Below are 57671 nucleotides of genomic sequence, written 5' to 3' on the forward strand. Positions count from 1 at the left end.
TGTCGTGTCGATGGCAAAGAGGAACCACCTGTTCCCATCTCGAACACAGAAGTTAAGCTCTTTAGCGCCAAAAGTAGTTGCCGGAACGCTGGCTGCGAGGATAGGACGATGCGATGCCTGTACATATAAAAATGAAAAAGAGTTTTGGAGAGGTGTCCGAGTCAGGCTTAAGGAGCACGGTTGGAAACCGTGTAAGCGGTTGACGCCGCTTCGAGGGTTCGAATCCCTTCTTCTCCATTCTTTCGGACGATTAGCTCAGCTGGGAGAGCACCTGCCTTACAAGCAGGGGGTCACAGGTTCGATCCCTGTATCGTCCATTTAAAATCTCTTTTTTTATTTTTACAGCGTGCACAGTAGTGTTTGATAGGGTGCAAGTCCCTAGCATGTTGTTCAGTTATCAGACTGATTTTATTATACTAATCTTAGGGATATAGTTTAATGGTAGAATAGCGGTCTCCAAAACCGTTGATGGGGGTTCGATTCCCTCTATCCCTGCCATGGCGGTAGTGGTGAAGTGGTTAACACACTGGTTTGTGGATCCAGCATGCGAGGGTTCGATCCCCTTCTACCGCCCTAATAAAGTATTTATACTTTATATTGCCCTTGTGGCGGAATTGGCAGACGCGCTGGACTCAAAATCCAGTGGTGGCAACACCGTGTGGGTTCGACTCCCACCGAGGGCATACATACAACCTGGACTTTTGTCCAGGTTTTTTTGTATATAAAAGGTCTTTAGAACCTTGATTATCAGGGCTTTTTTAGGTATTCTTAATATTAGTAAACTAGGGACAATTGGCCTGGTTTGGAGGAAGATTTTGGACCAAGAAACATTCAAAAAAATGCTGGAAGAAGCTGGTTTAAGCCTTTCAGATAAGCAAATGGAACAGTTCGAGACCTACTTCAACGAACTCGTTTTGGCCAACCAGTCTTTCAACCTGACGGCCATCACGGAGAAAAAGGAAGTTTATTTAAAGCACTTCTATGATTCGTTGACTTTGGCCTTAGAAATTCCAAAGCTAAAGGTAGGGGAACCAACTTTAATTGATGTTGGTTCTGGAGCAGGATTTCCCGCTTTGCCTTTAAAGATTGCCTTGCCTAACCTTCAAGTAACGATGGTTGACTCGTTGAATAAGCGCGTAAACTTCTTGAAGGAAATGGTCACGAAGCTTGATTTGACAGGCGTAACCGTGATTCACGGCCGTGCCGAAGATTTAGGTAAAGATTTAAACTTACGTGAATCCTTTGATTATGCAACGGCTCGCGCCGTTGCTCGAACTCAGGTATTGGCTGAATATACTTTGCCATTTGTAAAAATTGGTGGGGAATTCCTTGTGATGAAGGGTTCTGCTGGTAAAGAGGAAATGTCGGCTGGTAAGAAGGCTTTGGCGACTTTGGGCGGAAAGTTAGTTTCTGAAAAAGCCTTTGAATTGCCAAATGGTGATCCACGTGTGATTCAAGTGGTCGAAAAAGTGTCTAAGACGCCTAAGAAGTATCCTCGGCAGGCTGGAACACCAACGAAGAAACCTCTCTAAGATTTTTTGTAGTAAAGGAGCCTTATTGTGGCGAAAATCATTGCATTAGCAAATCAAAAGGGTGGTGTCGGTAAGACGACAACCAGTATTAACCTTTCGGCAGCTTTAGCAAAGGCTGGTAAGAAGGTTCTTTTGGTGGACGCTGATCCACAGGGGAACGCTTCATCGGGTGTCGGAGTTGATAAATCTGAATTGGAACATGATATTTACGATGTTTTGGTGAACGATTTTCCTGTTCAAGATGCCATTATGGCTTCTTCGTCAGAAGGCTTAGACATTATTCCAACAACAATTCAGCTTTCAGAAGCCGAAGTCCAGTTGGTCGATATGGAAGAACGGGAGTACCGTTTGTCAAAGGCGCTTTCTAAGGTTCAAGGAAATTACGATTACGTTATCATTGATAACCCACCTTCCTTGGGACTGTTAACGATTAATTCCTTTACCGCTGCCGATGCTGTTTTGATTCCAGTGCAGACTGAGTTCTACGCTTTGGAAGGATTAGGACAGTTGATTAACACAATCGAATTGGTTCGTCAGGGATTGAATCCTGATCTTGAAATGGCCGGTATCTTATTAACAATGTATGACGGCCGTACCAATTTGGGTAAGCAAGTATCCGAACAGGTTCGTTCTTACTTTGAAGACCGTGTTTACGATACAGTTATTCCGCGTTCTGTTCGATTGTCTGAAGCGCCATCATATGGTCAAGCCATCATCGACTTTGATCCAAAATCAACGGGTGCTAAATTGTACACGGAGTTTGCCAAGGAGGTCATTGCGCAGTATGGCTAAGCAAAAATCTGGCTTGGGAAAGAACATGGATTCACTTTTTGGGTCGAATGGGATTTCCAAACAAGCATTAGAACATTCAAAAACAATTACGCGAACAGTTGAAGCCGGTGAAAAAGTCATTGACTTGCCATTGGCTAAGATTGAAGCCAACCCATTCCAACCACGCCTTCATTTTGATGAAGCGTCAATCAAGGAATTAGCCCAGTCAATTCAGGAAAATGGTTTGCTAACGCCAATCATCGTTCGTAAGGCCGGTGCTAAGTATGAAATCATCGCCGGAGAACGTCGGTTCCGCGCAAGCAAGACTTTGTCAAAGAAGACGATTTCGGCCATTGTTCGTGAGAGCAATGACGAAACGATGGCAACCTTAGCCTTGATTGAAAACTTGCAGCGTGATGACTTGGATCCAATCGAAGAGGCCCGTGCATACGCCAACTTGATGGCACAGCTTGATTTGACTCAGTCGAAGCTAGCTAGCCGTGTTGGGAAAGAGCGTGCAACGGTGGCGAACGCTTTGCGTCTCTTGAAGTTACCAGATAACGTTCAGGAACTCGTTCAGCAGGGGCAGTTGTCCATGGGACAGGCTCGCGCATTACTTGGCCTTGAAAAAGAGTCACAGATGAATGCGGTTGTTTCAGCTATCTTGAAGGATGGCTTGAACGTTCGTCAGGTCGAATCCCTGGTTAAGCGGGTCAACGCAGGTGACAAGCCTAAGAAGGAAGAAAAGAAGCCATCACCATTTGTCGAAGACTTGGCCCAACGCTTAGAGGATAAGTTCGGGACAAAGGTGAAGGTGAACGCCGGTAAAAAGGGTTCTGGAAAGATTGAAATTAACTACGTTTCCAACCGCGATTTGGAACGTATTCTAGAAATTTTAGCCATTGAGGTGGATTAATCATGGTTGATCAAAAAGATTACGGTCTAGGTGATTTGGTTGAAATGAAAAAGCCACATGCTTGTGGTACTAATGCCTGGATTATTAACCGAATGGGGGCTGACATTAAGTTGACCTGCTCAGCTTGTGAGCGGACAATTATGTTGACCCGATTTAACTTCGATAAGCGCCTGAAAAAGGTCTTAAAGAAGGCAGATGACAAAGAAGATTAGTCAAAGGAAAGGACTGATAACATGGCTTTAACAGCTGGTATCGTTGGTTTACCTAACGTCGGAAAATCAACACTTTTTAACGCAATTACGAAGGCCGGGGCCGAAATGGCCAACTACCCCTTCGCAACGATTGAACCAAACGTGGGAATCGTTGAAGTGCCTGACAAGCGTTTGGCACGTATTCAAGAATTAATTCCAGCCGATAAGGTTGTGCCTACGACTTTTGAATTCACTGACATTGCTGGAATTGTGAAGGGTGCATCAAAGGGTGAAGGCCTTGGAAACAAGTTCTTGGAAAACATCCGTCAAGTAAACGCCATTGTGCACGTTGTTCGTGCCTTTGACGACGATGAAATCATTCACGTTAACGGTAAGGTTGACCCATTGGATGATATCGCAACCATCAACACTGAATTGGTTTTGGCTGATTTGGAAGCCGTTGAAAAGCGCTATGCCAAAGTCGCCCGTGCGGCTAAGGGTTCTGACAAGACTGCTAAGGCCGAAGCTGCGGTTCTTGAAAAGATTAAGCCAGTCCTTGAAGAAGGTAAGGCCGTTCGTTCAATTGACTTCTCAGAAGAGGAGCAAGCTGTTGTGAAGGGATTGTTCTTGTTGACATCAAAGCCAACGCTTTATGTTGCAAACATCGCCGAAGATGACATGGGCGACCCTGAAAACTCTCCTTACTACAAGCAGATTAAGGAATTCGCGGACAGCGAACACGCCGAAGTGATTGCTTTGTCAGCTGAAGCCGAAGAAGAAATCGCCCAGTTGGATGACGACGAAAAGGCGGACTTCTTGGAATTGGCAGGTGTTGAAGAACCAGGTTTGGATAAGTTGATTCGTTCAGCATACCACTTGCTTGATTTGCGCACTTTCTTCACTGCTGGTGAAAAGGAAACGCGTGCTTGGACATTTAAGGCTGGCTACAAGGCACCTCAAGCAGCCGGTGTTATTCACTCCGACTTTGAACGTGGTTTCATCCGTGCTGAAACTTTCTCATTCGATGATTTGGATAAGTACGGTTCAGAAAAGGCTGTTAAGGAAGCTGGCCGTTTGCGTTCTGAAGGTAAGGAATACGTTGTCCAAGATGGTGACATCATGGAATTCCTATTCAACGTTTAATATTTAGAAAAAGGTGAGACGATGACAGAAGTCGAACATAAATTAACAAAGAAGAACCAGGATTTCCTTTTCCACTTGGAAAAGGGCTTGGCTGATAGCGATAAGATTAGCGAAGAAAAGAAGGAAGAAATCCTGGGCGAAGTTGAACAACAGTTGGCCGAAGGTCAAAAACTTGGACACACTGCTGCGCAACTCTTTGGGACACCAGCAGAAACTTTGAATCGTTACTTGAACCCCGTTGCCTTGGCAAAGGGTTTCCATGATTACTCATTTGGATTTTTAGCCGGAGATACAGCCCTTGTGTTGATTATGTTCTTGACTGGTTTCTTCACGGTAACCATGGGATTCTCAGGGTCTAAGTCAGGTTCTGAAGGTATTGGTGTTTCATCAATCATTTTGCTCTCTCTTTGGGGTGGCGCTATTTATACGATGGCGATGCAACGCTTTATTCCAAATCCTAATGAAGACCAAAGTAAGAAAAAGATTCCTAGTTGGTTAATGTTGATTATTGTTGCATTACTTTGGATTGGTGGCTTTACAGCCTTCCTTTACTTGCCAGCAGCATTAAACCCAGTCTTGCCTGTATGGGGTAACGGTTTGATGTTCTTCATCGCTTGGGCACTATACTTCGTTAACCGTCGTTACGCCGGATTGAAGCGTGGTGGTGTCTTAGCTATTTCAAAGCTTGCACAACAGGAACGTTTGCGACAGGAAAATGAGAAGCAAGAGAATCAGAAGCGAGGCTAATCATGAAGATTTTAGTTGTTGATGACGATCAAGAGATCGCTGAATTACTCGAAATTTATCTGAAGAATGAAGGCTACGAAGCCATTATCGCTAAAGACGGTAAGGAAGCTTTGTCAAAGTTCAATACGAACCCTGATATTGCTTTGATGGTCTTGGATATCATGATGCCAAACATGACAGGATTTGACGTGTTGAAGGAAGTTCGTAAGGATACCCACATGCCAATTTTGATGTTGTCTGCTAAGTCATCTGATATGGACAAGATTCAAGGCTTGATTTCTGGTGCCGATGATTACGTAACGAAGCCTTTTAACCCATTGGAAGTAATGGCTCGTATCCGTTCTTTGATTCGCCGTTCTCAAAACGTCGTTCAAGAACAAAAGCCTGACGTTTTGAACGTTGCTTCATTGGTAATTAATAAGGATTCTCATGATGTTAAAACTGCGTCTGGTGAATTGGTTAACCTAACAGCCCTTGAATTCGGTATTCTTTACCTTTTGGCGTCACACCCAAACCGTGTTTTCTCTGCTGACGATATCTTTGAACGTGTTTGGCAGCAAGAGTCCGTTGTTTCAGCTAAGACGGTTATGGTCCATGTCTCACACCTTCGTGATAAGCTTGAAGAAGCTACGAATGGTGATCAGGTAATCCAAACCGTTTGGGGTGTTGGGTATAAAATTGAAGTGAACTAATATGGTCAAAAAAGCAAAAATTATCTGCCAATCCATTATTAAAATGATTTTCGGAATTGGTTTTATCCTAGCTGCGGGTTGGGTGCTTTTCTTTGACATCTTAAAAGAAAGGCCCAGCTGGTCATCATGGACTAGTTGGCCTTCTTTTTGCCTTTTCACGGGTCTTTTAACTTTACTGCTCTTGGTATTTGTTATCCGACAGGCAGTTAAAGAAAGTCGTTTGACACGATTAATGGTGGAGCTACAATCAGCCATTGAGCAAGAAGAAAGCGTCGACTTACCAGGTAAGTTGAAGGGGCCAATTGACCGACAGATTAAGGAATTGTTCGAATTAACCCAGTCACAGTTTGAAGCAGAACACCAGGAACAGCTCCAAATGGCTGCTTCTAAGGAAGAGATGATGACGAACATCTCCCATGATTTGCGAACGCCTTTGACAGCTATCATTGGGTATTTAGGATTGGTTGTGACGCCTACTACGGCAATGCGTCCTGAAGATGAAAAGAAGTACCTTGAAACGGCCTACCATAAGGCCAACCAGATGAAAGTCTTGGTTGAGGATCTCTTTGAGTTTGCCAAGTTACAGTCATCGCAGATTACATTGAATGTATCCGACTTTTCACTGGGCGATCTTTTTGACCAAGTATTGGCGAATTATGCGGTTGAGGCGGAGAAAAAGGGCATTCGTTTGACCACCCAGTTAGCACCAGAGCTCATTGTAATGGCTGGTGATTCAGAAAAACTTGCCCGTGTGTTGATTAATTTGGTCGAAAACGCCTTGAAGTATGGACAGGGTGCCTCCTTTATTAAGTTAACGGCACAGGAAAAACCGGGTGATCAGGTTGAGATTCGTGTTGTTAACAATGGACCTGCTATTCCTGAAAATTCTCTCAACCAGCTCTTTAACCGTTTTTACCGGGTTGAGTCCTCTCGTAATACAAAAACGGGTGGAACAGGGCTTGGCTTATCCATTGTGAAGGGTGTTATTGATAAGCACCATGGGCAAGTTCATGCTGAATCGACTGAAGATTTAACGGCCTTTATTATTACTTTGCCAAAGCAACAAGAAAAAGAAGAAGTGAATGTTTAAGAAAAAGAAGCAATCTAAATTGAATCAGGTGAAGCAAGTGAAGAAGGGAAGCCGCAATAAGTGGTTTGCCCTTGCCTTTTTCCTTTTGTCGCTGACCTTTATTTTGACTGCAATTTTTTGGCCACATGTTCATAAGACAGTGGTCCAATCAACTGGTAAGACGGAAGAACCCGTGCAGCTTTCAGTTGATGCTAAGTCTGGCTTGGTTGTTGATTTGACAACCGGTCAGATTATTGGAGAAAAGGATGCCAATAAGCAGGTGGCAATTGCTTCGCAATCGAAAATGCTAGTCGCATATGGTGTGTTAAAGGCCATTCAGGAAAAGAAAATTGACTGGACTGACCAGGTAACGATTCCATCGAACGCTGACCTTTCAAGTCAAAGCGATTCGCTATACTCTCACTTGGATATCAAGGCTGGCGATAAGGTGTCGGTCAAGGATTTGTACACCGCGATGTTTACAAATTCAGCCAACGATGCCGCCTTTGCATTGGTCACATTCCTATCCGGTGATTCAAGCAAGGATCAGGCCACCCTTGAAGGTTGGGCTAAGGATTTGAATTTGACTGGTTCTGCCTGGTACAACGGTGCTGGTCAAAAGAATGGGGATGCCTTTGAGAACGAGATTACTTCTTCATCATCATCGGCCTATAACCATGCTTCAGCCACGCAGGTTGCACAGATTGCCATGAAGATTTTGAGTATGGATCCTGATTTGATGAAGTTAACGGAATCGGCTAACTTGACCTATACCAAGAATCAGAAGACAAAGGTTTCACAGGCGTCAGACTTTGGAACCTCCTTTGCCAACATGGAAGCGAACTTGGATAATCCAAATAACTTGCAAATGTTGGGATTGAAAACAGGATCAACACCTGAATCAGGCGCCTCTTATACAGGTGTTGTAAAGGACCAGGACGGCCATCTCTTCCTGACAGTTATTAACGGTGCTGCCGATTATACGGACAAGACCGAACGTTTCCAAAAGACTTTGAAAATGGTTGATCAGGTTTTGAAGGAGCGTCACGCACATGATTATAAGGCCGGTACGACTTTGTCAGGTGCTTCAACGCTTGCTATTAAGGATGAAAAAATCAAAGCTAAGGTGCAGGTTGCAGCCTTAACGACATTCTGGACTAAATCAAATAAGAGCTTGTCTTTGATGGAAGCACCAACTTTGTCAAAGAAGCCCGATTCGTCAGATACAGATGTACTGTCACACATTGCTGTGAACTTGAAGGCTAAGTATTTGCCTGGTACTTCCGAAACGAAGAAGGAAATTCCACTCGAGTTAGCTGGACAACCAGTGCAAAACGATTAAAAAATTTTTTTAAATGGTTCGAATAAGAATAATAAGCATTGAAAATGCTAAAGGGGTCTTTCATGACTGCAATTCAATTTGATTCACACGGTGTTCAATCTTTTATTAAAGAGCATGAATATGAAGAGTTAAAGCCACAGTTGGCCATGGCGCAGCAGCTGCTTTTTGAAAAGAAGGGTGCTGGTTCTGACTATACTGATTGGGTTAACTGGGCGTCGAACTTTAATCAGCAGGAGCTGCAAAAGATTCAGCGCTTGGCTAAAAAGGTACAGAATCAATCAAAAGTCTTGGTTGTTATTGGAATTGGTGGCTCGTACCTTGGCGCTAAGATGGCTCTGGACTTCATGAAGTCACCTTGGTACAACGACCTAGTCGAAGATGGTACTAAGATTTACTTTGCTGGTAATAATTTGTCAGCCATGGCTTTGCAGCAGTTACTGCAAGTGATTGGCGACCAGGACTTTTCGGTTAATGTCATTTCAAAGTCGGGTCAGACGACGGAGGCTGCCTTGGCTTTTCGTTTCTTCAAGCAGGCCTTAGAAGAACGTTATGGCCGTGATGGTGCGGTTGACCGTATTATTGCCACCACTGATAAAGAAAAGGGAACTTTGCGGGAGGAGGCCGATACGGCTGGCTATGAAACGCTAGTTGTTCCTGATGGCATTGGTGGACGTTTCTCCGTCTTAACAGCGGTAGGCTTACTGCCAATGGCGGTGGCAGAAATTGATATCGAGGCAGTTCTTGCTGGTGCTGAAAAGGGTGAAGAGAACTATTGTTCGACTGATTTAAGCAAGAACGCTGCCCTTCAGTACGCTGCTTCTCGTCGTATTCTTTATGATAAGGGCTATACGACTGAAATTTTAGCTTCTTGGGAGCCATCACTCCAGTATTTCGCTGAATGGTGGAAGCAGCTGATGGGTGAGTCAGAGGGCAAGAATTTGAAGGGAATATATCCTTCATCAGCCAACTACTCAACTGACCTTCACTCCTTCGGTCAATACATTCAAGAAGGGCGTCGTGACCTCTTTGAAACGGTTGTACGTGTTGATCAGGTTGCATCTGATATTGATGTGCCTAAGACGCCTGAGAATGCGGATGGCTTGGCATACCTTGAGGGGAAGACCCTCGATCAAGTCAATCAGACTGCTGCCGACGGTGTGGCCATTGCCCACGTTGATGGTGGGGTTCCAAACCTAGTTGTTCGAATAGCGAAGCAAGATGAAGAGACTTTGGGAGAATTAATCTACTTCTTCGAAATGTCAGTAGCCATTTCAGGTTATCTCTTTGGGATTAACCCATTCAATCAACCGGGTGTTGAGGCATATAAGACAGCGATGTTCGCTTTGCTTGAAAAGCCAGGTTACGAAAGTGAAAGTCAGATTTATAAAAATCGACTAAAAAACATATAAAAAAGCAGACCAGCTGGTCTGCTTTTTTTGTTTACTTTAATTAGCTGATGTGCCTTCAAAGAACTGTTGGATGGCCTCAACCGTTTTTTCCGTTCCGACAAAGTAGATCGTGTCACCGGGCTGGATATTGGCGTAGGGGCCAGGTGATAAGATTAAATCTTCTTCGTGAAGTACGGCGACGATTGTAGCCCCAGTGTTTTGCCAGATATTTAAAGAGCCAATTGAACAGTTAAGTTTATCCGATGTTGGCTCGGGGATGTACTCAAAGGGCGACATTGGATTATGTTGGTTCACACGTTGGGTTTGATCGAGAAGCAGGGAGAAGGATTCGTCTAGGTTTGTTAAATCTTCTTTTTGCTTAGCAATCAATGCCTTAATTTGGCTGTGTGTTTCCTGCAAGTTGCGGGATTCCTTGGCTTGAGAAAGAAACTCGCGGGCACGCTCGCGAGAGATCACTTCAACGCCAGAACCGTGAACGACTTTGACGATATCTAAATCAGCTAAGACGGAAATGGCCTTACGAGCTGTTTCAGCGGACACACCAAAGGTGGCAGCGAGTGTTGAACGAGCGTGTAACTTTTGTCCAACTTCATATTTTTTATTAACAATTGCTTCGGCAATTTCCTGGGCAATCTTATGATAACGGGGTTCTTTAATTTTAGGCATAAAATAACGTCCTTGAATAAATGTCACATAAATTTAATATTCATTTGAAAAAAAGTGACAATCTATGTATGATAGTAGGTGGTCACTATTGCCCATCTGATTTTTTATGCAGGTGGTCACTTGTTAGTTTATTTTAAATTAATGAGATAGTCAACTATAGGAGGATTTATGCCAAAAGTGCAACTGAAGCACCTAACCAAGATCTTCGGTAAGAAGCAAAAAGCTGCTTTGAAGATGGTTAAGGAGAATAAGTCTAAGAACGAAATCTTTGAGAAGACTGGTTCAACGGTTGGTGTTTACGACATCAACCTTGAAGTCAACGAAGGGGAGATCTTCGTTATCATGGGTCTCTCAGGTTCTGGAAAGTCGACGTTGATTCGATTGTTAAACCGTTTAATCGAACCAACTTCTGGCCAGATTATCTTGGATGGAAAAGACATCACCCACTATAACAAGAAAGAAATGTTGGATATTCGTCGTAAGAAGATGTCCATGGTCTTTCAGAATTTCGCCCTCTTTCCCCACCGTACCATTCTTGAAAACACAGAATACGGTTTGGAAATTCAGGGAGTGCCTGCAGCAGAACGTCGTAAGCGTGCTGAAAAGGCCTTGGAAAATTCAAAGCTTATTTCTTTCAAGAACCAATACCCATCACAACTTTCAGGTGGTATGCAACAGCGTGTTGGTTTGTCACGTGCTTTGACAAACGACCCAGACATTCTGTTGATGGATGAGGCTTTCTCAGCCCTTGATCCATTGGTTCGTCACGAAATGCAAGATGAATTGTTGGACTTGCAAGCAAACGTGCAAAAGACAATTATCTTCATCACCCACGATTTGAACGAAGCCCTTCGTTTGGGTGACCGTATTGCTATTATGAAGGATGGTCAGTTACAACAAGTTGGAACTGGTGAAGAAATCTTGACTAACCCAGCCAACGACTACGTTGAAAACTTCGTTGAAGACGTTGACCGTTCAAAGGTTTTGAACGCGGAATCAATCATGATTCCTGGTTTGACAGTGAACATCGATTCAGACGGTCCTAACGTTGCTTTGCACCGTATGTCTGAAGAAGAAGTTTCTGGCTTGGTTGCCGTTGATGGTAAGCGCAAGTTTGCCGGCTACTTAACATCAGATAACGCTGTGAAGGCTCGTAAGGAAAAGCTGTCATTACGTGATGTAATTGAAGATATGCCAATTGTTAAGCCTGATACGCTTGTGGCTGACATTATGCCAATCATCTACGATGCCCACTCACCAGTGGCTGTCGTTGATGACGACCAAAAGATGCGCGGAATCATTATTCGTGGTGCCGTCATCGAAGCCTTAGCACAAACGGAAGGAGACGGACAAACAAATGCCTAGTTTATTCTCCATTGATAAATTACCATTGGCCCAATGGGTTTCAGATGGCGTGAACTGGATGACGAAGAACTGGTCAGGTTTCTTTGATGCCATCCAAAGTGGTGGACAAGCCTTCATGGATGCCATGACGAACTTCTTGACGGCCATCCCACAGCCAGTTTTCATCATTGCATTGGCTCTCTTGGCCTGGTTTACCACACCAAAGAAGTACGGTTTGCCAACTTTGATTGTTCTTGGATTGGCCTTGATTGCCAACCAGGGGCTCTGGTCAGATTTGATGCAGACAATGACTTTGGTCATCACTTCATCATTGGTTTCATTGATTATCGGAATTCCTTTGGGAATCTGGACGTCAAAGTCACCTAAGGCCTACGCTGTTGTAAAGCCAATTCTGGACTTCATGCAGACGATGCCCGCCTTCGTTTACTTGATTCCAGCCGTTGCCTTCTTCGGTATCGGAATGGTTCCTGGAACTTTCTCATCAGTGATCTTCGCACTGCCACCAGTTGTGAACTTCACTTACTTGGGAATGAAGCAGGTGCCAGAAGCCTTGGTTGAAGCCGCCGATTCATTTGGTTCAACCACTTGGCAAAAGCTTTTCAAGCTTGAATTGCCTTCTGCAAAGCCTTCAATTGTTGCTGGTTCAAAGCAAACAATCATGTTGGCCTTGTCAATGGTTGTGACGGCCTCAATGATTGGTGCACCAGGACTTGGTCGTGGTGTCCTCTCTGCCGTACAACACGCCGATGTTGGTGCCGGATTCGTTAACGGTATTGCCTTGGTTATCTTGGCCATCATCATCGACCGTTTCGTTTCAAAGATGAACACGGACCCTGTTACCACACCAAAGTTGCCAAAGTGGCGCAAGTGGGGTGCATGGGCCATGGTTGCCATCATTGCCATCTCTGGTATTGCTGGTTCAATCACCGCTGCACAACAGTCTGGTAAGAAGGTTAACCTTGGCTACGTTGAATGGGATTCCGAAGTTGCCTCAACAAATGTCTTGGCCGAAGCAATGCGTCAACACGGTTACGATGTAACGACAACGCCATTGGATAACGCAGTTAACTGGCAATCAGTTGCTAACAAGCAAATTGATGGTACGGTTTCTGCTTGGTTGCCAAACACACACAAGGCCATGTACAAGAAGTACAAGGACCAAGTGGATGTCTTGGGTACGAACTTGAAGGGCGTTAAGCTTGGACTAGTTGTTCCTGACTACATGGACGTTAACTCAATCTCTGATTTGACGAACCAGGCTGATAAGCAAATTATTGGTATTGAAGCCGGTGCTGGTGTTATGACTGCCGCACAGAAGACAATCGATACTTATTCAAACTTGTCTGGTTGGAAGTTGACGGCCTCATCATCAGGTGCCATGACGGCTGCCTTGGATAAGGCTTACAAGAATAAGCAACCAATCGTTGTGACTGGTTGGACGCCACACTGGATGTTCAACAAGTACAAGTTGAAGTTCTTGCAAGATCCTAAGGGAACGATGGGTGGTGACGAAACCATCAAGACTGTGGTTCGTAAGAACTTGAAGTCAACGAACCCAGATGTTTACAAGGTAATGAAGAACTTCCACTGGAACCAAGAAGACATGCAATCTGTTATGTTGGATATCCAAAACGGTAAGTCTGCTAAGCAAGCTGCCGATGACTGGATTAAGACACACAAGAGTCAAGTCAACGCTTGGTTTAAGTAAGCACTGAATAAAGTCAAAAGAAAAGCGTAATCCGAAAGGATTACGCTTTTTTGTTTGCCATTGATTGTTTGTTCTTACTTCTTTCTCTTTAACCATTTTTCCGGTAAGAATGAAGCGAGCAACTGCTTTGAAATGTTTTCTTCTGAATAGGAGAGAACGTTCTTTTTATAAAGTTTCAAACCAAAGTGGAGCAAGAAGGCGAAGAAGAGAACGGCGAGAACCAATGAAAGGCTGGCTTGCCACCAAGTTGCGTAGTGGTTAGCTAGCTGACTTGGCATAATCGATTGTCCCATGAGGGGGATGTAGGAAAGCACCTGAATAAAGGCGTTGTTTCCTGCACCCGCTGAGGAACTGGAGATAGCCACGATGTAGGGAACCATAGCAATCAATGTCACTGGCGTCATGGCCTGTGAAATCTGACTTTGATCGTTAACCAATGATGCGGCGATGGCTGCCAGAATGAGGTAGGAGGCCGTTGAGATGATTACAAATGCCAGCGTGAAGAACCAGAAGCCGGGCGTTAAGGCCGTTAAGTAGGAGAAGACCATCTTGGTTATGGCCATCTTCTGCCCAACCACGGCGATGATGCCCCCGGCAATGCCGTAAAGGACAAGCTGTGTGAGTAGTAAGTAAGAGACACCAAGAATCTTACCGAAGTACTGGGCCTTGGCCGATGAAGCCGCTAGCAAAGTTTCCATGATTCGTGAGGACTTCTCGTTAGCAATCTCATTTCCAATGATGGACGAGTAGGTTGAAACGATAATGAAGACAAGAATACCAATGGCCATCGTTAAGATTTGTTTAACGGCATCGGCAGCCTCTGAATCCTTCTTTTCGTTCTTATCAACAACTTTTGATGATAGGCTAAATGGATTCTTTAAATCGGCGATTTGCTGGGATGTTAAATTGTACTTTGCCGCTTTATCGGCTAGGATTTGCTTGCTTAAGAAGGACTTCAGCTTGTCGGTATCAATGCTGTTTGACTTGGGCTGTGTTAGTATGGTTCCTTTATCATTGTTAATGATGAGGACACCGTCGAGTTCGCCCTTGTTAAGGGATTTTTTAGCGGAAGACTCCGTTTTCTCGCTCTTGACCTGAATGTTCAAGTGCTTTTGGTTTTCCTTAATGGCCGTTCGAACTTCGGCTGGTGCCACCACCGCCACATCCGCTGTTTTATTGGAAGAGAAGACGGAAACTCCCCAACCGATGGCAGCAGAGAAGACAATGAGGGCAACTGGGCCAAACAGTACCCACCAGAAGGACTTTTTCTTTAGACGTGTGAAGAAGGTGTGTTTGGCAACTAATTTGATTTGCTTATCCATGGCTGGCCACCTCCGTCTTGAAAATTTCTGCCAGAGTTGGTGGCTGCTGTGAAAAGGCGGGGATGTAGCCCTTGGCGGTTACCTTATCGAAGATTGCCTTTCCTGCCTCTTCCTTGTCCAGGTAGAGCAGGTAGCCGGCCCCTTGCTTCTCTACGCGATTCACGCCGGCCATGGCGCTATAGTCGGCTGTTGAAAAGTCAGGTGCTTCCACATAGAGTCGAATTCGTCCGAAGGACTCACGAATCTCTTGAACTGGTCCTTGCAGAACCGTTCGTCCCTGCTTTAGCATGACCAACTGGTCGGAGATTTCCGTCACGTTATCCATGTTGTGGGAGGAGAAGATAATCATGGCACCCTGTTCTTTGAGTTCTTTAATGGTATCCATGAAGAGTCCGGCGTTAACGAGATCTAATCCAGAAAAGGGTTCGTCCAAAATAATGAAGTCTGGCTTAAAAATTAAAGCCAAAATCATTTGAATCTTTTGAGCGTTTCCCTTAGATAAGGTTTGTACCAAATCGGATGCCTTGCCGACTACCTGGAGTTTGTTCATCCAGTCTGTCAGGGCCTCTTTGGCTTCGGCCTTGTTCATACCGTGCAATTCGGCCAGGTAGAGGACCTGGTCTTCAATGCTTTCTTTTTGGTAGAGCCCACGTTCTTCTGGCAAAAAGCCAATCTTATGGCGCTCTTTTTCAGTTAGGGGCTGACCGTTCCAAGTAATGGAGCCAGAGTCTGCTTCAATAAAGTTCAAAATCATACGGAAAGTCGTTGTCTTTCCCGCACCATTTTGTCCAATCAAACCCAGTACTTCGCCGGGTTTAATGGAAACAGACAAATCTGAAACCGCTTGGTGGTCACCGAAAGCTTTATTAAGCTTGGAAATGGTGATCATATTGTGCTCCTTTTGTATCTATTAGCGATTAGATAGTATAAAATCGCTATTATCACTATTATACTGGAATAGGCGGTTTCGATTAAGCCGTTTCAGGAATTTTGCGGATATCCAGGGAGTTCGAGGGTTCGACTCCCGCTGGGTCTACGCCTAAAAAAGTCGCTCTCCTTATTGACCGAATCACATTTCTTTAGTAAACTAATTAAGTGCTAAATTTATGGCCCCATGGTCAAGTGGTTAAGACGTCGCGTTCTCAGCGCGGAATCGAGGGTTCGACTCCCTCTGGGGCTATCAATATTAAAAAAGGTTCAACTTGCTGTCTGAAGAGATGGTGGTTGAGCCTTTTTTGTTTTTTAGTTTGTTATTGATAGGTAGAATTTTGAAGTGAAATAGCAGAAAAATGACAGATGAATTTCTTAGTTAATGAATGGCTGTGTAATCATAAAAAAACCTTATCCGTCTAGATAAGGTCTTTTTTATGTGTGTAAGATATCGCTGTTGACATCTTATTTACTATTGTTTTGTTTCTGCTGAACGTAGTAGCCGAGTGGAATACCAACAAAGATAGCAATGGCTAAAATTACTAGACCAGCTGGGCTAAATAGGATTGCTAAAAAGTCACCGAATAGTGAAAGAATAAATAGGATGACATAGATAACCAATAGCCATGGCAAGAACCAAGTGAAGAACTCCCAGACGAGCCATAAAAGGATGATGAGTATTGCAATAATTCCGAGTAAGAACATGACTAAGCTTCAACGCCTCCAATTACTTTTGACTGATTCTATTTTACACCTAATGGTTTCGACTTTCATGATGGGCGTAATATGAATAATTAGTACTTATAATCAGTTTTTATTCTTACGACTTTTTTGAATAAGTGATTGATTATCAATTTACTTTTTAATTAGTTTTATTTCAAAGCTAACAGTTCAATTTTTAATGCACATATCTGCTTTAAAATCCTGTACACTGTCTAGGTATTGCATTTATACAAAACGAGAGAGAAAGTATAGGAATAACAAAATGAGTAGTCTATTTGGATTATTATTTTTTGTAGGAATCATTTGGTTCTTTTTTGAGTGGCGGAAGAACCGTAAAAATGGTTTGAAACTGCAAAAGAAGGGAAAGTGGCTATTAGTTCTTAGTTTGCTTTTCGTTATTGGCGCTACTACGACCGCAGATGCTGATGATAAATCATCTGATACTAGTCAAAAACAGTCAAAGGCTAGTCGTTCTTCTAAGAAGTCATCAAGTAGTAAGAAGAGCGATAGCAAAAAGTCTTCCGATAATAGTTCTTCAAACAGTTCTGATAAGAAGAGTGTTCAAGAAGCTGATGGCATTCTGACTTTTACAGGTAAGAAACAGCACGCCATGGGAGATTTGGATTCTTTGAAGCGTGCGACATACTCCCATATTCAATTGCAGGATAAGGATGAACCTAAGAAGAAGCGTTCGGCCCGGTTGACCTATAATCCTGTTGGTTGGCATAACTTTAAGTTCTATTACGGGGATGGATCGAAGCAAGCTTGGCTAATGAACCGTGGCCACTTGGTTGGCTATCAATTCTCAGGATTGAATGATGAGCCAAAGAATTTGGTTCCTGAAACGGCCTGGATGAATGCTGGTAATTATAAGGGCATGAACGATGGTAACAAGGATTCCATGCTTTATTATGAAAACCGCTTGGATTATTGGTTAGCTAACCACCCACATTACTGGTTGGATTATCAGGTCAAGCCAATTTATCAAGAGGATGAGTTGGTACCTCGTCAAGTTGCTCTGTCCTATGTTGGCCTTGATTCGGATGGAAAAGTCTTAGAAATTAAGTTGGGATCTGATAAGGAGAGTGTTGACGCTGCCGGAATCACGCACGTGACTTTGGATAACGTATCACCAAATGCACAGATTGACTATTTGACTGGACGTGCAACCAATATGGTTGATAAGGAAAGTCATACAGTTAGCTCCTCAAAGTCTAAAAAGAAGAGTAGTAAGAAGTCTTCTGAGAAGAAATCGGAACCTGCTCAGCAAGCCGCTGCTGTTGAACAACCAGCTCAAAACGAAAATGCTGGTTCCAGTCGAACGGTCTATGTAACGGGTGGTGGTAAGTCTAACGTTTACTGGTATGACACTAGTAACATGCCTGCTCGAACGAATAAGGCAAACATTATCACGATGACGGAAGCAGATGCCATTGCGCAGGGAAAGCGATTGTCGAATCGATAAGACACGATAGTAGTTGAATAAATTTAAGCTTTAAAAGAACTGATTTTCACCAATTAAAAGAAGAAATGAGAAAATTATGTTCGTTAGAAAGAGTTTGTTATCATTTGTATTGTTGACTTTGTTAATAACAAGTGGAATTGTGCATCTTGGAGTGAATGTTTCAGCTAGTAGTACGACGAAGAGCAAGAAGGCTACTATTAAAAACTTAAATAAGTGGTTCGAATTAGAAGAAAAACCTCGTTTTGAAAAAGATAAGCAAAATAATCCTGGTGAATTTTACACTGCTCAAACAGCTGACCAAGCTAGTCATGTTAAAAAATATGAATTGAAAAAAGGAAACTTAGTTATTGTTTTGTCTAAAGCTGATAAAAAGAATCTTTCTTCAAAAGAGGTGTTAAAAATTGCGCAACAAGCTATTTATGCATGGACTAGTGATTATCCAAAATACGATAAATTAGCATCAATGGTGAAAAATATTGAGGTAGATGGTTATTCTACAAAGTATGTTAAAAAGGCTAATAAGTATGTGATTTATAAGTAGTCAGTACTTTATTGATGACATGAATTTTTTATTTACTGATATATATGATAAAAAAGCAGCTACCTAATCGATTCGGTAGTTGTTTTTTTTATGACAATCATTCATGAAAATGATGGTTTTTCAATGTTATGATTCTTTTGGAATAAGCTTAAAGCTTTACTGTTGATTTTAAAGTATCTGTTAAACGATACTTTTTTAAGCGTACGAATAGTCTGGGGAGCCGAGGCGTATGTGATTAATTATCTCTTCTGAAACTTTAACCACTTATTCAACTGAGCTAATAGTAACTAAGTAGTAAATTTTTTTCTAATTTATTTACAGAAAATTTTTGCTTAGTTTCTTAAAAAAGTCAGCATTCCATCACGGTTTGCTGGCTCTTTTTTATGTATTTAGAAGGATATCACGATTTCTGTTGTTTAGAGGATTTCTGAGACATTGTATTTATAAATCATAATGCTAGAATGAAGGTGTATTCAGATGAACGACTTTTTTAGCCGCACGCGTAAAAAGGAGATTGATGATGCATTACAGTTCAGGAAATTATGAAGCTTTCGCACATCCCCGCAAGCCCGAGGGTGTTGATCAAAAGAGCGCCTACATTGTTGGTGGGGGACTAGCTGGATTATCAGCTGCCGTCTTCTTAATTCGTGATGGTCAGATGGCCGGAAACAGGATTCATATCTTGGAAGAATTAAAAGTCAACGGTGGTTCTTTGGATGGAACGGAACGTCCTGACGTGGGTTATGTTACCCGTGGTGGCCGTGAGATGGAGAACCATTTCGAGTGCCTTTGGGATATGTACCGGTCAATTCCATCTTTGGAAGTTCCCGGGGCATCTTACTTGGATGAGTACTACTGGTTGGATAAGGATGATCCAAACACTTCAAATTGCCGTATGATTGAGAAACGCGGAAACGAAGTGCCAACTGATGGTCAATACACCCTTGGTAAGGCCTCGAAGGAATTGATGAAGTTAATCATGATTCCTGAAGAGAAGTTGGGTAATCAAACGATTGAAGACTTCTTCTCCGATGACTTCTTCAAGTCTAATTTCTGGACTTACTGGGCAACGATGTTTGCCTTTGAAAAGTGGCACTCACTAGCTGAGATGCGCCGTTACATGATGCGTTTCATTCACCACATTGATGGCTTGCCTGACTTTTCAGCCCTTAAATTTAATAAGTATAACCAGTACACCTCAATGGTCATGCCACTGTTGAAGTACTTGGAGGACCACGGTGTGGACTTCCAGTTGGGTACGAAAGTACAAAACGTTGAAGTCGATACGTTCAATGGTCAAAAAGTCGCCAAGAAGATTGATATGACGGTTGATGGTGAAGCAAAGTCCATTGAGTTGACCAAGGATGACTTAGTCTTCGTTACGAACGGTTCTATCACTGAAAGTTCAACTTACGGTGATCAAAACACGCCTGCTGAAAAGACGGACGCGCCTGGTGGTTCTTGGAAGCTTTGGGAAAACTTGGCCGCCCAGTCGGATGACTTTGGCCACCCAGGTGTCTTCTATAAGAACTTGCCTAAGAAGTCCTGGTTTATCTCTGCTACGGCGACAATCAAAAACACCGAGTTGGACCCATACATTGAGCGTTTGACGAAGCGTTCCTTGCATGACCACAAGGTTAACACCGGTGGAATCATCACAATTACCGATTCGAACTGGATGATGAGTTTCGCCGTTCACCGTCAACCTCACTTTAAGAGCCAAAAGGAAAACGAGACCATCGTTTGGATTTATGGTTTGTACTCTGACGTTGAAGGAAATTACATTCATAAGAAGATTGAAGATTGCTCTGGTCAAGAAATTGCCAAAGAATTGCTCTACCACTTAGGTGTGCCTGAGAGCGAAATCGACCGCTTGTCATCAGAAGATTCGATGAACACGGTGCCTGTTTACATGCCATTCATCACCTCTTACTTCATGCCACGTGTAAAGGGTGATCGTCCTGATGTTATCCCTGAAGGTTCACAGAATTTGGCCTTCATTGGTAACTTCGCGGAGTCACCAACCCGTGACACGGTCTTTACGACTGAGTATTCAGTCCGTACGTCAATGGAAGCGGTCTACAGCCTCTTGAACGTTGAGCGTGCTGTACCTGAGGTCTTCAACTCAACCTACGATATCCGCTACTTGCTCCGTGCCATGTACTACATGAACGACAAGAAAGGTGTCTTGGAAGCCGATTTGCCAATTCCGAAGTTGGTGGCCAAAGTTGGTTTGAACAAAATCAAGGGTACCTGGATTGAACAATTAATGAAGGAGCAGCATTTGATGTAAAAGTCGGAGACGACTTTTCCTAGATTTAATACTGAGCTGTTTTGAAACTACAATAGATTTAGATAAAAGAAGAAAGGGGCACGTAGATATGTCATTTGAAGATAAAATGGATGCGGCAAAGGATAAGTTTGAAGGCGACGCCAAGAAGGCGGAAGGCAAGTCAAAGGAATTTGCTGCCGATGCTAAAGATGGCGCTAAAAAGTTTGCTGATAAAGCAAAGGGTGCCTTTAAAAAGTAATGTTGATTAAACGAGAGTTTAAATGACGACAATATAAAAAAAGGAAACGACTCGGGTTGAGTGGCTTCCTTTTTGTTTTGTAATGACAGTTTATACGTTGTTAAACTTCTTGTATTCTTCTTTCATTCTTTCGATAAGCCCAAAACAATACTAGCTGTCCTATCAATAAGAACGCCAACAGAACAGCAACATCTGAACTAACGTTTAAATTATTCAGTGAGATTAATTTTTTAAAGCCGTTGATACTATAAGTCATTGGCAAATAGCTGTTAATGGTTTGGAAGAAAGATCCTGATAGTTGAATGGCGTAGGTTCCACCTGATGAAGAGGTTTGAAGCATGGTGATTAGTAATACAAGAAGTGACCCAATGCCCGGAATCAACTTGTTTAGACCAACGATAATGCTAGTAAAACTTGCCGAAACTAAGACGAAGAAGGGGATGACCGCTAGCGGTTGGTCCATGTGAATTTTCAATAGAGAGGAACCAATAACGAAGAGCAGGATTGCTTGAATCATACCGATTAGCAGTGGAATACCAAACTCAATCAGCCAGTACTTTTTTAACGAAAGGTTTTTACGACTGAAAACGCGCATGACAAATTGCGAAACGAAGATGCCACCGACAAAGAGCGTTAGTGAAAAGATGTAGGGGGCCATGGCTGTTCCATTATTGGGAACGGCATGAGTTTCGATATTTTTGAGCTGGAGAACCTCTGGGTCAAGTGGTTGGATACTGTTTATTTTTGACGACTGAAGGTACTGTTGGTAGATGCTTTGATTCATTTTAGTAATGAATGCGAACATGGTATTCTTTAAAATTTTTGTTGTCGTATAACCCAGGCCTTCGGAGGTGATTAGTTTAACTTCTGGGTGCTTTTTTGTGAGAGGGTAATGGGTCAAATCTTGGTTGAAGTCCTTGTCGAATTCAATGATGGCGTAGACTTTACCATTCTTTAAAGCGTTCTGTGCTTGCTGAGGCGTTTCGACTTTGCTATCAAAGAGTGATTGCGAATGGATTGCTGATTGTACGGGATTGTTAGTGGTCGAAACTACGGCTACGGGTAATTTAGAGACTTTTCCGTAGGGATCCATCAGGGCGCCTAAAAAGAGGCTGGAGTAGATCACGGGGATGAGTGCCATACAAAGGATGACAAATAAAAATGTGATTTTACGTTTTTTCATTTTGTTCTTCCTGATTTTCTATGAATTTTTGGTGTTTTCTAGAAAAGAAGATATAATTATCTGTGGATAATTAATATCTACGGTAACCATATACATAGTATATCCATGGATAAATAAAGTCAACAGAAAAAAGGTCGGAAATGAAATACAGTAAAGCTTATTTTGAATCAATCGCCGTCGTTGTGATGCTGGCCGAACTACCAGCCGGACGTTCTTTAAAATCAAAAGAAATTAGCGAATCAATGGAAGTTTCACATTCCTATTTGCAAAAGATTGCCAATAAGTTGAATAAGGCTGGAATTATTGAGTCGACGGCATCGAAAAACGGGGGCTTTGCGATGAAGGCAAACATTCACAGCTTGACCCTGTATGATTTATTTGTAGCGATTGAAGGGGATGAACCCTTCGGGACTGGCTATAACCGGGAAGAAATCGAAAAGATGTTCATCACGTCAAAGAACATCGAGTCGTCAATTTCAAAAACTAGTCAGATGTTAATTACTGCGGAAGAGGCTATGAAGAATTCGCTTAAAGAGCAGCGGGTAGCAGAAATCATTCCCCGCGATGAAGAGGGGAACCTGTTAGAAATTGATTGGCAGACCCTGATTGGTAAATAAAAAAGCTACTCAACCGAGTAGCCTTTTTGATTGAATTTTAAGCTAGCAACCAGGTGTAGCCCACCATGCATAGTACTGCAAGAATGCAGACCAGGATAAACCAAGGTTTCTTATACAAATAAAAGGTTGGCTGGCTGTTTTCTTTTTGATCGTTTTTCATTGCAGCTACTCCTTTTTACTTTCTCTCTGCATCGAATATAGACCGCTTGGTCATAAAATGCAAAGAGCGCTATAATAGAATTATTCTTAATAACTGGAGGGTTCTATGAAATTCGGAATGCGAACACCATCGTTGAAAAAGTCGTTTAGTGCACGAACGAAGGGACGCGCAACACGTGCCTGGAAGTCAGCTGTGATTCCTGGCTATGGAAAGAAGGGCATGGGGATGATTAAGAACCCTCGTAAGTCACTACACAATCGGATTTACCACCGTACGACTTTTTCACTGACAGATTTGTTGAAATAGGATAAAAGAAAAGCAGGCCATAACGGTCTGCTTTTTTTGTGCTTAAATTAAACGGCAACGGGTGCCTTGATGGCTGGTTCTGATTCATAGTCAACTAACTTGATATCGTCCATCGTGTAGTCAAAGATGGACTTCACTTCTGGGTTTAACCAGATTTTTGGTAACTTGTGCATTGGACGGGAAAGTTGTTCCTTCACTTGATCCACGTGGTTCTTGTAGATGTGGGTATCGCCGATGGTGTGGACAAAGTCACCAACTTCCAAGCCAGTTTGTGCCGCAATCATGTGAATGAGCAGTGAGTAGGAGGCAATGTTAAATGGTACGCCGAGGAAGAAGTCACCGGAGCGCTGGTACAGTTGCGCAGATAATTTACCGTCTGCTACGTAGAATTGAGAAAGCACGTGGCAGGAAGGAAGTGGTGCTTGTGGGGTTGTTTCAGGGTTCCAGGCAGTAAGAATGAGGCGACGTGAATTTGGATTTGTCTTAATCTGTTCGATTAGGTTTGAAATTTGGTCGGTCTCTTGGCCACCAGGAAGAACGGAAGCCCATGAACGCCAAAGCTTACCGTATACTTCACCAATGTAGCCAAACTTTTCCATGAAGTCATCGTCTTCTAGAATGAGTTGAACGAAGCGGTTCTTCTGCTTCAAGTATTCTTCCTTGAATTCTGGGTCTTGTTCAGAACGGAGACCAAAGTCGGTCATGTCAGGCCCATCGTAGTCTTCTGATTCCACCCATTGCTGGAATGCCCATTCGTCCCAAATGTGGTTATTGTGTTGGAGCAAGAAACGGATGTTGTTATCACCGCGCAAGAACCAGAGTAGTTCGGACTTGATGAGCTTGAAGAAGACTTTTTTAGTCGTTAGCAATGGGAAGCCTTCGGAAAGGTCGAAACGCATTTGCGTCCCAAAGATGGAGTAGGTTCCGGTACCAGTACGGTCGCCCTTCTCGTGTCCTTCGTCCAAAATCTTTTGGGCTAAGTTCAAATATTGTTCTTCATTCTTGCTCATCTGACATCCTCGATTTCTTGAAAATTCTTCTATTAAGTATGAGCAATTCGGCGCTTATTTGCAAGACTTTTAATTTAGCTTGAGTCTAAATAAAAAGTCCAGCCTTAGGCTGGACGGGTTTCGTATCTTATTTAATAAATTGTCCCAAATCAATTTGTTCTGCCGTTTCCTTTTCGAAAGGCACTTGAACGAGTGGCACATGCTTTTGCTTGAGCAATTCTTCCGCAAAGGGGTCGTTGCGGTAGTCACGCATAAACTTAATGTTTTTGATGCCGGCTTGTAAGAGCAACTTGGTACAGAAAACGCAGGGAGCATCGGTCACGTAAAGCGTTGAGTCTTCAACGGGAATTCCCATTGAAGCGGCTTGCATGAGGGCGTTCTGCTCAGCGTGAACGGCACGGATGCAGTGGCCGTCAACGATGTAATCACCAACTTCGGTACAGTGGGGTGTGCCTGAAACGGCGCCATTATAGCCAGAGGCGATGATTCGGTGATCCTTTACAAGGATGGCCCCAACGTGTCGTCGTGTACAAGTCGAACGAGTCGATAGGATTGCAGATTGCGCGATGAAATACTGGTCCCATGAAATGCGTTGATCGGCCATTTTGTCTCCTTTAGTTGCAAACATTTGTTAAAATAACAGTAATATTATTTTACAACAGTTCCGCCGAATGGGCGAGTAAAGAGGCAATGATGGCTCAAATTTTAGATGGTAAAGCAGTAGCGAAAGAATTACGGGAAAAGCTAGCAATTGAAATTGGTGAATCTGGTTTGCACCCAACACTAGCAGTTGTTTATGATCCAAATGACGGCGGTTCCAAGCTCTACGTTGGGATGAAGCAACGCGCTGCCGCCAAGGTGGGCATCAAGACGCAGGACATTGCGGTCCCAGCGGGCTCAACGACGGAAGCAGTTCAGCAAATTGTTCGCGAACTGAACCTTGACCCTGATGTGACGGGGATTTTGATTCAAGCCCCATTGCCAGCCGGCGTTGATGATGCAAAGGTTTTTGCAACGGTTGCTCCTGAAAAGGACGTGGACGGTTTGGGTGTAACCAACCAGGGTCGACTTTTTGCAAAGGAAGAAGGTCAGTATCCCGTGGCAGCAACGCCAAAGGGTGTGATGACCTTGCTTGCCCATTACGGCATTGATCCAGTTGGAAAGCGTGCTGTCGTTGTTGGCCGTTCACAATTGTTTGGCCGTCCAATGGCTGCTTTACTTTTGAACGCTGATGCCACGGTAACGATTGCACACCGTTATACGGACGAGGCGACTTTGACAGCCGCTTTGCAGCAGGCGGATATTGTGGCTGTTGGGGTCGGGATTCCCGGCTTTATCACAGTGGACCAAATTAAAGAAGGTGCTGTGGTAGTTGATGTGGGGATGAACGTTGTTGATGGTAAGGCCGTTGGTGATGTGGACCCACTGGTGGAAGAGAAGGCTGGCTGGTTGACGCCGGTTCCTGGTGGGGTTGGTCCAATGACCATTGCGACTTTGCTAGAATCAACTTTTGAAGCGGCTAAAGAACAGGCCAAGTAAGTAAATATTTTGAAGTAAAAAGTCTAATCCGAGTGATTGGGCTTTTTTTCTATGTCTTTTTCAAACCTCCTTCGTGTAATGGTGGTGAAAGGGGAAAGAAATGAATAAAGAAAGAGCATGGCCTCAGGAAGGGGCGGAATCGGTCAGAAACTATTTGGAAAAATTACTGAAAGTTGCTTTTGAACTTGATTTTTCCGATCTGTATTTTCTACCAAAGGGAGGTGAATATTTAATATCGGGTCAACGATTAGACCGTTTAAAACAGGTATCGATTGTTTCGACTGACTTTGCCAGGTCATTGCTGTCGTTGATGAAGTATTGGGCTAATTTGAATTTGGCAGAGGAACGAAGACCACAGTTAGGCAGGTTCGACTTTGCAAAGGGTTTTGTCCGCCTATCGTCGGTTGGAGATTTCTTGGACCGGGAAACGGTTGTTTTGCGGTTAATTGCTGGCTTGAGTAAAGAGCTACGTTTCCAATCCTGGTCGGACTGGCAACAGTTGCTGTCTGATCAGCCGGTAAGTGGACTCTATTTACTCGCGGGGCCGACGGGTTCCGGTAAGACGACCATGATGTACGAACTGTTAAAGCACTGGTCTAAGGGCCGAGTTGTACTGACGGTCGAAGACCCAGTTGAAGCCGAGCAAAAGGATTTTTTGCAGTTGCAGGTGAATGAGCAGGCCGGGGTTAGCTATCAGGAGCTTATTAAAGTGGCGCTTCGTCACCGACCGGATATTCTCGTTATTGGCGAAATCCGTGATACAAAGACGGCCGAGGCTGCTTTACAAGCGGCTTTATCTGGTCATTTAGTGGTAGCGACTATTCATGCAAACTCTGCCGAATTGGTTTTAGAACGTTTAGTTGATTTGGGCTTGGATGAGAGCTTATTGCGGGAAGCCTTAGTGCAGTCATTGTACTTGCGTTTAACTCCAAATGAAGCAGGCGAGTTAGTAGCTTCTTTTAGCAAAGTCGACTGGCGGGTAAAAAAACGGTTGCGACAACGTTTGAAACATCCATTAGATATAGGAGGTGAGGAAGTTGAAAATATTTAAGAAGCGTTCAACTTCTCGACTTAAGGGTTCCAATCAGGCGGCTTTCTTGTCTGAACTTGCAGAACTGAGTCAAGCGGGCTATCCGCTCAGCCTTTCTTTGGATGTATTGAAGACTGGACATCCAGCTTGGGAAACGAGCTTATCTGACGTTCAGAAGAATTTAGCAAGCGGTGTGAATCTGAGTCGGGCCTTACAGCGGGTGCTGAGCCCGACGTTGGCGACCTATTTAGACCTAGCCCAGCAGCATGGACAGTTTGATGAGACTTTGGCCTTGCTGGCAGAAAAAGTGCGGCAGTTACTGAGTTACCAGCGGCAGTTGAAGCAGGCGCTTACCTACCCAGCCTTACTAATTTTTGTTTTAATCGGTCTTGTTTTTACGCTGGAAAACACGCTTTATCCTGTTTTTGCTGAGTTGGCAGGGAACATGGGGGATGGAGGCGGTAGTACTTGGCCCCTGGTATTTTTACACGGCCTATTGGCTGTAGTACTTGGGTCAGCCGCCTTACTCTTTGCTTTTTATGTCTACCTTTTGAAACGGCGGCCCTTGAAAAGACTCTTAATTTTAGGAAGGGTACCAATTTTGTCTGCGATGACAAAGGATTTAGTCACTGCTCTTTTGGCCGAACACCTGGGCATCTTTTTAGGTGCGGGTTTGACTTTGCCAGCCATTATTGAACATTTTAATCAAGAAGAGGGCCAGTCGGCCTCACTCAGCCAGGAAATGGCAAGGAAGGCAAAGGGTGCCCTTACTCAAGGCAAGGAGCTTAGCGAATGGTTACGACTGCAAAGTTATTTGCGCCCAGGATTATCGGCTTATTTGACGCGGGGATATAATTCGAAAACACTCTCGGCCTACTTATCATATTATGCTAAGCGTGAGTACGAACGTTTTGACCAACAGATGAAGGCCTTCTTTAACCTATTGCAGCCGATATTATTTTCGATTATCGGCGGAACGATTGTTTTACTTTATTTAGCAATGTTACTACCACTTTATCAAAACCTAGGAGGTTATCAGTTATGAGAAGAGAAGTCATGAAAAGCCATTCAAGGAACGTAGTCAGAAAAAAAGGAAGGTCTGCTTTTACATTGATTGAAGCAACGGTTGTTTTATTTATTATCGCCTTGCTGCTATTGCTGATTCTGCCAAACTTGAATCGGCAGCGTGAACGAGCGGAAGCGACTCACCGAGAGGCGATGGTGGGGAGAGTACAGACACAGGTGGATTTGTATTTAAATGACCATCCAGACCAAAAGTCAGTTAGTTATGAAGATTTAAGAAGAGGGGATTACTTGACAAAGCAACAGTTAGAGAAGGCCCAGAAACTAAAGATTGTGATTAATGGTCACGATGTTAAAGGTTAGAAAAAAGCAGGCTTTTACATTAGTCGAGACCTTGGTAGTTATGTCGACTACAGCCTTAATTGTGATGCTCGCAATTACTTATCGGCCCCGTGACGGTGGGGTGAAACCCCAACAATTTGAGGAGGCCTTCGCCAGTGTTTATGCCAGTGCTAAAACGAGGGCGCAATCAAAGGAGCAGGAACAGGTCATTAACTTTAATCAGGATGGCATGGTCGACCAGGGCCAAATCTTGCCTTATCCTAATGGCTACCAAATTATAAAAACTAAAAAAATACGAATCAGTCCTTCTGGTTTTGTTTCGCCGCAGACAATTAGCTGGCAAACGGGCAAAGTAATCTGGAAGTTGATTATACAGTTTGGAGGTGGTTCCTATCGTTTTACAAAATAGTGGTCGCTCGGCCTTTGTGGTTGTTGAAAGCTTGCTGGCGCTTGCTATTATCGTGTTGGCAGTCATTGTGGAAAGTGATGCCATCCATCAGCATTACATCAGGATGGAGGAAGTGCGAAGAGTTTTAATCCAAAGGATGCTTGAAAAAGAATCAGCTTTATCGGAATGGCAGCAGGTAGTCAATGAGAAGAAACAAGAAGAGCATCATGATGAAAGAAATTAGTCGTCCAGCTTTTACCCTTTTAGAGAGCCTATTAGCTCTTATGGTGATGGGGATGGTGTTCATGGGCTTATCTTACTTAATTAAAAGCAGAGTATTTGCACAGCCGACCGTTAGTAATGAAAAGTTGATAGTTGTTTGTCAGCAGTTACAGCGACAAGGATACGTACTGGAAAAAGCTGAAGATCGGCAATTAACCCTAACAAAGGAAGGAGAAGAGGAAGTAAAAAAAGTAAGAGTGGTTAAAAATCAACTGATTTTACAGGGAGACAGACGTGGACGAATGGTATTGCTCGACCGAGTAAAGGAGGTTCGTATTCAGAATTTTGGCCTTTATCAAAAAGTAAAGGTGAAAGGAGATAAACAGGCTGAAGCTGAAGCAACGCTTTTCTTGAATAGAAAAAAGGAGGCCCATGATGAAAAGTAGTGGTCGACCAGGCTACGTATTAGTACCTACGCTTTTAATTTTATCGGCCCTTTCAATTGGCTATATTCTTCAAAGTCGCACCCTTAGCCAACAGCTTCAGACTAGCAAGGCGGTAAGCAAGCAGGAACTGATTGACACTATCCAGGTAGAAGGTGCGACCGCCTACCATCGTAACGGACAGAGAGCGGGGGCCAACAAAAAAGAAGGAGCCTCCTATCGAGTGTTGCCAGAAAAGGATTGCATTCAAATTACAATTGAAGGTGATCAAATTGAGCGCCCGCTTCTTCAGCCGTAACCTTGCCGGGCCCTGCAAAAAAGGCTAAAATAAAGGCATGACAAAAGTAAATATTCCAGAACAATTTCAAACGATTGATTCCGTTGTACAACGGGTCAAAGCAAGTGAACAAGTTAGTTCACGACAAGCTTTAGTACAAACTTTAGCAACCTTACATGAGCAAGAGTTATCGGCTGAAGACAAGGAAATTTTCTCAGCTGATAGTCAACTTGCTTTAAAAGAGCTATTTTCTATTAATTGGGCATCTTTTTCATTTCAAGAACGGCGCCATATTTTGCAGTTGTTAATTTTGAAGGCGGATAAAGAAGATAAGGTTCCAGCAAATGAGCAATTGACACCAGACGGTATCGGTTACTTACTTGGTGACCTTGTTGCGAAGACTGCAAACCTTGAGAAGCCAGAACACGAAGCGGCAACCGTTACTGATATGGCCGTCGGTTCTGCTAACCTTCTTTGGACAGTGCAAGAAGTGTTACAGGCTAAGAACGATTCAGTTAAGACGGTTGGAATTGACACCGTTGATTCTCAATTGGCACTGGCCTCGGTGACAGCGGATTTACTAAATGATAATCAGGCGGACTTCTTCTTAGGCGATGTTGTTGATTTACCTAAAGATGAATTGATTCCAGCCGACGTTGTTATTGGCGACCTGCCAATTGGTTATTATCCAAAGGAAGCGCCTGCAGGCTTTGTCACAGCGTTTAAAGAAGACAAGTCCTATGCGCACTTCTTAATGATTGAAAAAGCTTTGGATTTAATTAAACAAGACGGTTGGGCATATCTCGTTGTACCAGCTGATATCCTATCAGGTGCCCATCACGAAAGTATCTTGAAATTATTTGCTCAGAAGGCCCAGTTAAAGGCGTTCTTGACTTTGCCACAGGCTTACTTCCAAAAGAAGGAGCAACAAAAGGCAATCTTGGTTATCCGTCATTCGGATGCCAAGCCAAAGAGTGAAGTAATGCTTGGTCAATACCCCTCTGTAAAGGAAAGTAAGGCGCTTGAAGAATTTTTGCAAGATTTAGGCGACTGGGGTAAACTGAATAAAGAAAAAGAGCTAGATTAGATTAAGGATAAGGTGGAAAATTTCATGGCAAAGATTATGGCCGTTAACGCTGGATCATCTTCATTAAAGTTCCAATTGTTGGAGATGCCGGCTGAAGAAGTAATTGCCCAAGGATTGGTTGAACGAATTGGGATGGAAGATGCCATCTTTACAATTAAGTTTGCTGCCAATGCAAAGGCAGAAGCGAATGACCAAGTAGAAGTAAAGGGTCAAAAGGCCAAGTTTAAGACAGTAACTCCTATTAAGGACCACTCTGTTGCCATCAACATGATGCTGGAAGAATTGTCAAACTTGGATATTATCTCAGACTTCAACGAAATCGTTGGTGTTGGACACCGTGTTGTTGCCGGTGGGGAATACTTCGACAAGTCCGTTTTGATTAACGATGATGTTTTGGCAAAGATCGATGAACTGGCTGATTACGCACCATTGCACAACCCAGCCAATGCCATGGGAATCCGCGTATTCCAAAAGCTTTTGCCAGAAGCAACGGAAGTGGCAGTTTTTGATACTTCCTTCCACCAAACAATGCCTAAGGTAAACTATCTCTACTCACTACCATACAAGTACTATGAAAAGTACGGTGCACGTAAGTATGGTGCCCACGGAACTTCACACCGTTACGTTGCGTCAAAGGCTGCTGAACTTTTGGGTAAGCCACTTGAAGAATTGAAGTTGATTACTCTTCATTTGGGTGCTGGTGCTTCAATTACCGCCGTTAAGAATGGTAAGTCCTTTGATACATCAATGGGATTCACTCCATTGGCTGGTGTAACGATGGCTACTCGTTCTGGGGATGTTGATGCTTCATTAGTTTCCTTTATCCAAGGTAAGGAAAACTTGTCAAATGATGAAATGTTGACAGTTTTGAATAAGCAATCTGGTTTGCAAGGAATTTCAGAATTGTCATCTGACATGCGTGATCTCCGTGCTGCTCGTAAGGATAATGAAAAGGCTGAATTGGCCATCAACATCTTCGTTGACCGTGTTGTTTCTTACATTGGACAATATGTTGCCAAGATGGATGGTGCTGACGCCATTGTCTTCACTGCTGGAATTGGTGAAAATGCTGATTGGGTACGTGAAGAAGTTGTGGAACGCCTCGGTTACTTTGGCATTAAGATTGATGCTAAGAAGAACGAAGGCTGCACTGATGAAGCTGATATTTCAGCTGCAGATGCTAAGATTAAGACCTTGGTTATCCCAACTGATGAAGAATTGATGATTGCTCGTGACGTTCAGTCATTGATGAAGTAATAAATACATTTAATAAATAAATTTATAATTAAGAGACACCGCCCGTGAGTATGGTGGTGTCTTTTCATGATTATAGATAGAAAGCAATCCGATATGGAACTTGAATTTAAGAAACGTCTCAAAAAAAATAAGAAGAAGCATCCCGTCCGCAATCTTATTCTAATTATTTTAGCTTTGTTAATTGTGGGAGGGGCCTCCGCCCTTTATATTAACCATCGTGGATATTCTGCCAAAAACCCTAATGACATGTCTTTGACAGAAGTTAAGGTTTCTTCATCAGATTCAATCTCACAGGTTGGTAAGAAACTGCAGAAAAAGGGCTTGATTCGTAATGAACGCTATTTAACTCGTTATGCAAAGCGTTACGGTGCTAAGTCAATTAAATCTGGTACTTATCTCTTTTCTCCAGTTCAAAGCATTGACAATGTTTATGAAGAATTAGCTCAAGGGCCTGCGGAAACGCCGGTCTTAGATTCTGGCTACACTTACATTGATGGGAACAAAACCGCGGCACAGACAGCTGGTACGATGGCTGATGCTGCGAATGTTTCGAAGACGGATCTGTTAAAGGCTTACTCTGACAAAGACCTCATCAAAGAGATGAAAGAAAAGTATCCAAAGCTCTTCTTAAATGCTAAGTCTGATTTGACTTTGTATGACCTGGTTATGCCTGGTATTTATAAGTTAAAGGATGAAAAGTCCGCTGATGCTCTTGTTCGTGATTTGATTAAGCGGACTGATAAGGAAATGAAGGCTTACTATCCAGAATTAAAGAGTAACGGTATTCCTGTTTCAACTGCTGTACTTTTGGCCGAAAATGGGGGTAAGACGGAGTTCGACCGTCGCTTAGCCTTTATTAAGAAGATTGCTTCTTATGCTCAACAATTGAAGAAAGACTACGGTATTCTTCCTTCCATCTCGATTGCGCAAGCTATCCATGAGTCGAACTGGGATGATTCCGACCTTTCTTCTAAGTACAATAATTTCTATGGTGTTAAAACTGACGACACGACCTCTGGTAAGTCCGTTGTTTTGGAGACACAGGAAGTTGAGAACGGCGTCACTGTGACGAAGAAAGCACGCTTTGCGGTTTATGCTTCATATAAGGATTCCATGAAGGCCCATGCTAAGACTTTGGTCAACGGTAATACTTGGAATGCCAACCAGTTTAAGGATGTCATTGCAGCAACGAATTATAAGGATGCTGCTCAGGCCTTGTATGATGATTCTTATGCGACGGATCCAAATTATCCGGCAGCCATTATTCGAATTATTCAAAATTGGAATTTAGCTCAATATGATAAGTAATAAAAAAGCCTAGTTATCTAGGCTTTTTTTATATTTGTAAGTAATTCGATAATTTTTTGTTATAAAAATGTAAAAAAAGTATTGTGTAAGCGGTTACATTACTATATAATAATATTTGTAATCAAGTGAAAGGAGTCCACTAAGATGGATTTTGCAATTATTATGGCCTTGCTCCCTGCCTTGTTCTGGGGGTCTGTTGGTATCGTTACCACAAAGATGGGTGGTACCGCCGCTCAACAAACAATGGGAATTTCATTTGGAAGTTTGATCTTCGGATTACTTCTGATGTTCGCCTACGTTATTCCAAATGGTTTCTACTTGGGACCTGAAATCTGGGTGACTGGATTACTTTCAGGGTTGGTTTGGGCGATGGGGATCGCTTTCCAATTCATGTTGTTCAAGCAGATGGGGGTTTCACTTGGTGTGCCACTTTCAACTGCTGGTCAAATCATCATGAACGCCTTGCTTGCCGCTACAATCTTGGGTGAGTGGACAACGGTTGCCATGTGGGTTGTTGGTATTATTTCAATTGCGCTAGTTGTAACTGGTGCGGTCTTTATTTCAAAGCCTGATAAGAAGGCGGCTGTTACATCAAAGATTGATTCTAAATCAATTTTGTACCTTATCTTGTCAACTGCTGGCTTCATGATGTACTTTGTTTTGCCTAACTTCTTGGCAAAAATTGGTTATGTTTCCGAAGAAGTACGTTCAGCTGGAAATGGTTTGCAGTACATGACTGCCATCATCGGCCCACAGTCAGTTGGTCAAGCTTTGGGTGCTGTCTTGATTGTTATCTTTATTTTCCACGAACAAAAGCAAATGTTTGCTAAGCCATCATGGAAGAACCTCTTGACTGGACTTGTTCAGGCCTTGGGTAACTTGTTCATGTTCTTGGCTGCCGCAAACCCACACGTTGGTCAGACAATTGCTACGACTTTGTCACAGTTGAACATCGTTGTTGGAACGTTTGGTGGTATTTACATTTTGCACGAAAAGAAGACGCCAACCCAAATGAAGACGATTATCATTGGAACTGTCCTGGTTTTGATTGGTGCAATGATTATCGGAAATATTCACTCATTTAGCTAAAATTTAAAATAAATTCTAAATAAAGTATTAAGAAAGTGCTCGTCACTTTCTTTTTTTATAAAAAAACTTGTGTAAGCGTTTACATTGAGTTACAATAATATATGTAATCAAGTGAAAGGAGTCCACTAAGATGGATTTTGCAATTATTATGGCTTTGCTCCCTGCCTTGTTCTGGGGGTCAGTTGGTCTTGTATCAACTAAGATGGGCGGTTCAGCCGCTCAACAAACACTAGGTATGTCATCAGGTGCTTTGATCTTTGGATTGATCACAATGTTTGGCTACGTTATTCCAAATGGTTTCTACATGGGAACTGAAGTTTGGGTAGTTGGTCTTTTGTCTGGTTTGGTTTGGGCAATGGGAATGGCCTTCCAGTTCTTGCTCTTCAAGCAAATGGGTGTCTCACTTGGTGTGCCACTTTCAACTGCTGGTCAGATTATTATGAACGCCTTGTTGGCTGCTACATTGCTTGGTGAATGGACTTCAGTGGCAATGTGGGTAGTTGGTATCATCTCAATCGGATTGGTTGTAACGGGTGCTATCTTCATTTCAAAGCCTGACAAGTCTGCAGCAGAACCATCAAAGATTGATTCTAAGTCAATCTTCTACTTGATCATGTCAACTGTTGGTTTCATGTTGTACTTCGTCTTCCCTAACTTCTTGGCTAAGGTAGGATACGTATCAGAAGAAGTACGCTCAGCTGGAAACGGTTTGAACTACATGACTGCCATCGTTGGGCCACAGGCTATCGGTCAGGTTATCGGTGCTTTGATCATCGCCGTCTTCGTTCTTGGAGAGGGTAAGACAATGTTTGCAAAGCCAACTGCAAAGAACTTGGTAACTGGTTTGGTTTGGGCTTTGGGTAACATTTTCATGTTTGCCTCAGCTGCTAACCCACATGTTGGTCAGACAATTGCCACGACGCTTTCACAATTGTGTATCGTTGTCGGAACGTTCGGTGGAATTTACATCTTGGGTGAGAAGAAGTCTTCTACTCAGATGAAGGCCATTATCCTTGGTACGATTCTTGTTGTAGTTGGTGCCATGATTATTGGTAACATTCACTCATTCGCTTGATATTGATAATTTGTTAACAATATAAATAAACAAAAAGGAAGTGCTTAGCACTTCCTTTTTTTATCTGGATTCGATTCTAAAAGCACTGATTTTAAGGCGCTTATAGCTGATTCATTTATTTCTCTTATGCTGTTTGTGAATATTTAACAAATAAAACTTGTGTATTATTTCACAGTATGTATAATTGGTCTTGTACGAAAGTAAAAGGGGAAAGAAAATGGACATTGCCATTGTACTTGCTTTACTGCCAGCCTTATTTTGGGGTTCGGTAGGAATCGTCGCCACTAAGATTGGTGGATCTGCTTCGCAACAAACTTTAGGTATCTCAGCAGGGGCTCTTTTGTTTGGCCTTGTTGTTATGTTCGGTTATGTTATTCCGAATGGCTTTTATTTAGGGGCGGAAGTTTGGGTTGTTGGAATTTTATCTGGTCTTGTTTGGGCCGTCGGGACAGCCTACCAGTTGTTAACTTATAAGCGCCTGGGCGTCGCTTTAGGGCTCGCACTTTCGACTGCTGGTCAAATCATCATGAATGCCTTATTAGCCGCTACAATCCTTGGAGAATGGTCGTCATTAGCAATGTGGGCTGTTGGGATTATTTCGATTGCCCTCGTCGTTACTGGAGCATTCTTCATTTCAACGCCAGATAAGTCTGATGCTAGCAAACCAAAGGTTGATTTTAAGTCAATGCTTTATTTGACCATTTCAACGGCCGGCTTCATGATTTACTTTGTTCTACCTAACTTCTTAGCCAAAGTCGGTTACATCTCATCATCAGTTCGAACGGCTGGAAACGGCTTGAACTACATGACCGCCTTACTTGGGCTAGGTAGTTGGAGCGATTTCAATTGTTATCTTTGTTTTCCATGAAAAGGATTCCATGTTGAAAGCACCCTCCTGGAAGAACATGTTGACGGGGGTTGTTTGGGCTTAGGGTAACATCTTCATGTTTATCTCCGCTGCTAACCCAGCAGTTGGGCAAACGATTGCAACAACACTTTCTCAGTTGAACTTAGTTGTAGGAACTTTCTCTGGAATTTATATTCTTCATGAGAAGAAATCGTCACATCAAATGAAGGCGATTATTCTTGGTACCATTCTAATTGTTGTCGGTGCGATGATTATTGGTAATATTCATTCTTTCGCATAAAAAAATAAAAAAGCAGGGGAGCTTTTAGTTTCTCTGCTTTTTTTATTCGGACAATAAAAAAAGACCGCTTAGCGGTCTTTTTGATTACTTAGCACTTTCAACTTTAAGAATCTTAACTTCAATCATTACATCGTTTGGAAGTGGCACACGTACTGTGTCGCCTTGGTGCTTTTCAAGCAAGGCGGCAGCCATTGGTGATTCGTTTGAAATCTTACCAGCCAATGGATCAGCTTCAACGGAACCAACGATTGTGTATGTTTCAGGTTCTTCGTCAGGTAATTCTTGGAAGGTAACCGTCTTACCCATTGCTACTTGGTCAGCATCTGAATCGTCAGCTGAAATGATTTCAGCGTTTTCAATCATCTTACGAAGAGTAACGATACGTCCTTCGACGAAGGCTTGTTCATCCTTGGCTGATTGGTATTCAGAGTTTTCTGAAAGGTCACCATATGAACGAGCGATTTGGATTCGCTTCGTAATTTCTGGACGCTGACGTGTAATTAAGTCCTCCACCTCAGCTTGTAATTTATCGCGGCCTTCGGCCGTCATTGGAAATGTTTTTTCTTCCGCCATGGAACTTCATCCTTTCAATGCTTTAGGCATAAAAAATACAGCAAACTGACTATATCACGGGCGCCTGCTCCGTGCAAGTGAGAAGAAACGTTTGTATCCGTAAATTAATAGAACTAGGAAAGCAAAGGTGGAGCTAATTGCGATACCCGCTAATAAATAAGGTGGTGTATATGTGAGAATGACATGGTGCTTACCAGGTGTGGTTGGTACTGCTAAAAGTCCACCTGCAACGGTTTTAGTTGCAACGGATTTACCATCGACTTTTGCCGACCAGCCAGGTGCTGATAGGGTAGAAGTCATAATCAGTGGTTGTTCCTTCGTTGTCGAGATGCTTCCTTCAATTGTTCTTGAATTTGATTTCGTAATTTTTAATGGGTGAGTGCGCAATTTTGCTAAGTCGCTCTGAACCTTTTTCTTATCGAAGGCATAAAGAGCAAAATCGTCGAGGTAGCGCTGGCTCGTGCCCTTTTGAAGAACGATGGCTAGGGTCTGTTCTTTGCCCTTGGCATCGTTTGCTAAGTTTAATGCGACGGTATGGTTATAGCCACTTTCTTGCTTAATCTGGTGGCCGTTCAAGGTCAAGATAACCCCTGACAGATCGAATGCACCGCCTAGGTTTAAGTAGTAGGCGCCATCGGTCGTTGGCGTAAAGGTTAAGAGTAGGCTAGCGGGTTCGCGCTTATTGACTGCTTGAATAACCCCGCCGGTAATGTTTTGAGACTTAGCCAGGTTGTAAGAACCTGAAATAGTTAGTGGTTGTTGTGTAAGAAGAATTTCATCTTTTTTACCCGCTAGGTAAGTGAGCAAGCGTTCCTGGTTGGCTAGAGGATAGCGAATGTTAATTGGTGTGTTCAACGCTTGATTGGAGGCAGCATAGGCGACTGGAAGGACGGTTTGATTTTCCTTCAGTGCCCAGCCGTTACCGGAGGCGACAACCGGTGCCTTTTGATAATCCGGCCGGTTGGATTTTCTTAGAGCCGTTGTACTTTTAGCTGAGCTATCGTTGCTTTGGTCCAGGTAGTATTTGAAAGACAGCAGCGAATCTAAAACGGTTGTACCGTTATTATAAGAAACCTTTGAATCACCTGAAATTTGTCCCATATTGCGATAAAAAGTGGCTGAATTAGCAGGCAATAGGGATGAAAAGTGTGATCCTGCTTTGAAATTACCTAAAAAGCCATCATTATAGGTCCGACCCAGTCCTTCAGCCACACGATACCAGGAGTGGTCCTGCTTTAATGATTGATCCACCAGGCTGACTTGCTTAGCTCCTGACTGGTATTCTTTGTTTGTTAGGTAGGAGATATGGTTCAGGGTCATGGCCAAGTTGGCAATCAAGAAGAAAGAGGTCAAAATGCCAAGCGCCCAAAGGCGTGGAAGGTGCTGGTTTAAGAAAAGAAGGGTCAGAATGGTTAATAGGTAAACAAAAAGAAAAGCAAGTAACTCTGGTTTATCAAGATAGGAGAGCTTATTTAGCTGTAGAGAACCAAAAATCGTGACGGCTAGGGTACCAGTTAGGAAGAAGATACGGGCGGGGATGCTGGGTAGCCAGCCGGTTTTGTAGCCACGTGCTGCTAAGATGATAATTAATAGGGAAATGAAGAATGAAAAACGGGCTGGATACCAGACAGGGTACTGACCACCGTGGAAGAGCAAAATAAGGGGTGTCCAACAGGTTGCCAGAATGAGGATTGATAATGCTAGAAGTGAGAAGAGTTTTTCAAGCCAACTAATCGACTTTTTAGAAAAGAAGGGCCAAATGAAAAATAAGATGATTGGTGCAACTAAGAAATTGGCCTGTCCACTTTGCATTTGGTTGAAATCAAAGGAACCAGGAATTAATTTAAAGAAGAGGAAGGCTGGGTTATTTTCGAAGCCGAGTGTCCATTTTGCTGAATGGGTGGTTTTTCCTAATCGAAGCTGTGCCAGCGTTGGTAACCAAAGCCAAGCGGTTACTAGGACGGCTGACAGGCTAGCAAGGGTTGTCTTGAACAGAAGAATTAAGGAATGTTTGGGCTGTTCGTTGGCCCAGGCAATTGGAAGATACAGCACTAAGAAAAGGGCTAACATCCAGGCCATGTAGTAGTTGGATAGGATGGCGAGAGCCAGTGAAAGTGTGAAGGGCCAAACTTTTCCATTGCGGAGGGCTTTGTGTAAGGTGAGAAGGACGATTGGCACAAGAATTGCCGTATCAAGCCAGAGTAAGTTTAAGTCATTGGCGATAAACCAGGCGGATAAGGGGTAATTGATGGCAAAAATCGTAATGATGTAGCCCTTTAAGTGCATGGCCTTGTTTAAGAAAAGCGCCATGGTTAATCCAGCAAAGGCGACTTTTAAGAGTGTAACCAGTAAAATCCAGTCAGGTAAAGTTGTGGGATTAGCCAGTAAAAAAATAAAATTGAAGGGGGACATCAAATAGTAAGACCATTCAGCCACCATGTCGCCGCCTAGACCGGATGAAAAAGAATAGAAAAAGGCGGATGGGTCATGGAGAACTGTATGCTTGAACTGGGCAAAGTAGTCCAGGTATTGTTGTCCTAAATCGACAGTCAGAATGGTTGATGAGCCGAAGGGGGCCATGTGTCGATAAATAAAATAAATTAATAGGAAAAAGAATGGCAACCAAAAGGAGAGTGCCACTGGACTATAAATTGAATTTGGTATTATTTTTTTCATTCTTGCCATGTTTTAAGAATACCAAAAAATAGCGGAATTTTAGCGGAAATTTCGGTCGATATGGTAAAGTAGAAGAGATTGAAAATGAGTGGATTCACTCGAACTTTTCTTGGAAAGATGAATTGTAATTATGAATCGTAATCGTTACTTAGAAGATGGTAATAAAAACGACGCTCAGGCAAATTTGCCGGGGCGCCTAAAGTTGTTATTGGGCCTTGTTGTGGCTTTAATTGCGGCTCTATTAATTCAACTAGCCTTTCTAACCCTAAAACAGGGTACGGGCTATTTGGCGGAAGTGAATAAGTCCGATCAGACAATTGAAAAGGGAAACGCTCCCCGTGGTTTAATCTATGATTCTACCGGTAAAGTGATTACGGGAAATCAGTCTTCACTGGCTATTACTTATACCCGTGGTTCGACAACAACGACCAACCAAATCGCAGCGGTTGCAAAGAAGTTGTCCAAGTACATTACCATTGATTCATCTCGACTAACGCCACGTTCAACGGCCGATTATTACTTGGTGACGGATTCAAAAGCTGCAACCAAGGTTCAGGCAGCTGTGAAAAAGGAAAATCCAAAGACGGCTTCTTCCTGGTCAACAACCCAGTTGAACACTGCAATGGCGAACTACGTGATGAATCATAATTTGGATAAGAACGTCGATAAGAACGTGGCCATGATTTTCCAAAAGATGTCTGGTGCTTCTGCTTTATCAACTACCTATATTAAGGAAAGTGATATTTCAGATGATGCACAGGCTAAGATTGCGGAACGTTTGTCTGAGATGCCTGGTGTCAAAATTGGTGAGGCTTGGTCACGTAACTATCCAGAAGGAACGGACTTTCAATCATTGACAGGAACGGTTAGTGATGAATCGGCTGGATTACCCGCTGATCGTCTGCACCGCTTGTTGGCACAGGGATATTCACAAAACGAACCCGTTGGAACTTCGGCTTTGGAAAAGCAGTATGAATCACTGTTAAAGGGTTCACCATCGCAAACCTTAGTTTCAACGTTGGGCAATTTGAAGACTTCTTCGATTAAGTATGAAGGTCAATCTGGGGATTCACTAAAGTTGACGATTAACGCTGAGTACCAGAAGAAGGTTCAGAAAATTTTGGAAGATAACATTCCTGGTGGAAATGTTCAGGGTGCCTATTCAACAGTCATTAATCCATACACTGGTGGTATTTATGCCATGGCTGGGGTTAGCCGTGATTCTTCAACTGGGAAGAAGACAGCCAACCAGCTAGGTAATATTAACCAGGCCATTGTCATGGGGTCTGTTGTTAAGCCAGCAATTCTGGCCACAGGCTTCCAAAAGGGTGTTGTGACAGCTTCATCAAACACGATGAACGATCAGGCGATTAAGATTGCGGGAACGCCAGAAATCACCTCTTACTGGAATAAGACGGGAACGCCAACGCCAATTGATGCCCGAACGGCCTTGGAAACTTCTTCTAACACTTACTTTGTTCAGTTGGGAATGAAGATTGGTGGACAAACTTATTCATCTGGTTCTTCACTTCACTTGAATTCTAACGCCTTCCAGACGCTTCGGAATGGTTTGGCACAGTTTGGACTGGGAACGAAGACTGGAATTGATGTGGAAGGTGAGACAGCCGGATACAAGGGACTGACAACAGGGGCTAACCTTGGTAAGTACTTGTACGAGTCCTTTGGCCAGTATGATTCATACACAACAATACAGTTGGCGCGCTATGTTTCAGCTATTGCTAACGGTGGCTATCTGGTTCAACCACACTTGGTTGGATCTGTTCTTCAAACTGACAAGGATGCCAAGTATCAGAAAACTGTCTGGACATCCGAGCCAACGCTTCAATCTCAGGTTTCTTTGAAGGACGACGAATGGAAAGTCATAAAGGACGGTATGTACCAAGTTGCCAACGGATCATCATCCCATAACACGGGTACAGCTCTGCACAACATGAATCCAAAGGTCTATGCTAAGACTGGTACTGCGGAAACGACAACGAATGGTCATACAACCTTTACGGAATCAATGGTTGTCTACGTTCCAGGTACTCCATTTGCCATGTCACTGGCTATTCCAGGAATGGATTCTTACTTGGATGGAACGAACGGTCGTATTGCTAAGCAGATTATCCAGGCCTTCTGGGAAACTGTTGTTGCTAATACAAATAAATAAAATGCTTTAAATGAGCATAATAAAAAGCCCCTTGATTTTATATCAAGGGGCTTTTATTTGTTTTAAGAATGTACTTCGTTAGTGTTTGGCTCAACACCGTAAAGATCAATACGGTATTCAGTAATCTTCAATCCTGTAGCAGCCTGTGCCGCTTTGATTAATGGAGCGGGATCAAAGTTAGCCGCATCAATAATTTCGTTTGTTTTCGTATTAATAACGTGGTAATGAGGGTGGTCAGCGGCATCGTAGTGTCGTTTTCCATCTGAAATGCCATCGATAATCACGACCAACTTTTTCTCAACAAACTTTTCAAGTGTGTTGTAAACGGTGGCCAGCGAGATGTCCGGTAACTCATTGTGAATCATCTCTGCTGTTGGGTGATTGTCGTGCGTCATCATATATTCAAGCAGGGTCAAGCGCTGTGTTGTCGCTTTTAAACCATGTTCTTGTAAAACGTTCTTTAATGGATTCAGCATGTTAACCTCCTAGTTACTATTACGTTCATGTCAATTATAACATTAGAATGATACAAAACAAATAGTTGACATAAGCTTTCGTTCTTAGTATAATAGTTTAGAACCATTCTAATATTATAGGAGAATTCTTATGGAAAAGCAATCACTTATGGCCCACAATAACCTGGTCCGGGCTGGGGTCATGGGCGGTAACGACGGAATCCTGTCAGTTGCCGGAATTATTGTCGGTGTGGCTGGAGCCGGGCAAAGCCTTGGAGCAATTATGTTGTCAGGTTTTGCCGGGACGCTAGCCGGTATGGTATCGATGGCGATGGGCGAGTTTGTTTCAGTTCGATCATCTCACGATGCCCAAGAAAAGGCTCGTATTGGCCAAGAAAAGGCACTGAAAGAAAACTACGATGGTGAATTTAACTTCGTTAAAGAGAAGTATCAAGCAGATGGTATTTCAGAAGAACTTGCGACACAAGCCACTGAAGAAATGATGAAGAAGGATCCGCTGGAAACAACGGTCCGTGAACGTCATGGTTTTTCTTTGAAGTCTCAAGTTTCAGCTGGTGGGGCTGCATTGGTGTCCTTTGTGACTTTTCCAACCGGTGCGGCCTTGCCAATGGCCTTCATGGCCTTTGCTCCAAAGGACTTGCGTATTGCCGCAACTTTCCTAGCCGTCTTAATCGCCTTGCTCTTTACAGGGTACATGGCTGCCGTTGTTAACGGTGCTAACCGTACAAAGGGTGCCATCCGAAACCTTTTGGCTGGTATTTTAACAATGATTGTGACCTACTCAATTGGGTTGCTCTTTAAGTAAGGGAAAGGTGTGAAAAATGACTGCGCTATTTAAAAATTGGCACTCAAAGCGTGCCGAAAAGAAGTCCGGCCAAACGATGGAAGAACGTTTGAACACCATCCGTGCTGGAATTTTGGGTTCTAATGATGGAATCTTGACGGTTGTCGGGGTTGTTTTCTCCGTGGCTGCCGCTACGTCAAATCGTTTGGTGATTGTCCTTGCCGGTTTGTCTGATTTGTTTGCCTGTGCCCTTTCAATGGGTTCTGGTGAATTTGCTGCCGTGTCTTCACAGGCCGATTCCGAAAAAGTCGCTGTGGCGCTTGAAAAGGCCCGCTTGAAGACGGAATTTGATCAGCAAATGGAAGAAGTTGCTGCTTTCTATACTGACCGTGGGGTTAGTCCTGAAACGGCCAAGGCCATTGCTGCTGAATTGTTAGCAGAAAAGCCTTTGGAAACCGTTTTGTCAGTTAAGTACGATATGACTTTGGGACACTACGTGTCCCCAATTTCTGCTGCGGTTTCATCAACTTTTTCAGCTGCCTTGGGTGGGGTATTCCCATTGGTCGCCTTGTTGATTTTCCCAGTTCACTACCAGTATCTAGCTGCTATTTTGGCAACGGTTGTGGCTTCTGCCTTGACTGGTTTGTTGTCAGCCCTATTCTCTCAGGGAATGGTTGGCCGTGCCGTTTGGCGTAACATCTGGGTTGGATTGGTTACGATTGCCATTCACTACGGTATTGGTTTGTTGTTCTAATTACGTTAAAAAGTCTGGATATTATTTCAGACTTTTTTTAGTCCAATTAAGGACTATAATTAGTTTGTTAAGAAGTAAGCAAAGAATATTTTTGGAGGTTACTTATGAAAGTTGTCATTATTGGTGCATCACACGGTGGACATGAATCAGCACATGAATTGTTGACTCGCTACGATGATATGGATGTCACGGTTTATGAAGCCGGTGATTTCATTTCCTTTATGTCATGTGGAATGGAACTCTTCTTGCAGGGAAAGGTGACGAACCGCGACGATGTTCGAAACTTTAAGCCATCAGATATTGAACAATATGGTGGGGAAGTCTTAGCCAACCACTTGGTTGAATCGGTTGATACTGACAAGCAAGAAGTGACAGTCTTGAACAAAGAGTCTGGTAAGACTTTTACGGATTCATACGACAAGTTGATTATTTCTTCAGGTGTGACGCCTGGTACCATTCCAGTACCTGGAATGGACTTGGATAACGTCTTCTTGATGCGTGGTCGTGACTGGGCGATGAAGCTTGATGAAAAGTTGCATGACGATGCGGTTCAAAACGTGGTCGTTGTTGGTTCTGGTTACATTGGCATTGAAGCAGCGCAGGTCTTTTCTGAAGCTGGCAAAAAAGTCACGGTAGTTGATATGATTGACCGTCCTTTGGGTAATTACCTTGACCCAGAATTGGCCGATGTAATGGCTGATGAATTGAAAGAAAAGGGCGTTACCCTTCATTTGAGCCACGGGGTTTCGGCCTTTGAGGGTCAGGGAAAGGTGACCGCCGTGAAGGATGATGCTGGGCAGGCCTTACCTGCTGATTTAGTTGTTGTCGCAGCCGGTGTGAAGCCCGCTACAGAATACCTAAAGGGTGCCGTGGAATTAGATGACCGTGGCTTCATCAAGACGGATGAATACTTGCATACATCGGCTAAGAACGTCTTCGCGATTGGGGATGCGATCAAACCACTCTTTGCTCCAGCAGGACAGTCAGCCCCAATTGCTTTGGCGACGACTGCTCGCAAGGAAGCGCGTTATGTTGTTGAAAACATTGCCATTGAAAAGCCAGCTCGAGCCTTTGCTGGGGTGAACGGTTCATCTGCCCTAACTGTCTTTGACTATAAGTTAGCGACAACGGGTATGAACGCTAATAATGCAGCAAAGATGCATTTGAACGTGGCAAGTGCACTTTACAAGGGAAAGGTTCGTCCTGACTTTGTTACGGATGGCAATGCCGATGCCTTTGTAAAGCTTACCTACAACCCTGATAGCCATGCCATTCTCGGTGGTCAGTTACTATCAAAGGCTGATTTAACAGCCCACGCTAATACGATTGCCTTAGCGATTAAGGGAAGGATGACCCTGGAAGACTTAGCGGAAGCGGACTTCTTCTTCCAGCCAGGTTTTGATAAGCAGTGGTCACTTTTGAACGTCGCTGCCCAGGTTGCACTTGGTCAAACACCATCTGTTTAAAGTCTTTAATAAAAAAGGACGTCGTGAAGACGTCTTTTTTTATATAATAGGATTACTATGACGAAATCATTCAAAAACACATGGGATTTTCTGGATCGGAAATTCCATATCAACGACCTAGTCACTTATTTTTCTAGGTCGCAAATCACAATGGTGGGGCCGACCTTTGCATATTATGTTTTATTAACGCTTTTTCCACTGTTAATCACCTTGGTCTTGCTTATTTCGGCAATGGACATTTCGGCGATGCGACTAAACCACATGATGGCTGATTTCTTACCAGCTTCCATTCATGACTTCTTATCGCCAGTGCTGACATCCGTTGCCCATTCGAATACCCAATCCTATTGGTCATTATCCATTCTCTTTATCTTTTGGTCACTATCACGTGTAACCTCGGTTTTGCGTGACTGCTTTAACCGAATCACAGATACGGAAGAGACTGGATTACCAATTTTGACTCGCTTTTGGTCCTTCCTTTGGCTCTTGTTGATGGTGATGGCTTTTACTGCCATGGCCTTTGCGGGAAACATCCTAGCGGTTTATTTGCATAAGATTCCGGGCTTGGCTGTTTGGGTGGCACCAACACGCATTTTGTTATTGCTAGGAATGTGGTTAGTGCTCCTTTGGATGAACTATCAATTGCCAGCTAAGGCCGCCCGCCCACCGTTTTTAGCCTCTTTGGCTGGTTCATTGTTGGACTTGCTCTTGCTAAACGGTTTGAATAAAGTTTTTGCGCTATTAGCTTCTTTTCAGGTGGGAAAGTATAGTTTTTATCAGTCGCTGACATCAATCACGATTTTCTTACTGTGGTTGAATTTGGTCGCTGATATTTTGGTGATTGGGTTTGTCGTGATGACCTGGCTCGCTGGTTTCCGAGGAATACGAGGAGAAAAGAATGTTTCAGAAGAGTGATTTTGATATTTTTAACGACCAGACTTTAGATGGCCGAATGGATAAAGTCCGGAAGGTAATTGATCCAAAGTTTGAGGCCTTTGCGGCTGCGGCCATGCCAATTTTAATGGCGGATGGGCGCCCCTGGGTAGCCCATGTGGCCAAGCATAAGATGCGTAAGGTTAATCCGCCTGAGAACACCTGGGTGGCCTTTGCACCGAACAAGCGTGGTTATAAAATGGAAGCCCACTTTGAATTAGGACTCTGGGATGACCACTTGTACTTCTACTTGGCCATCGAAGAAAATATGAAGAAGACGAAGGCAGATGGGCCGGTTTTGGCTGAAAAGTTACGTGGCATTGCTAACATGGTGGCGGACCTTCCTGATGACTATGTCTTGTCGCAAGATCACATGGCCAATAACCGTCATGCATTGGATGAATATGACGCCATCGTTGACCGTTATGGCAAAGTCAAGGCTTCTGAAGTGTTGATTGGACGTCAGATTCCAAAGGATTCGCCCTTGTTAAATGATGATACAGATCAGCTGGAGAACTTCTTACTCGAAACACTGAAAGAGTTGTTGCCACTGTACGAAAAGTTGGCAGACTAATGATTATTTCAGATATAAAAAAAGGCAGACGTTTTAATGTCTGCCTTTTCTATTGGAATGATGTTATTCTTCTTCACCAGTGCCTTGTTCCATTAGAAGTAAGGTTTGGGCCTGGTTGATTTCGGTGTACAATTCGTCTGCTACAGCAGCCTTCACGTGACCTGCAGCCAATTCGGCTGACAGGTGGCTGTATTCATCTGCGAAGGCTTGAATGTATTCAGCCGTTGGTACCGAAATGGCTTCCTTACGGTAGTCGTGGGCAACGATTCGGAAGAAACGGTCGAGAAGCTGACGAACTGCGTCGACGTTTTCCGTATCCTTGTGCTCGTCTAGTTCCTTTTGAAGGGCCTCTGTCAGGAGACGGTCGGCTTCTTTTTGAAGGTCTTCGTTCAAAGAAAGCATGGCTTGACGGCCGTCTTTCCACTGGGCGACTTTGGCAGCAACCTTTGGATTGCGTTCCATCAGTTCCTGCTGATAACGGAGACGCTGCCCCTTTGTAAACGTCTTTGTCTTCCAGTGCCAGGCAATCTCGTGTTTGTAGTGATGAATCTTCTGACTAAAACGGGCCATTGGGTGGCGGGAGTTCGCAGGTGACAGCAAGCCACGTTGTAGGAAACGGCTGTAGCGTTCCACGCTGTCTTGGTCGTATCCCTGCGTGATAAGGTCATCTAGATAAAGTTGAAGGTTATCTGAAATTTGATTTAACAAAGCCAAAGAGGCTTGTTCGTTGTGGCTCTTGGGGTGACCGGTCGTTAGCTTCTGTGTTTGCAATACCTGAGCAATCGCTGCCTTCGTGTCGTGATTAGTCAGACGTTGCTCCATTTTAATAATGGCGGCGTCAATCATGTCGGCCCGGGCCTGGTTTAATTCCTTTTCACTATAGGCCTGTTCTTCCTTCTCTAGGATTCGTGGCAAAATGATAGCTGCCACAATTAGTGAAATTAAAATCACCATGGTTGAAACCAGGAGAATTTCATTTAGGAAGGGAAGTGGCTGACCATGAACGGTTGTTGGTAAGGACATGGCCAAGGCTAGTGTCACGGCCCCGTGGACGCCGGCAACGCCGAAGATTTGTGCACGGTGCAAGCGGTCCTTTGTTTGGTGTTTTCCGAAGAATCCGACTAAGCGGTCCTGCTTTTGGAAGGAAACCCAGAGAAAACGGGCAGCAAACATGGCGAGGTAGATGAGCAAAGCTAGCCAGAAGAGCCCGAGGGACTTTTCAAAGCCAAAGGTACCAATTAGATTCAAAATCTTTGGTAGGGATAGTCCTAAAATAACGAAGACGATTCCATTTAACAGCGTTGTGATTGTTTCCCAGATGGTTCCGGAGACAACTCGTGATTCAGTGGCAATCAGCTGCATGCGGGATTGCTCGTAATTGTGGAGGATTCCAGCGGCGACAACGGCTAAAATACCAGAAACGCCCAGGTGTTCTGCTAAAAGATAAATGACAAAAGGTGTCAAAATGTTCAGTGGAATAGTTGTTGCTTGCGCTGATGAAGCGTGGAAGGAGAGGTAGAGGCGTAGGGCAATAATTAGACTGGATGCAATGGCGCCGACGATTAAGCCGCCAAGTGCTACAAGTAGGAACTGGCCAATACCATCGACTAGGTTAAAGGAACCCTTGGTATAGACGGAAAGAGCCAAATCCAGCAAGACGATACCGGTTGCGTCGTTAAAGAGTGATTCCAGTTCAAGGGATTGGTTGAGGCCCTTTGGCATTTTTAGTCCGGTCGTCATCGACTTGACGGCAACGGCATCGGTTGGCACGACGATGGCGGCCAGCGCAATGGCCAGCGTTAGTGGCCAGGCCGATTGGATTTGGTCGGTGATAACAGCGACCACTGCCACAATAAAGAGCGCCAAAATAACCGAAAGTTGAAAAATAGCATTAGCGTGTTTCTTAATCGTAGCAAACGAGACTCCCTGTCCCTCTTGGAACATCAGGGGCGCGATGATTAAGAATAGAAAAAATTCTGGATCCAAGGCGAAGTTCTTAAAGATGGGGATGTAGGTGAATAATCCTCCAACCACAATTAGAACCAAGGCCTCAGGGACCCGGGGAATAAAGGGTTTTACGATGTTAGCGGCGATGACCGCAATTAATAATAGGGCGATGAGATAGAGTATTTGCATAGTCTTTCCTTTATAAGTAGGCGAATGTCTGCTTGCTTCTATTATAAATGTGACAAAGATTTCATACAAGAGTGGTAGGAATTCTACCAGAATTCTTTCATTTTGTATGGCCTTTCGCTATAATAAATTTAAGATTCATATTTTCATATTTTTTTAATAAAGGAAGGTATTTTGATGGCATCCATTCAACGTCTTTACGACATTTTTCAACCAGAACACTACGATTTGTTCATTGAGGTTTCTCGAGAGAAAAAGCTCATTTCCGGAAAAACAGTCGTAACCGGAGTTGCCAAGCAGACCAAGATGGCCTTGCACCAGCACGATTTAAAGGTCGAATCCGTAAAAGTCAACGGCCAAGCCGTTGATTTCAAAACGGTTGATGCAGAAGACCAAATTCAATTTGAGCTTTCTGAAGCTGGGGAGCAAACAATTGAAGTTGTTTATGAGGCACCTTTGACTGATAACATGAATGGTATCTATCCTTCATATTACCAAGTTGATGGCGAGGATAAGCAAGTGGTTTCAACACAGTTCGAAACGTACTTTGCTCGTCAGGCCTTCCCAGGAATTGACGAACCAGAAGCCAAGGCGACTTTCTCACTTGCTTTGAAGTTTGATGAACAGCCTGGTGAAGTGGCCATCGCTAACATGCCTGAAGCACGCGTTGAAGACGGCGTGCACTACTTCGAAAAGACGGTGAAGATGTCAACCTATTTGGTTGCCTTCGCCTTCGGAGACTTCCAATCAGTTGAGACTAAGACAAAGTCCGGTATCAAGATTGGTGTTTATGCCACAAAGGCACACCCAGCCAAGGATTTGGATTTTGCCTTGGATATTTCAAAGCGTTCAATTGAATTCTACGAAGACTTCTACCAAACGCCATACCCATTGGCACAATCTTTGCAAGTTGCCTTGCCTGACTTCTCAGCCGGAGCCATGGAAAACTGGGGAATGGTAACCTACCGTGAAGCCTACTTGCTAGTTGATCCTGACAACACGGAATTGGCCATGAAGCAAACGGTTGCCACAGTGATTGCCCACGAATTGGCTCACCAATGGTTCGGTGACCTCGTTACAATGAAGTGGTGGGATGAATTGTGGTTGAACGAATCCTTTGCCAACATGATGGAATTCGTGGCTATTGATGCCATCGAACCTGACTGGCATATTTGGGAAACCTTCAACGCCAACGATGCACAAGCGGCCTTCCGTCGTGATGCCGTGCCAGGTGTTCAACCTGTCCACGTTGAAGTGCACCACCCAGAAGAAATCGATGCGCTCTTCGATCCAGCCATCGTTTATGCCAAGGGTGCCCACTTGCTCGTAATGGTTCGCTCATTAATTGGTGATGACGCCTTGCGTAAGGGCTTGAAGGCTTACTTCGAAAAGAAGTCCTATGGAAACGCAACTGGGGATGACCTTTGGGATGCCTTGGGTGCAGCCTCAGGTCAAGACATTGGTGCCGTTATGAAGACTTGGTTGGACCAACCAGGATACCCATTGTTGACGGTGTCAATCGAAGACGGTCGCGTTAAGGTGCGTCAGGCACCATTCGTCTTGGGTGAAAAGCCAGAAAACGACAAGCGACTTTGGCAAGTGCCTTTGAAGGCTTCTGCTGAAGGATTGCCAGCCTTGTTGACGGAAGAAGAAGCCGACTTGGGTGACTGGGCTGAAATTAAGGCCGCTTCAAAGGGACCATTCCGTTTGAACGTTGGTAACGCCGGTCACTACATCGTGCAATATGATGATGAAATTTTGGCAGAACAAGTGGAAGGTTTGAAGGCAATGTCAGCCATCGACCAAGCCCAGTTCATCCAAAATGCCCTCTTGTTGGCTCAGGCCAACAAGGTTGGCTATGCCGACATCTTGCCAGTCTTGCCAGCACTTGCTGACTCTGAATCAGCCCTCGTTCAAGACTTTGTCTACCAAGCCATTGCTGCCGTGAAGGTCTTTGCAAAGGCTGGATCAGACCTTGAAAAGAACTTGAAGTCCTTCACTGAAGAATTATCAGAAAAGAGCTACGCCCGTCTTGGCTTGGCTAAGAAGGCTAGCGACTCCGTTTCTGATGAATTGGCTCGTCCACAAGTTGTGGCAGCCGCTCTTTACGGGCAGAATAAGGCAATGTTGGAAGAAGCACACGCTGTCTTTGAAAAGGCCGGTAGCGCTCAAGCATTGCCAGCTGATGGTCGTACACAAATCTTGAAGAACGAATTGGTCAACTACAACAGCCAAGAGACTTTTGCCGCTTTGTTGTCAGCCTACCAAGAAACTTCAAACGCTTCCTTGAAGCGTGATTTGTCAGCCGCTTTGGCTGCAACGCCAAATGATTTGCAGGTCAAGGAATTGATTGCTTCATTCCAAGACCCAGCTATCATTAAGCCACAGGACTTGCGTAACTGGTTTGCCGGTGTATTGGCTAACCCAGTTGGTCAAGACCAGGCCTGGGATTGGGTGCAAGCTAACTGGGGATGGTTGGAAGACCGCCTCGGTGGCGACATGTCATTCTCTTCATACATCACCGTTATCTCACGTATCTTTAAGACTCGCGAGAAGTTGGATTCATTTAAGAACTTCTTCGATGGTAAGAAGGACCAACCAGGTATCGCACGTGAAATCGTGATTGATACGGAAGTCATTGAAAACCGCGTCAACCTTGTTGAAAAGCAAGAAGCTGCAGTTGAAAAGGCTTTGGCCGGTTTGGTTAAGTAAACGAATTGATTGAAAAAGGACGTCCGTGTTCGGGCGTCCTTTTCTATTGTTATGTTAAACTATCCAATGGCATTAGTGAGACAGTATGTAGGGAGAGTGGACCATGAAGAAATTTGTTGAAAAAATCTTTTTTGGTTATTGATTATTATTATCATTCTTAATGGTATTAATATGTTTATGCCAGGTAACAAAGGGACTTTGACTGGATTAGCGGTTGATATCGCACTATTGATTTGCTCGGCTTTATTGTTCTTTGTAGCCTATACTAAAAAGGATTAAGAAGATGGCTAAGGAATTGAAAGAGTGATTATTCAATAAAAAAGACTTCCAATTGGAAGTCTTTTTTTGTTTTACTGTCCGTCAGGTGTAAAACTGTCGTTTTTAATAAAGGATTTAAAGTCTGCATGAACCTCAGTAAAGAGGTCATCTGGACCGTTATAAAGCATTTCGCGTGGGAAGAAGAAGCGCTGGTCGAGCGATGCGCGTCCCTTGATAGCTGCGACCAATGTTGAGAGTTCGGAGAGCTCACGTTGGCTGCCATCTGGGAGAACGATTTCAATTTGTGTCCGTGGCTTTTTAGCCGTTGGCTTGTAATCGTCGTAAGGGAGGTCGTAAGCATCATTTCGGGCCGTGTAATAACGAGGATCGAAGCCGGCTTCCTTGACAATCTTTTCCAAGCGGTCCAAGTGTGGAGCGCTTTGTTCGTTAATCTGGATGGACTTCAATGGCTTGCGTCCCAAGAAACGGCGGGAAAGGTCAGACAAAATCGTATCGTCTGAATCCTGCCAGCCGTTGATAGCGGCCAAGAAGACGTTGTCATCCAAACGAAGGTATTCAGAAACGGTGAGGTCGTGGTCAGGCTGGAAGGCTGGCGCTAAGAGTGGGCCGACTAAGCTTTTGTCTTCCTTACCACTTGCCAGCAGTTCCTTCACGCGGTACAAGATGTGCTCCAAGAGAATTTCCATCCCACGAGAAACAGGGTGGAAGTATACCTGAAGATACATTTGATAGCGAGCAACTAGGTAAGATTCCACGGCATGCATACCGCCAATGTTGACGGCAATCCCGTTCTTGTATGGACGGAGCATGCGGACAATACGGGAAAGATCGAATTCGCCGTATGAAGCGCCGGTGTAGTAGGCGTCGCGGAGCAAGTAATCCATCCGGTCCACGTCGAGCTGTGACGAGATGAGCTGGACAACTTGTGGGTTGGGATAGGTTTTGGCGATGACGGATGCGACTTTGTTAGGAAAGTCAGGACCTTCCTGAAGCAAAACTTCGTGAACTTCAGTGTCGCCCATGATGATTTGCTGGGTCATGGCCTCGTGATCCGTATCAAAGAGGTGTTCGAAGGTGTGGGAGAAAGCACCGTGGCCAACATCGTGAAGAAGAGCGGCTGCAAGAGGTACCATTCGTTCTTCAGGGTTCCAAAGGCCGTCGCCTTCTTCCTTGGTGGCGTAGTACTCGTCGAAGTAGTCAGTTACACGACGAGCTAGTTCGTAGGCACCAGCACAGTGGCCAAAACGGTCGTGTGTGGCACCGTGGAAAATGGAGTTGGAGACGCCAAGTTGCTGCACACGGCGCAAACGTTGGAATTCCTTTGTGTTAATCAAATCCAAAATTAGTTTATCTTGAATGTGGATGAAGTCGTGAATAGGGTCTCGTAGGACTTTTTCTTGTGCTAATTTTTCCAAAACTTTCACCTTTCCCTTCGTCAATATACCTATTATAATAGAAAGAAGCAAAACTTGCGAAAAATGAGGGTAAATCAACATGGCTGGACAAGCTGTCAAGGTGACTTTTGAATCAAAAATTGTACAAGAAGAGGGCGACGAGTCCTATACAATTGAGGCTGACGGCCGTTTAGTGCAAAAGGGTGCGGCCTGGTATTTAACCTATGAGGAACTGTTGGAAGGGCAGCCTGCCACTAAGGTTTTGGTGAAGATTGAGCCAGACCATGTGGCCATTACCCGAACGAACGTGACGAAAACGCGCCTGGTCTTTGAACGAGGGGTGGTTGACCATCAGCCTTACCAAACCGCAGCCGGAGTCATGATGCTTGGTACCAATACCAGCGAGTTGCTAATTGATATTGATGAGGAAGAACTGCTTGGTAAAGTCGCGCTGGCTTACAGCCTTTCTGCGAATGGCGAAGTCGTCGGCCGATACCAGGTTTCCTTGCAATTTGCTCAATAATTCAGTATTATTAACTAGTTAGAAGTGCGAAAGGATATAAGCCATGTCACAAATTGAAAACGGTCAACTAAAAGAAGAAATGGCCCTGGTGGAAATCGCCACGGCAATCCTATCCGAGCAAAAGCAGGCCATGGCCTTTGCTGATTTAGTACAAGCCATTGAGAACTTCCTGGGAGTTGATGATGAAAGCTTCAAGTCCCGTTTGTCACAGTTCTACACGGACTTGAACACGGATGGTTCATTTATTTCCCTTGGAAACAACGAATGGGCTTTGCGTGCATGGTACCCAGTCGATGCCATCGATGAATCAATTCACGAAATTGATGACGAAGAAGAAAAGCCAAAGAAGAAAAAGAAGGCTTCAAAGAAGGTCAACGTCTTTGCGGATAACGCAAACGATGACGATGTTATCGATTACAACGATGATGATCCTGAAGACGACGACTTTGACGATGTTCCTGATGATGAAAAGACGGACGACGATGATGACGCCGACGAACAAGACCAAAAGGACGAATCAATCGACGAACATTTGACAGAATTGGCCGGTTCTGATGACTTGGACGACCTTTCTGACGGTGATACGGAGAACTAATTTTTTGTAAAAAAATTGCTTGTAGAGGCTTGCTTTTTTTAGGGCCCTTCTGTAATATATATTAATGTGCTAAGCACTGATTGCTTCCGTAACTCAGTTGGTTAGAGTAGGGGATTTTTAATCCCAAGGTCCTCGGTTCGAATCCGAGCGGAAGCACTGATATTCATATCAGGAGACCTTGGGAGATTTCCAGAAAAACGTTCGGCAGAAATGTCGAACGTTTTTTGTTTTATTTTGCTAATCATTGTTCTGTAAGTTAGTAAATATAGTTGTATTTCAGTTCAAAATTATTATTTTATTGAACTAGTCATGACGGGGATGTAAGCGCTTGTTTTTCATTTTTCTTTCATAATTCTTGAAAAAAGTCTTGCATTTGCTAGATGCATCCTTTATGATAGATTCAACGTAAAGAGGACGAGTAAGTTCGATACAGCATACAGCGACGTCATGGTTGGTGAGAATGGCGGGTGTACGGATTGAAGACTACCTCTTATAAACGACATACGAGTAGCGCGTGAAAGTATGCCCGGTTTGACCAACCGTTACATCGGTCAGATTAAGGTTACGTGTGTTAACGTAGCAAATTTGGGTGGTACCACGCGACGGCGTCCCTAGCTTTAAGCTAGGGACGCCTTTTTTTGTTAACACAAACCCGATTAGGAGTGTCTATCATGGCAGAAAAAAATAATGAATTAAATCGATCCCTTTCATCATTCCAAATGGAAATGATTGCATTGGGCGGCACCATTGGTGTCGGCCTCTTCATGGGGGCGGCCTCGACCATCCAATGGACCGGGCCATCTGTTATCTTGGCCTACCTATTGTCAGGTTTGGTCTTGTACATTGTGATGCGTGCTTTGGGTGAGATGTTGTACATCGACCCTGAAGTTGGATCCTTTGCAAATTACGCTAAACACTACATTCATCCAGCTGCTGGTTACTTAACGGTATGGGCCAACGTAATTCAGTGGTTGATGGTTGGTATTTCTGAAACGATTGCCGTTGGAATGTATCTTGACTACTGGTGGCCAGGTATCCCAACTTGGGTAACGGGGGTTGTTGTTTTGGCAACGTTGACGGCCGCCAACCTGGTAACGGTTAAGGCCTACGGTTCCATGGAAGCCTGGTTCTCATTGATCAAGGTGTTGACGATTGTCTTCATGATTATCCTTGGTTTCATGGTGATCTTGCTTGGTGTTGGTAACCACGGTCACCCACTTGGTTTCTCAAACCTTTGGACACACGGTGCATTCTTCGCCGGTGGCTTCAAGGGCTTCATGTTCGCCTTGTCAATCGTTATGACGTCATACCAAGCCATTGAATTGATTGGAATCACGGCTGGTGAAGCCAAGGATCCACAAACGGCCATCGTGAAATCAATCAAGTCCATTGTGGCTCGTATCTTGATTTTCTACGTTGGTTCAATCTTCGTAATTATCACGATTTACCCTTGGAACCAGTTGGACCAAGTTGGTTCACCATTCGTTGAGACTTTCTCACGTGTTGGAATTACGGCAGCCGCTGGTATCATTAACTTCGTTATGATGACGGCCGCTATCTCAGCATTGAACTCAGGTTTGTTCTCATCATCTCGTATGCTTTACACGCTTGCTATGAACAAGGAAATTTCTCCTAAGTTCTTGAAGTTGTCAAAGCGCCGCGTTCCAGAAGTTGCCGTTTTGGCCATGTCAGCCGGTATCTTTCTTGGTATTGTTTTGAACGCCTTGTTGCCACTCATCTGGCACGACTCATCAAAGGTCTTCGTCATGGTTTATTCCGCTTCAACTTTGCCAGGAATGGTGCCATGGTTTGTTATTCTTTGGAGTCAAATCAAGTTCCGTAAGGAACACCCAGAGTACTTGGAAGGACATCCATTTAAGTTGGCCATGTCACCAATTTCAAACTACTTTGCAATGTTCATGCTCTTGATTACTTTGGTCTTCATGACAATCAACCCTGATACGCAGATTCCATTGTTGATTGGATTCTCACTGTTGGCCTTGGTTTTGGTGGTTTACTTTGTTCGTCACCGCAACGATGCTAAATAAGATTTCTTAAAAGAAGCCTTCGGGCTTCTTTTTTTGATGGCTAAAGTCGGGCAGTTCACGTTATAATGAACAGAGAAAATCATTTATGGAGGTCGAAATGACTAGAAAAGAAGTACGCCAACAATTAAAGGCGGACGCACGGGAGAAGATGTCTGGGAACTGGTTATACTTAGTCCTTGTGACCTTGCCAGCGGTGATGTTTTCTTGGATTGGCGACCGAGCCTTTAACCGATTCGACGCACTTTCAGCTGTTAACAACGTATCATCAATGGATGTTCATGAATTCTCAAATACTTTTGGGGATGGGAGCTTGTTTAACCTAACGACGCCATCCATGATGTCCTTTGGTGATGGAACAGCAATGGGCATTTTGGCATTCTTTGCGGCTACTGCAGCTACTTACTCTTTGTTGGATTACAGTCGTGCTGAGAAGAAGTTGCCACATCCATTCTTGCAAGCGATTGAAGCTTACAAGACAAAGGGGCTCTTTGTTGGAACCATTGCCGTTGCTGTTTTGCAATTGATTAGGACGGTTCTATGGACCTTTGTCTTTATTATTCCAGGAATTATCAAGTCTTTCTCATACTCACAGGCCTTTTATGTTTTGAAAGATGCCAAGGCAAACGGGGAAGATATCCGCTACCGTGATGCCATTACTCGCTCCCGTGAGTTGATGGACGGTCACAAGTGGGAATACTTCGTTTTGCAGTTGTCCTTCCTTGGTTGGTCTATCTTGGCCTACCTCGTTTTGGGACTTGGAATGATTATCTTGCTACCATACATGTATCTCACTTATGCTGGTTACTATGACTACTTGAAGAAGGATTTGGCAGAAAAGAATGCTGCTGAAAGCGTAACTGAATAAGAATTAAAAGTTCTAGTTTTCTAGAATTTTTTTTGTATTCTTATTTTAAAATTATCGAATGTTTTGATTTTGTATAAATTAAACGGTTGTTTTGATTAAAGCTCGGTAAATTCCGAATGCTTTTTAACAAGCTCTTTCTAATCTTT

General features: G+C 43.7%; 55 protein-coding genes, 7 tRNA genes, 1 rRNA gene and 1 pseudogene. 51 read left to right on the plus strand and 13 right to left on the minus strand.

Annotation, left to right across the window (positions count from 1 at the left end):
- The 16 genes from rrf to H7198_RS03115 all read left to right on the plus strand — a co-directional run bounded on the left by rrf (position 1) and on the right by H7198_RS03115 (position 9812).
- Positions 1-117, plus strand: a 5S ribosomal RNA gene (rrf, locus tag H7198_RS03040).
- Between the two features lie 29 nt (positions 118-146).
- Positions 147-237: transfer RNA gene (locus H7198_RS03045), tRNA-Ser, on the plus strand.
- Between the two features lie 7 nt (positions 238-244).
- Positions 245-317 (plus strand) — tRNA-Val (locus H7198_RS03050).
- A gap of 107 nt (positions 318-424) precedes the next feature.
- Positions 425-498, plus strand: a tRNA-Trp gene (locus tag H7198_RS03055).
- A gap of 2 nt (positions 499-500) precedes the next feature.
- Positions 501-573 (plus strand) — tRNA-His (locus H7198_RS03060).
- A 26-nt stretch (positions 574-599) separates the two neighbouring features.
- Positions 600-683, plus strand: a tRNA-Leu gene (locus H7198_RS03065).
- A 132-nt stretch (positions 684-815) separates the two neighbouring features.
- Complete coding sequence (gene rsmG, locus H7198_RS03070; RefSeq protein WP_441316740.1) at positions 816-1532, plus strand: 16S rRNA (guanine(527)-N(7))-methyltransferase RsmG; 717 nt, start codon at positions 816-818, stop codon at positions 1530-1532.
- A gap of 27 nt (positions 1533-1559) precedes the next feature.
- Positions 1560-2324, plus strand: coding sequence for a ParA family protein (locus tag H7198_RS03075; RefSeq protein WP_274458323.1), 765 nt, complete (start codon positions 1560-1562; stop codon positions 2322-2324).
- On the plus strand, positions 2317-3219 hold the full coding sequence (locus H7198_RS03080) for a ParB/RepB/Spo0J family partition protein (RefSeq protein WP_274458324.1): 903 nt from the start codon (positions 2317-2319) through the stop codon (positions 3217-3219). Before H7198_RS03075 ends, H7198_RS03080 begins: the two co-directional genes overlap by 8 nt.
- Before the next feature lie 2 nt (positions 3220-3221).
- Complete coding sequence (locus tag H7198_RS03085) at positions 3222-3431, plus strand: DUF951 domain-containing protein (RefSeq protein ID WP_274458325.1); 210 nt, start codon at positions 3222-3224, stop codon at positions 3429-3431.
- A gap of 21 nt (positions 3432-3452) precedes the next feature.
- On the plus strand, positions 3453-4553 hold the full coding sequence (gene ychF / locus H7198_RS03090; RefSeq protein WP_274458326.1) for a redox-regulated ATPase YchF: 1101 nt from the start codon (positions 3453-3455) through the stop codon (positions 4551-4553).
- Positions 4554-4574: 21 nt separating this feature from the next.
- Entirely contained in the window at positions 4575-5300 is a 726-nt protein-coding gene (locus H7198_RS03095) for a DUF1129 domain-containing protein (RefSeq protein ID WP_274458327.1), read from the plus strand.
- 2 nt (positions 5301-5302) lie between these two features.
- Complete coding sequence (locus H7198_RS03100; RefSeq protein ID WP_274458328.1) at positions 5303-5992, plus strand: response regulator transcription factor; 690 nt, start codon at positions 5303-5305, stop codon at positions 5990-5992.
- Positions 5993-6035: 43 nt separating this feature from the next.
- Positions 6036-7082: a sensor histidine kinase gene (locus H7198_RS03105; RefSeq protein ID WP_274458329.1), complete on the plus strand. Its 1047-nt coding sequence runs from the start codon at positions 6036-6038 to the stop codon at positions 7080-7082.
- Positions 7075-8403 carry a serine hydrolase gene (locus tag H7198_RS03110; protein WP_274458330.1) on the plus strand — a complete coding sequence of 443 codons (1329 nt, stop codon included), beginning with the start codon at positions 7075-7077 and terminating at the stop codon, positions 8401-8403. The genes H7198_RS03105 and H7198_RS03110 overlap by 8 nt, the downstream gene beginning before the upstream one ends.
- A gap of 62 nt (positions 8404-8465) precedes the next feature.
- A complete protein-coding gene (locus H7198_RS03115; RefSeq protein WP_274458331.1) occupies positions 8466-9812 on the plus strand; it encodes a glucose-6-phosphate isomerase in 1347 nt (448 codons plus the stop codon).
- 36 nt (positions 9813-9848) lie between these two features.
- Here H7198_RS03115 and H7198_RS03120 read toward each other — a convergent pair whose 3' ends face one another.
- Positions 9849-10478: a GntR family transcriptional regulator gene (locus H7198_RS03120; protein ID WP_274458332.1), complete on the minus strand. Its 630-nt coding sequence runs from the start codon at positions 10476-10478 to the stop codon at positions 9849-9851.
- A gap of 168 nt (positions 10479-10646) precedes the next feature.
- Here H7198_RS03120 and H7198_RS03125 point away from each other — a divergent pair, with 168 nt between their 5' ends.
- The gene (locus H7198_RS03125; RefSeq protein WP_274458333.1) at positions 10647-11843 is read left to right on the plus strand and encodes a quaternary amine ABC transporter ATP-binding protein; all 1197 of its coding nucleotides are present in this window, start codon (positions 10647-10649) and stop codon (positions 11841-11843) included.
- The gene (locus tag H7198_RS03130) at positions 11836-13551 is read left to right on the plus strand and encodes an ABC transporter permease/substrate binding protein (RefSeq protein ID WP_274458334.1); all 1716 of its coding nucleotides are present in this window, start codon (positions 11836-11838) and stop codon (positions 13549-13551) included. The genes H7198_RS03125 and H7198_RS03130 overlap by 8 nt, the downstream gene beginning before the upstream one ends.
- Positions 13552-13625: 74 nt before the next feature.
- Here the strand turns inward: H7198_RS03130 and H7198_RS03135 are convergent, their stop codons facing one another.
- A complete protein-coding gene (locus H7198_RS03135; protein WP_274458335.1) occupies positions 13626-14873 on the minus strand; it encodes an ABC transporter permease in 1248 nt (415 codons plus the stop codon).
- A complete protein-coding gene (locus H7198_RS03140) occupies positions 14866-15762 on the minus strand; it encodes an ABC transporter ATP-binding protein (RefSeq protein ID WP_274458336.1) in 897 nt (298 codons plus the stop codon). The genes H7198_RS03135 and H7198_RS03140 overlap by 8 nt, the downstream gene beginning before the upstream one ends.
- A 219-nt stretch (positions 15763-15981) precedes the next feature.
- Between H7198_RS03140 and H7198_RS03145 the strand changes: the two genes are divergently transcribed.
- Positions 15982-16053 (plus strand) — tRNA-Glu (locus tag H7198_RS03145).
- A gap of 215 nt (positions 16054-16268) precedes the next feature.
- Here the strand turns inward: H7198_RS03145 and H7198_RS03150 are convergent.
- Complete coding sequence (locus H7198_RS03150) at positions 16269-16508, minus strand: hypothetical protein (protein ID WP_274458337.1); 240 nt, start codon at positions 16506-16508, stop codon at positions 16269-16271.
- 280 nt (positions 16509-16788) lie between these two features.
- On the opposite strand from H7198_RS03150, the gene H7198_RS03155 reads away from it, so the two are divergent.
- The 4 genes from H7198_RS03155 to H7198_RS03170 all read left to right on the plus strand — a co-directional run bounded on the left by H7198_RS03155 (position 16789) and on the right by H7198_RS03170 (position 21063).
- On the plus strand, positions 16789-17991 hold the full coding sequence (locus H7198_RS03155) for a DNA/RNA non-specific endonuclease (protein ID WP_274458338.1): 1203 nt from the start codon (positions 16789-16791) through the stop codon (positions 17989-17991).
- A gap of 94 nt (positions 17992-18085) precedes the next feature.
- A complete protein-coding gene (locus H7198_RS03160) occupies positions 18086-18532 on the plus strand; it encodes a hypothetical protein (protein ID WP_274458339.1) in 447 nt (148 codons plus the stop codon).
- Positions 18533-19052: 520 nt separating this feature from the next.
- On the plus strand, positions 19053-20825 hold the full coding sequence (locus H7198_RS03165; RefSeq protein WP_274458340.1) for an oleate hydratase: 1773 nt from the start codon (positions 19053-19055) through the stop codon (positions 20823-20825).
- Positions 20826-20913: 88 nt separating this feature from the next.
- Positions 20914-21063 (plus strand): hypothetical protein, encoded by a 150-nt coding sequence (locus H7198_RS03170; protein ID WP_274458341.1) that lies wholly within the window; start codon positions 20914-20916, stop codon positions 21061-21063.
- 100 nt (positions 21064-21163) lie between these two features.
- On the opposite strand, the gene H7198_RS03175 is transcribed toward H7198_RS03170, so the two are convergent.
- The gene (locus H7198_RS03175; RefSeq protein WP_274458342.1) at positions 21164-22204 is read right to left on the minus strand and encodes a YhgE/Pip domain-containing protein; all 1041 of its coding nucleotides are present in this window, start codon (positions 22202-22204) and stop codon (positions 21164-21166) included.
- Positions 22205-22386: 182 nt separating this feature from the next.
- On the opposite strand from H7198_RS03175, the gene H7198_RS03180 reads away from it, so the two are divergent.
- Positions 22387-22863, plus strand: coding sequence for an RrF2 family transcriptional regulator (locus H7198_RS03180; protein ID WP_274458343.1), 477 nt, complete (start codon positions 22387-22389; stop codon positions 22861-22863).
- A 37-nt stretch (positions 22864-22900) separates the two neighbouring features.
- Here H7198_RS03180 and H7198_RS03185 read toward each other — a convergent pair whose 3' ends face one another.
- The gene (locus tag H7198_RS03185) at positions 22901-23023 is read right to left on the minus strand and encodes a hypothetical protein (protein ID WP_274458344.1); all 123 of its coding nucleotides are present in this window, start codon (positions 23021-23023) and stop codon (positions 22901-22903) included.
- A 105-nt stretch (positions 23024-23128) separates the two neighbouring features.
- Here H7198_RS03185 and H7198_RS03190 point away from each other — a divergent pair, with 105 nt between their 5' ends.
- On the plus strand, positions 23129-23329 hold the full coding sequence (locus H7198_RS03190) for a hypothetical protein (protein WP_091501008.1): 201 nt from the start codon (positions 23129-23131) through the stop codon (positions 23327-23329).
- 47 nt (positions 23330-23376) lie between these two features.
- Here H7198_RS03190 and H7198_RS03195 read toward each other — a convergent pair whose 3' ends face one another.
- Both H7198_RS03195 and H7198_RS03200 read right to left on the minus strand, forming a co-directional pair.
- Complete coding sequence (locus H7198_RS03195) at positions 23377-24339, minus strand: thymidylate synthase (RefSeq protein WP_274458345.1); 963 nt, start codon at positions 24337-24339, stop codon at positions 23377-23379.
- Between the two features lie 127 nt (positions 24340-24466).
- Positions 24467-24943: a deoxycytidylate deaminase gene (locus tag H7198_RS03200; protein ID WP_274458346.1), complete on the minus strand. Its 477-nt coding sequence runs from the start codon at positions 24941-24943 to the stop codon at positions 24467-24469.
- Positions 24944-25032: 89 nt separating this feature from the next.
- On the opposite strand from H7198_RS03200, the gene H7198_RS03205 reads away from it, so the two are divergent.
- The 14 genes and pseudogenes from H7198_RS03205 (at position 25033) to H7198_RS03270 (ending at position 36567) form a co-directional block, all read left to right on the plus strand.
- Positions 25033-25878 carry a bifunctional 5,10-methylenetetrahydrofolate dehydrogenase/5,10-methenyltetrahydrofolate cyclohydrolase gene (locus H7198_RS03205; protein ID WP_274458347.1) on the plus strand — a complete coding sequence of 282 codons (846 nt, stop codon included), beginning with the start codon at positions 25033-25035 and terminating at the stop codon, positions 25876-25878.
- Between the two features lie 100 nt (positions 25879-25978).
- Entirely contained in the window at positions 25979-26929 is a 951-nt protein-coding gene (locus tag H7198_RS03210) for an ATPase, T2SS/T4P/T4SS family (protein ID WP_274458348.1), read from the plus strand.
- The gene (locus tag H7198_RS03215) at positions 26916-27953 is read left to right on the plus strand and encodes a type II secretion system F family protein (RefSeq protein WP_274458349.1); all 1038 of its coding nucleotides are present in this window, start codon (positions 26916-26918) and stop codon (positions 27951-27953) included. Before H7198_RS03210 ends, H7198_RS03215 begins: the two co-directional genes overlap by 14 nt.
- An 11-nt stretch (positions 27954-27964) precedes the next feature.
- Complete coding sequence (locus H7198_RS03220; RefSeq protein WP_274458417.1) at positions 27965-28294, plus strand: prepilin-type N-terminal cleavage/methylation domain-containing protein; 330 nt, start codon at positions 27965-27967, stop codon at positions 28292-28294.
- Positions 28272-28682 carry a type II secretion system protein gene (locus H7198_RS03225; protein WP_274458350.1) on the plus strand — a complete coding sequence of 137 codons (411 nt, stop codon included), beginning with the start codon at positions 28272-28274 and terminating at the stop codon, positions 28680-28682. The genes H7198_RS03220 and H7198_RS03225 overlap by 23 nt, the downstream gene beginning before the upstream one ends.
- Positions 28657-28905: a hypothetical protein gene (locus H7198_RS03230; protein WP_274458351.1), complete on the plus strand. Its 249-nt coding sequence runs from the start codon at positions 28657-28659 to the stop codon at positions 28903-28905. Before H7198_RS03225 ends, H7198_RS03230 begins: the two co-directional genes overlap by 26 nt.
- Positions 28889-29329 carry a type II secretion system protein gene (locus H7198_RS03235; protein WP_274458352.1) on the plus strand — a complete coding sequence of 147 codons (441 nt, stop codon included), beginning with the start codon at positions 28889-28891 and terminating at the stop codon, positions 29327-29329. Before H7198_RS03230 ends, H7198_RS03235 begins: the two co-directional genes overlap by 17 nt.
- Positions 29319-29624: a hypothetical protein gene (locus tag H7198_RS03240; RefSeq protein WP_274458353.1), complete on the plus strand. Its 306-nt coding sequence runs from the start codon at positions 29319-29321 to the stop codon at positions 29622-29624. Before H7198_RS03235 ends, H7198_RS03240 begins: the two co-directional genes overlap by 11 nt.
- Before the next feature lie 37 nt (positions 29625-29661).
- Positions 29662-30690, plus strand: a complete 1029-nt coding sequence (locus H7198_RS03245; RefSeq protein WP_274458355.1) for a class I SAM-dependent methyltransferase — start codon at positions 29662-29664, stop codon at positions 30688-30690.
- A 24-nt stretch (positions 30691-30714) separates the two neighbouring features.
- Positions 30715-31947, plus strand: a complete 1233-nt coding sequence (locus H7198_RS03250; protein ID WP_274458356.1) for an acetate/propionate family kinase — start codon at positions 30715-30717, stop codon at positions 31945-31947.
- A gap of 93 nt (positions 31948-32040) precedes the next feature.
- Positions 32041-33255, plus strand: a complete 1215-nt coding sequence (locus H7198_RS03255) for an endolytic transglycosylase MltG (RefSeq protein WP_274458357.1) — start codon at positions 32041-32043, stop codon at positions 33253-33255.
- Between the two features lie 144 nt (positions 33256-33399).
- Positions 33400-34344 carry a GRP family sugar transporter gene (locus tag H7198_RS03260; RefSeq protein WP_274458358.1) on the plus strand — a complete coding sequence of 315 codons (945 nt, stop codon included), beginning with the start codon at positions 33400-33402 and terminating at the stop codon, positions 34342-34344.
- Between the two features lie 130 nt (positions 34345-34474).
- A complete protein-coding gene (locus tag H7198_RS03265; protein WP_274458359.1) occupies positions 34475-35419 on the plus strand; it encodes a GRP family sugar transporter in 945 nt (314 codons plus the stop codon).
- Positions 35420-35636: 217 nt separating this feature from the next.
- Positions 35637-36567, plus strand: a pseudogene (locus tag H7198_RS03270) (GRP family sugar transporter).
- A gap of 84 nt (positions 36568-36651) precedes the next feature.
- Here H7198_RS03270 and greA read toward each other — a convergent pair.
- Positions 36652-37140, minus strand: a complete 489-nt coding sequence (greA, locus tag H7198_RS03275) for a transcription elongation factor GreA (RefSeq protein ID WP_091501034.1) — start codon at positions 37138-37140, stop codon at positions 36652-36654.
- A gap of 54 nt (positions 37141-37194) precedes the next feature.
- On the minus strand, positions 37195-39780 hold the full coding sequence (locus H7198_RS03280; RefSeq protein ID WP_274458360.1) for a YfhO family protein: 2586 nt from the start codon (positions 39778-39780) through the stop codon (positions 37195-37197).
- Between the two features lie 166 nt (positions 39781-39946).
- Here H7198_RS03280 and H7198_RS03285 point away from each other — a divergent pair, with 166 nt between their 5' ends.
- On the plus strand, positions 39947-41989 hold the full coding sequence (locus tag H7198_RS03285; RefSeq protein WP_274458361.1) for a penicillin-binding transpeptidase domain-containing protein: 2043 nt from the start codon (positions 39947-39949) through the stop codon (positions 41987-41989).
- A 62-nt stretch (positions 41990-42051) separates the two neighbouring features.
- Here the strand turns inward: H7198_RS03285 and H7198_RS03290 are convergent, their stop codons facing one another.
- Positions 42052-42465 (minus strand): Fur family transcriptional regulator, encoded by a 414-nt coding sequence (locus tag H7198_RS03290; RefSeq protein ID WP_274458362.1) that lies wholly within the window; start codon positions 42463-42465, stop codon positions 42052-42054.
- A 130-nt stretch (positions 42466-42595) separates the two neighbouring features.
- On the opposite strand from H7198_RS03290, the gene H7198_RS03295 reads away from it, so the two are divergent.
- The 5 genes from H7198_RS03295 to H7198_RS03315 all read left to right on the plus strand — a co-directional run bounded on the left by H7198_RS03295 (position 42596) and on the right by H7198_RS03315 (position 46976).
- Positions 42596-43270 carry a VIT1/CCC1 transporter family protein gene (locus tag H7198_RS03295; protein ID WP_091501041.1) on the plus strand — a complete coding sequence of 225 codons (675 nt, stop codon included), beginning with the start codon at positions 42596-42598 and terminating at the stop codon, positions 43268-43270.
- Positions 43271-43286: 16 nt separating this feature from the next.
- Positions 43287-44003, plus strand: a complete 717-nt coding sequence (locus H7198_RS03300) for a VIT1/CCC1 transporter family protein (RefSeq protein ID WP_274458363.1) — start codon at positions 43287-43289, stop codon at positions 44001-44003.
- Between the two features lie 104 nt (positions 44004-44107).
- The gene (locus H7198_RS03305) at positions 44108-45469 is read left to right on the plus strand and encodes an FAD-dependent oxidoreductase (RefSeq protein ID WP_274458364.1); all 1362 of its coding nucleotides are present in this window, start codon (positions 44108-44110) and stop codon (positions 45467-45469) included.
- 150 nt (positions 45470-45619) lie between these two features.
- Positions 45620-46384 carry a YhjD/YihY/BrkB family envelope integrity protein gene (locus H7198_RS03310; protein ID WP_274458365.1) on the plus strand — a complete coding sequence of 255 codons (765 nt, stop codon included), beginning with the start codon at positions 45620-45622 and terminating at the stop codon, positions 46382-46384.
- Complete coding sequence (locus tag H7198_RS03315) at positions 46368-46976, plus strand: DUF1054 family protein (RefSeq protein ID WP_274458366.1); 609 nt, start codon at positions 46368-46370, stop codon at positions 46974-46976. The genes H7198_RS03310 and H7198_RS03315 overlap by 17 nt, the downstream gene beginning before the upstream one ends.
- Before the next feature lie 63 nt (positions 46977-47039).
- Here H7198_RS03315 and H7198_RS03320 read toward each other — a convergent pair whose 3' ends face one another.
- Complete coding sequence (locus H7198_RS03320) at positions 47040-49112, minus strand: cation:proton antiporter (RefSeq protein WP_274458367.1); 2073 nt, start codon at positions 49110-49112, stop codon at positions 47040-47042.
- Between the two features lie 174 nt (positions 49113-49286).
- Here H7198_RS03320 and H7198_RS03325 point away from each other — a divergent pair, with 174 nt between their 5' ends.
- Positions 49287-51821 (plus strand): M1 family metallopeptidase, encoded by a 2535-nt coding sequence (locus tag H7198_RS03325; RefSeq protein ID WP_274458368.1) that lies wholly within the window; start codon positions 49287-49289, stop codon positions 51819-51821.
- Positions 51822-52171: 350 nt separating this feature from the next.
- Here H7198_RS03325 and H7198_RS03330 read toward each other — a convergent pair whose 3' ends face one another.
- Positions 52172-53515 (minus strand): HD domain-containing protein, encoded by a 1344-nt coding sequence (locus H7198_RS03330; protein WP_441316741.1) that lies wholly within the window; start codon positions 53513-53515, stop codon positions 52172-52174.
- A 79-nt stretch (positions 53516-53594) separates the two neighbouring features.
- Between H7198_RS03330 and H7198_RS03335 the strand changes: the two genes are divergently transcribed.
- From H7198_RS03335 to H7198_RS03355, 5 genes are all read left to right on the plus strand, one after another.
- The gene (locus H7198_RS03335) at positions 53595-54017 is read left to right on the plus strand and encodes a DUF1934 domain-containing protein (protein WP_274458370.1); all 423 of its coding nucleotides are present in this window, start codon (positions 53595-53597) and stop codon (positions 54015-54017) included.
- Positions 54018-54060: 43 nt separating this feature from the next.
- Positions 54061-54612, plus strand: a complete 552-nt coding sequence (gene rpoE / locus H7198_RS03340; RefSeq protein WP_091501063.1) for a DNA-directed RNA polymerase subunit delta — start codon at positions 54061-54063, stop codon at positions 54610-54612.
- Between the two features lie 82 nt (positions 54613-54694).
- Positions 54695-54768: transfer RNA gene (locus H7198_RS03345), tRNA-Lys, on the plus strand.
- Between the two features lie 515 nt (positions 54769-55283).
- Positions 55284-56660 carry an amino acid permease gene (locus H7198_RS03350; protein ID WP_274458371.1) on the plus strand — a complete coding sequence of 459 codons (1377 nt, stop codon included), beginning with the start codon at positions 55284-55286 and terminating at the stop codon, positions 56658-56660.
- A gap of 97 nt (positions 56661-56757) precedes the next feature.
- On the plus strand, positions 56758-57525 hold the full coding sequence (locus tag H7198_RS03355) for a DUF975 family protein (RefSeq protein ID WP_274458372.1): 768 nt from the start codon (positions 56758-56760) through the stop codon (positions 57523-57525).
- Positions 57526-57671: the final 146 nt, after the last annotated feature.

It is taken from the genome of Fructobacillus sp. CRL 2054 (genome assembly GCF_028764065.1).
In the GTDB taxonomy this organism is placed as follows: domain Bacteria; phylum Bacillota; class Bacilli; order Lactobacillales; family Lactobacillaceae; genus Fructobacillus.

Bases quoted from the DNA above. Each gene is read 5' to 3' on its own strand.
- H7198_RS03080 (WP_274458324.1), top strand. From the start codon at position 2,317: ATGGCTAAGCAAAAATCTGGCTTGGGAAAGAACATGGATTCACTTTTT.
- H7198_RS03085 (WP_274458325.1), top strand. From the start codon at position 3,222: ATGGTTGATCAAAAAGATTACGGTCTAGGTGATTTGGTTGAAATGAAA.
- ychF (WP_274458326.1), top strand. From the start codon at position 3,453: ATGGCTTTAACAGCTGGTATCGTTGGTTTACCTAACGTCGGAAAATCA.
- H7198_RS03095 (WP_274458327.1), top strand. From the start codon at position 4,575: ATGACAGAAGTCGAACATAAATTAACAAAGAAGAACCAGGATTTCCTT.
- H7198_RS03100 (WP_274458328.1), top strand. From the start codon at position 5,303: ATGAAGATTTTAGTTGTTGATGACGATCAAGAGATCGCTGAATTACTC.
- H7198_RS03105 (WP_274458329.1), top strand. From the start codon at position 6,036: ATGATTTTCGGAATTGGTTTTATCCTAGCTGCGGGTTGGGTGCTTTTC.
- H7198_RS03110 (WP_274458330.1), top strand. From the start codon at position 7,075: ATGTTTAAGAAAAAGAAGCAATCTAAATTGAATCAGGTGAAGCAAGTG.
- H7198_RS03115 (WP_274458331.1), top strand. From the start codon at position 8,466: ATGACTGCAATTCAATTTGATTCACACGGTGTTCAATCTTTTATTAAA.
- H7198_RS03120 (WP_274458332.1), bottom strand. From the start codon at position 10,478: ATGCCTAAAATTAAAGAACCCCGTTATCATAAGATTGCCCAGGAAATT.
- H7198_RS03125 (WP_274458333.1), top strand. From the start codon at position 10,647: ATGCCAAAAGTGCAACTGAAGCACCTAACCAAGATCTTCGGTAAGAAG.
- H7198_RS03130 (WP_274458334.1), top strand. From the start codon at position 11,836: ATGCCTAGTTTATTCTCCATTGATAAATTACCATTGGCCCAATGGGTT.
- H7198_RS03135 (WP_274458335.1), bottom strand. From the start codon at position 14,873: ATGGATAAGCAAATCAAATTAGTTGCCAAACACACCTTCTTCACACGT.
- H7198_RS03140 (WP_274458336.1), bottom strand. From the start codon at position 15,762: ATGATCACCATTTCCAAGCTTAATAAAGCTTTCGGTGACCACCAAGCG.
- H7198_RS03150 (WP_274458337.1), bottom strand. From the start codon at position 16,508: ATGTTCTTACTCGGAATTATTGCAATACTCATCATCCTTTTATGGCTC.
- H7198_RS03155 (WP_274458338.1), top strand. From the start codon at position 16,789: ATGAGTAGTCTATTTGGATTATTATTTTTTGTAGGAATCATTTGGTTC.
- H7198_RS03165 (WP_274458340.1), top strand. From the start codon at position 19,053: ATGCATTACAGTTCAGGAAATTATGAAGCTTTCGCACATCCCCGCAAG.
- H7198_RS03170 (WP_274458341.1), top strand. From the start codon at position 20,914: ATGTCATTTGAAGATAAAATGGATGCGGCAAAGGATAAGTTTGAAGGC.
- H7198_RS03175 (WP_274458342.1), bottom strand. From the start codon at position 22,204: ATGGCACTCATCCCCGTGATCTACTCCAGCCTCTTTTTAGGCGCCCTG.
- H7198_RS03180 (WP_274458343.1), top strand. From the start codon at position 22,387: ATGAAATACAGTAAAGCTTATTTTGAATCAATCGCCGTCGTTGTGATG.
- H7198_RS03185 (WP_274458344.1), bottom strand. From the start codon at position 23,023: ATGAAAAACGATCAAAAAGAAAACAGCCAGCCAACCTTTTATTTGTAT.
- H7198_RS03190 (WP_091501008.1), top strand. From the start codon at position 23,129: ATGAAATTCGGAATGCGAACACCATCGTTGAAAAAGTCGTTTAGTGCA.
- H7198_RS03195 (WP_274458345.1), bottom strand. From the start codon at position 24,339: ATGAGCAAGAATGAAGAACAATATTTGAACTTAGCCCAAAAGATTTTG.
- H7198_RS03200 (WP_274458346.1), bottom strand. From the start codon at position 24,943: ATGGCCGATCAACGCATTTCATGGGACCAGTATTTCATCGCGCAATCT.
- H7198_RS03205 (WP_274458347.1), top strand. From the start codon at position 25,033: ATGGCTCAAATTTTAGATGGTAAAGCAGTAGCGAAAGAATTACGGGAA.
- H7198_RS03210 (WP_274458348.1), top strand. From the start codon at position 25,979: ATGAATAAAGAAAGAGCATGGCCTCAGGAAGGGGCGGAATCGGTCAGA.
- H7198_RS03220 (WP_274458417.1), top strand. From the start codon at position 27,965: ATGAAAAGCCATTCAAGGAACGTAGTCAGAAAAAAAGGAAGGTCTGCT.
- H7198_RS03225 (WP_274458350.1), top strand. From the start codon at position 28,272: ATGGTCACGATGTTAAAGGTTAGAAAAAAGCAGGCTTTTACATTAGTC.
- H7198_RS03235 (WP_274458352.1), top strand. From the start codon at position 28,889: ATGATGAAAGAAATTAGTCGTCCAGCTTTTACCCTTTTAGAGAGCCTA.
- H7198_RS03240 (WP_274458353.1), top strand. From the start codon at position 29,319: ATGAAAAGTAGTGGTCGACCAGGCTACGTATTAGTACCTACGCTTTTA.
- H7198_RS03245 (WP_274458355.1), top strand. From the start codon at position 29,662: ATGACAAAAGTAAATATTCCAGAACAATTTCAAACGATTGATTCCGTT.
- H7198_RS03250 (WP_274458356.1), top strand. From the start codon at position 30,715: ATGGCAAAGATTATGGCCGTTAACGCTGGATCATCTTCATTAAAGTTC.
- H7198_RS03255 (WP_274458357.1), top strand. From the start codon at position 32,041: ATGGAACTTGAATTTAAGAAACGTCTCAAAAAAAATAAGAAGAAGCAT.
- H7198_RS03260 (WP_274458358.1), top strand. From the start codon at position 33,400: ATGGATTTTGCAATTATTATGGCCTTGCTCCCTGCCTTGTTCTGGGGG.
- H7198_RS03265 (WP_274458359.1), top strand. From the start codon at position 34,475: ATGGATTTTGCAATTATTATGGCTTTGCTCCCTGCCTTGTTCTGGGGG.
- greA (WP_091501034.1), bottom strand. From the start codon at position 37,140: ATGGCGGAAGAAAAAACATTTCCAATGACGGCCGAAGGCCGCGATAAA.
- H7198_RS03285 (WP_274458361.1), top strand. From the start codon at position 39,947: ATGAATCGTAATCGTTACTTAGAAGATGGTAATAAAAACGACGCTCAG.
- H7198_RS03290 (WP_274458362.1), bottom strand. From the start codon at position 42,465: ATGCTGAATCCATTAAAGAACGTTTTACAAGAACATGGTTTAAAAGCG.
- H7198_RS03295 (WP_091501041.1), top strand. From the start codon at position 42,596: ATGGAAAAGCAATCACTTATGGCCCACAATAACCTGGTCCGGGCTGGG.
- H7198_RS03300 (WP_274458363.1), top strand. From the start codon at position 43,287: ATGACTGCGCTATTTAAAAATTGGCACTCAAAGCGTGCCGAAAAGAAG.
- H7198_RS03305 (WP_274458364.1), top strand. From the start codon at position 44,108: ATGAAAGTTGTCATTATTGGTGCATCACACGGTGGACATGAATCAGCA.
- H7198_RS03310 (WP_274458365.1), top strand. From the start codon at position 45,620: ATGGTGGGGCCGACCTTTGCATATTATGTTTTATTAACGCTTTTTCCA.
- H7198_RS03315 (WP_274458366.1), top strand. From the start codon at position 46,368: ATGTTTCAGAAGAGTGATTTTGATATTTTTAACGACCAGACTTTAGAT.
- H7198_RS03320 (WP_274458367.1), bottom strand. From the start codon at position 49,112: ATGCAAATACTCTATCTCATCGCCCTATTATTAATTGCGGTCATCGCC.
- H7198_RS03325 (WP_274458368.1), top strand. From the start codon at position 49,287: ATGGCATCCATTCAACGTCTTTACGACATTTTTCAACCAGAACACTAC.
- H7198_RS03335 (WP_274458370.1), top strand. From the start codon at position 53,595: ATGGCTGGACAAGCTGTCAAGGTGACTTTTGAATCAAAAATTGTACAA.
- rpoE (WP_091501063.1), top strand. From the start codon at position 54,061: ATGTCACAAATTGAAAACGGTCAACTAAAAGAAGAAATGGCCCTGGTG.
- H7198_RS03350 (WP_274458371.1), top strand. From the start codon at position 55,284: ATGGCAGAAAAAAATAATGAATTAAATCGATCCCTTTCATCATTCCAA.
- H7198_RS03355 (WP_274458372.1), top strand. From the start codon at position 56,758: ATGACTAGAAAAGAAGTACGCCAACAATTAAAGGCGGACGCACGGGAG.